This window comes from Limnohabitans sp., from assembly GCF_031539175.1.
GTDB lineage: Bacteria > Pseudomonadota > Gammaproteobacteria > Burkholderiales > Burkholderiaceae_C > Limnohabitans.
The window spans coordinates 1-56,236 of the sequence record NZ_JAVKLQ010000080.1; the positions used below are offsets into that span (position 1 = coordinate 1).

Sequence of the window (56,236 nt, forward strand, 5' to 3'; positions counted from 1 at the left end):
GATGGACATGCCGGCTTCAGCCTGTTTGAGGAAAGCGATGATTTGCTCATCGGTAAATCGTGTGGTCTTCATATCCGCAATTCTCCAGAATTTGCGGACTAACTGCCATTACCTTGGTACGGCTGGCAGGGGGCAGGTCACTTGCGCGTGCCGAGGGGATGGACAAGGTGCGTGTGCACAAGATCTTGAAACTGGCTCGGTTGTCGCCTGCCATTGCCGAACGTGTTGCCTGCGCCAAGGGGCCTGTAGGCCTCTCCTTTGAGTTCTTTATGCGAAAGCAACTGCCAGACAGCTGGGAAGAACAAGAGGCCCTAATCGAGGGTTTGGCAACGATGGGGCCGAAGTTCAAATCACCTGAGCCCACCACCTCTGTGCCCAAACACGATGCCCGAAAGGCCGCATAAACAGGGCATCTCAAAGGGGGACGACCAACGCAAAACAGAGAACAGAGACGAGAAAGGGCTGCGTGGCAGCCCTTTTTGCTTGGATGTGTGAGGGGTGTGAAAACACATCCCCTGCTCGAACCCCGCACACACTGGGGCTTCGCGCCAAAAGAAAAAGCCTCGAGGATATCGAGGCTTTTAAGGTGGTGCCGCTTGTCGGAATCGAACTGACGACCTACCGCTTACAAGGCGGGTGCTCTACCAACTGAGCTAAAGCGGCATGGACAATATTCTAACCGATTTCGAGTGCTTATTTCACACGAGTCAGTGTTGGACGCGTTGGATTTGTGGGCGGCGTTGGCGAGTCATCGGTGCTGTCTTGTGCATCACTCGTGCGTGAAGAATCGACAGAACTCAATGCAGGGCGAGGGGCAGCTGCTGGTGCTGTAGCCGTGACGTCAGAAGCACGGATATGCGACGTTGGAAACGCCATCCCTTGTCCGTTTTCTCTGGCGTAAATCGCTTGCACGCGGTGGATGGGCACCATGATTTCACGCGGCTTGCCTGCGAAACGTGCCTTGAATTCAATGAATTCATTGCCGAGCGTCATGCCGCTTGTGGCGTCATAACTCACGTTCAACACAATTTCACCGTTCTTCACATACTCCATCGGCACCTGAACGGTTTCATCGACCAACACAGTCACATAAGGTGTGTAGCCGTTGTCAGTGCACCACTCGTGCAGAGCACGTAAGAGGTACGGACGGGTCGATGTAGCGTCAGGAGCGTTCAACATATGAATTACTTGCGCATGACCTTTTCAGAGGGCGTCAATGCCTCAATGTAGGCGGGACGCGAAAAAATGCGTTCTGCGTACTTGAGCAAGGGTGCTGCGTTCTTCGACAAGTCAATGCCGTAGTGATCCAAGCGCCACAACAAAGGGGCAATGGCCACGTCAAGCATCGAAAAATTGTCACCCAACATGTACTTGTTTTTCAAGAACACGGGAGCCAACTGTGTCAAACGATCACGGATGTGAGCGCGTGCTTTTTCAAGCGCTTTGTCATTTGGCTTCGCACCGCGAGCTTCCAACAAGGTCACATTGGTGAACAATTCTTTTTCGAAGTTCAACAAGAACAAACGCACGCGCGCACGATCCACAGGATCGCCAGGCATGAGTTGTGGATGCGGGAAACGCTCATCGATGTATTCGTTGATGATGTTCGACTCATACAAGATCAAATCGCGCTCGACCAGGATTGGCACCTGACCGTAGGGATTCATCACATTGATGTCTTCGGGTTTGTTGTAGAGGTCGACGTCGCGAATCTCAAAGTCCATGCCTTTTTCAAACAGGACAAAACGGCAACGATGAGAATAGGGACACGTGGTTCCCGAATAAAGCACCATCATGATGGGCGACTCCTAAAAATCAAAAAGAGTGACAGGCTGACCTGTCACTCCGTGAGGTGACAGCAGGCGCGACGCACCCACTGTCGAATTGGCTTGAATTACTTGATGTCTTTCCAGAAGGAAGCATTCAAGCGCCACGCGATGAACGTGAAGCACAACAAGAACATCAACACCCACACACCAATGCGAACACGGGTGTTTTGAGCTGGCTCAGCCATCCATTGCAGATAGCCCACGAGATCGCCAATGGCTTGGTCGTACTGAAGGGGTGTCATCGTGCCTGGAGTTACTTGTTCCCAGCCTTTGAAGACATGCACTTCGTGACCATGCTCTTCCACGGTGTCGTAAATAGGACGACGCACGCCTTGCAATTCCCACAACACATGGGGCATGCCCACGTTCGGGAAGACCAAGTTGTTCCAACCGGTGGCTTTGGTTTCGTCACGGTAGAACGTGCGCATGTAGGTGTAGAGGTAATCCGCACCTGTGCCGCCGTGACCAGCGCGTGAGCGCGCAATCACGGTCAGGTCAGGTGGGTTAGCACCGAACCATTCTTTGGCTTGCTTGGGATCAATGTTGGCCTTCATGGTGTCACCGACTTTTTCAGTCGTGAACAACAAGTTGTCTTTGATCTGCTGCTCCGTCAAACCGATGTCTTTCAATCGGTTGTAACGCATGAACGCGGCCGAGTGGCAGTTCAAGCAATGGTTCACAAAGATCTTGGCACCGTTTTGCAAGGCGGCCAGGTCGTTGGTTTTGTTGGGTGCTTTGTCCCAAGCGATGGTGTCACCTGATGCGTGCGCACCCGACACCACACCGAGAACCAATGCCAAGCTGAGAATAATTTTTTTCATGGTTTATGTTCTCCGTGAATCTCAGTGAGCAGCAAATGTCACGCGGTCAGGCACGGGTTTGGTTTGACCCAAGCGGCTCCACCAAGGCATCAGCAAAAAGAAGCCAAAGTAGAACAAGGTACCCACTTGCGACACGCGCTCACCGATGGCTGATGGGGGTTGAACGCCCAAGTAAGCCAACACCACAAAGTTGATGACAAACACGCCGTACATGTACTTGTGCCAGTCAGGACGGTAGCGGATTGATTTGACCGCGCAGTTGTCCAACCAAGGCAAGAAGAACAAGATGACCACAGCGCCACCCATGACAACCACGCCCCAGAACTTCGCATCAATGGAGAGCATCATCAAAGTCACGGCCACAGCCGCACCGACGATGCCAGCCTTGAACACAGGCGCCAACTTGGCGCGTGTTGCGCCCAAGAATGCACCGCCCAAGACGCAAGCGATCAAGGCATACATCATCTCGCTGGTGATCGCACGCAACATCGAATAGAAGGGCGTGAAGTACCACACAGGTGCAATGTGCAACGGTGTCTTCAATGGATCGGCAGGGATGAAGTTGTTGTATTCGAGGAAGTAGCCACCGAATTCAGGCGCGAAGAAAATGATCGCGGTGAACACCAACAAGAAACCACTCACGCCCAAGATGTCGTGCACGGTGTAGTAGGGGTGGAAAGGAATGCCATCCAAAGGATGACCATTCGCATCTTTCGGTGCGTTAGGGCCTTTGATTTCCACGCCGTCAGGGTTGTTGGAACCCACTTCGTGCAACGCAATGATGTGCGCAACCACCAAGCCCAACAGGACCAATGGCACCGCAATCACGTGGAAGCTGAAGAAACGGTTCAAGGTAGCGTCGCCCACCACGTAGTCACCACGAATCAGCAAAGCCAAGTCGGGACCCACAAAAGGCACAGCAGCAAACAAGTTCACGATCACTTGAGCGCCCCAATAGGACATTTGGCCCCAAGGCAACAAGTAACCCATGAACGCTTCGGCCATCAAGCACAAGAAGATCGCGCAACCGAACACCCAAACCAATTCACGTGGCTTGCGGTATGAACCGTAAATCAAGCCGCGGTACATGTGCATGTAAACCACAATGAAAAACGCCGATGCGCCTGTGGAGTGCATGTAGCGAATCAGCCAACCCCATGGCACATCACGCATGATGTATTCCACAGAACCAAACGCCAAGGCAGCGTCAGGCTTGTAGTGCATGACCAAGAAGATACCGGTCACGATTTGGATCACGAGCACCAACAGCGCCAACGAGCCAAAAAAGTAAAAGAAGTTGAAGTTTTTAGGTGCGTAGTACTCAGACAAATGCTCTTTGTACAGCTTGGAAGCTGGAAAGCGGTTATCCACCCAATTGAGCAGTTTGGCGCCAGCGCTGGCGTCTGCAGAGATTTCTTTGAATTCAGCCATGGTTCGTCCTATCAGGCTTTCTTGTCTTCACCGATCAACAACTTTGTGTCGGAGAGGTACATGTGAGGCGGAATTTCGAGGTTGTCAGGTGCGGGCTTGTTCTTAAACACGCGACCGGCAATGTCGAAGGTAGAACCGTGGCAAGGGCACAAAAAGCCGCCATTCCAGTCATCTGGCAATGATGGCTGGGCACCGGTTTGGAACTTGTCGGAAGGCGAGCAACCCAAGTGCGTGCAAATACCCACAGCCACAAAGACTTCAGGTTTGATTGAACGGGCTTGATTACGTGCGTACACAGGCGTGAACTCATCTGGCTTGCGCTCCGACTTGGGATCAGCCAACTGAGATTCAGTTTTGCTCAACGATTCAAGCTGCTCAGGTGTGCGCTTGACCACCCAAACAGGCTTGCCGCGCCATTCAACAGTGATTTTTTCACCGGGCTTCATCGCTGAAATATCGACCTCTACAGCAGCGCCAGCCGCTTTGGCTCGCTCTGAGGGTTGAAACGTACTTACGAACGGGACAGCAACCGCTGCGCCGCCCATTGCACCCGCGCAAGTCGAGGCGATAAGCCACGTGCGTTTGCTGGTGTCTACTGGGGTGTCACTCATGGAATTCCTCAAGCAATTGTCACTGGTTGGGTTAGCCGCGCATTGTAGCTGACCGATTCTTGCCCAATGCTTTCAGTTTATTCGTTGCATCCCTCATCGATTTCTTGTTAAGATTTTAGATACTTTATATTTAACAAAAAGGAAAATGTATGTTGCGTGAATTCAAAGAGTTTGCCGTCAAAGGCAATGTGATGGACTTGGCAGTCGGCGTCATCATCGGCGCGGCTTTCGGAAAAATCGTCGAATCGGCGGTCAATGACCTGATCATGCCGCTGATCTCCGCCGTAATTGGCAAGATTGACTTCTCTAATTTCTTCATCGCCTTAGCGGCTGTCCCCGAGGGAACAGCCACAACACTGGACGCCATGAAAAAAGCTGGTGTGCCCGTCTTTGCCTATGGCAACTTCATCACCGTCGCAGTGAACTTTTTGATCTTGGCATTCATCATTTTCTTGATGATCAAGCAAATCAACCGCATCAAAGGTGAAGCAGAAGCGGCCTCTGCACCAGCGCCTGTGACAAGCGAAGAAGTTTTGTTACTGCGTGACATTCGCGACAGCCTCAAAAAGTAAACCTTATCCGGCCAGCTTCCGCGCAAGGGCCAGCGCGGCCAAGAAACTGGCGGGGCTGGCTTTGCCAGTGCCCGCCAAATCGAATGCAGTGCCATGGTCTGGGCTGGTTCGCACCAAGGGCAAGCCAAGGGTCACATTGACCCCCTCGTCCACGCCCAAATACTTCACGGGGATCAGGCCTTGATCGTGGTACATCGCAATCACCACGTCAAATTCACCCCGCTGGTCTGGCGTGCTTCGGGCCCGCATAAAGACCGTGTCAGGGGCAAAGGGGCCACTGACCCACATCCCCTCTGCGCGTGCTTGTTGCAGCGCAGGAATGATGATGTCGAGTTCTTCACGCCCGAGTAATCCACCCTCGCCCGCATGCGGGTTCAACCCGGCCACGCCCATGTGCGGCACTTGACCGGTCGCGCGCAATTGCGCTTGGTGGGTAATCCGCAGTGTCTGCAAAATATTCTCGACCGTCACAGCTTCAATGGCAGCTCGCAACGACACATGGATGCTCACCAACACGGTTCTCAATTCGTCATTGGCCAGCATCATGCGCACAGGCATGTCCGCAACCGCGACCCTTGCATGCATCGCTGCACAAGCTTGCAACAACTCGGTATGCCCAGGAAATGGCACACCCGCAGCCGACAAGGCTTCTTTGTGCAAAGGGGCCGTGACAATGGCTGACACATCGCCACGCAAAGCTGCATGAGCAGACCACGTCACCGCATCTGCGGCCCATTGACCTGCCACACCACTGACGCGCCCCCATGCGGGCAAAGCCGCCGCCGAACCGACTGGCGACACTTGCAAAACGGGCACCGTCAAAGCTGGAACCTCTCGCGGTAGATCTTGCAGTTGCGTCAAAGGCAACAAGGTCAGTTGTGGTTCGCTTGGATACGCATCATGCACAACCTGAATGGCGCGCTGCATGGCCAACACATTCCCCACGACCACACAACCGGCCGTTTGATCTGCGGCCTCAAGAAAAGATTTGGCAATGATTTCAGGACCAATGCCCGCCACGTCGCCCATGGTCAAGGCGATCGGTTTGAAAGCAGCAGACATGGTCACGCTGGGTTATCAATGTCGATGAACTGATGCGTCAGTCCAAGCTGCTCAGCCACTTGCGCAGCCACAGCCGGCGCACCATAACGCTCGGTCGCATGATGGCCACATGCCAAGAAAGCAACACCTGTCTCGCGGGCAATGTGTGCTTGTGGCTCTGAAATTTCACCCGTGATGAAGGCGTCCGCACCTGCGGCAATGGCCGCCTCAAAATAACCTTGCGCCCCGCCTGTGCACCAAGCGACATGCCGAATCGTACGCCCATCCCCTGCAAGCAACACGGGTGTGCGACCTAGGGCTTGGCCTACTTGATGCGCCAAAACCGCCGAGCTCTCAAAGGTTTGGCCCTGTGCACAGGTCGCCAACCATCCCAAATTTTGTTCGCCAAATAGGGGCGCACCCACCAGCCCCAAACGCATACCCAATTGCGCGTTGTTACCCAAAGTCGCATGGGCATCGAGCGGCAAATGGTAGGCCAGCACATTGATGTCATGTGCCAGCAACAACTTCAAACGCTGCTTCATCCAGCCTGTCACGCTGCCGTCTTGGCCGCGCCAAAACAAACCGTGATGCACCAAGATTGCATCCGCCTTCGCAGCGATCGCGGCTTCAATGAATGCCAAACTGGCCGTCACACCCGAGACGACATGCCGAACCTCTGCGCGTCCCTCCACCTGCAAGCCGTTGGGGCCGTAATCTTTGAAGCGTTCAGGTTGCAGCAGGGTATTACACGCGCTCAACAAGTTTTGGCGAGTGACGGAAGTGGTGCTCATGGGGCCGGTGGTTTTGTTTTAGGACGCTGCGACGGGGTGACATCCAAGATCAGCGATTGGTTGCGACGCATCACCGCCAACTTGACGGGCTCACCGGGCTTGAGTGCCGCAATCGCGGTCAACAACTCACCGACATTGCGCACGTCTTGGCCAGCCACGCTGAGCAGCACATCCCCAGGCTTCAAGCCCGCTTTGGCGGCGGGCGCGTTTTGCAACACCCCAATGATGATCACACCCTCGGTTTGCTTCAAACCGAAGGTCTCCGCCAATTCAGGCGTTAACTCAGCAGGCTCGACCCCCACCCAGCCGCGCGTGACCTGGCCATCGCGCACGATGCCTTCCAACACTTGCCGCGCCGTTGACACCGGGATGGCAAAGCCAATGCCCATATTGCCCCCAGATCGGGAGTAAATCGCGGTATTGATCCCCAACAAGCTGCCGTTGACATCCACCAACGCACCGCCGGAATTTCCGGGGTTGATGGCAGCATCGGTTTGGATGAAGTTTTCGAAGGTATTGATCCCCAACTGATTACGCCCCAACGCCGAAACGATGCCACTGGTCACCGTTTGCCCCACACCAAAGGGGTTGCCAATGGCCAGCACTTTGTCGCCCACCAGCAAGGTGTCTGAATTTCCCAAGGCAATCACCGGCAAGCGGTCCAAGGTAATGCGCAAAACAGCCAAATCAGTTTCGGGATCTGTGCCAATCACTTTGGCTGTCGCACGACGACTGTCGCTGAGCGTGACTTCAATTTCATCAGCGCCGTCCACCACATGGTTGTTGGTCAAGATATAGCCCTCGGGGCTCACAATCACGCCACTGCCCAAACCTTGCTGCGGGGTGTCATCTTCACGATCACCATAAAAATATCGAAACCAAGGGTCGTTGGACGGTGCATTGGCTGATTTAGCCTGCGTCGTGGCAATGCTGACCACCGCTGGCGATGCCCGCTTCGCAGCTGGGCTCAAACTGCCCGGCATCAAGACGCCGGGCGAACTGGGTGCCGCCTCTAAGAGCGTGACACCTGACACGCCCGCACGGCGGTTTAACCAGTCAGGCTTGAGCGTCGCCACCACAAACCAGATCGCCAGCAAGACGGTGACGACTTGCGAGAACAACAACCAGTGACGTTTCATTGGGTGTCCTCCGAGGGATTAAGACGCGCGAGAAGCGTCGTCAGCGTCAGGTGCTTGGGTGTGCTTGATGAACAGCTGGGCCGCCCAAATACCGACCTCATACAACACACACATGGGCAACGCCAGCGCAAGTTGCGACACCACATCAGGCGGCGTCACGATGGCCGCAATGATGAAAGCCAAGACGATGAAGTAAGAGCGAAAGTCTTTGAGCTTTTGAATCGATACCACATTCAAGCGTGCCAACACGATCACCACAATCGGCACTTCAAACGCCATGCCAAACGCAATGAACATGGTCAGCACAAAGCTCAGGTACGCCTCAATGTCAGGGGCCGCCGTGATGCTTTTGGGCGCAAAGCTCTGAATGAACTTGAACACTTGCCCAAACACAAAGGTGTAACAAAACGCCACGCCCATGAAAAACAACAACGTGCTGGACACCACCAAAGGCAGTACCAACTTTTTCTCGTGAGAATACAGCCCGGGTGCCACAAACGCCCACACCTGATACAACACCACCGGCAAGGCGAGCAAAAAGGCGGCCATCAGCAAGATCTTCAGCGGCACCAAGAATGGGGAAATCACAGAGGTCGCAATCAGCGTTGCACCTGCGGGCAGCTGCGCCACCAACGGCGCCGCCAACAAGTCGTACAACTCAGCGGGGCCAGGGTAAATCGCCAACGCAGCCGCAGCCACAGCCACACCGATGACCGCTTTGACCAAACGGTCACGCAACTCCATCAAATGCTGCACAAAAGGCTGCTCAGTGCCAGCCAGCTCGTCGTTAGAGGTATCAGACATCAACAAAACGCTTCACAACGGGACGAAAACGCGCCACACGCGCGGCGCTCGATTGCGCCTTGGTACGCACACCGTTTTGGGCCTTGTACCAATGCGGCGTTGAGCCACGCTTGAGGCGCCATTTCTTTTTGGGATGCTGGTATTGAGGCACCGTCGGCAAAAAAGCTGCTTGCGTGTACCCATCGCTGCTGATTCCGGCGGTAGTTTCAGCCCAGTCTTTTTCAAAGTCACTGCTGGCGGTATGGACCGAATGCTCCACATCGTGAGCCGCGCTTTCGACCGTGTCTTTCATTTTTTTGAGCTCATCGAGCTCCATCGAACGGTTGACCTCGGCCTTAACATCGGCCACATAGCGCTGTGCCTTGCCAATCAAGGTGCCAATGGTGCGCGCAACACCCGGCAGCTTCTCGGGCCCGATGACGATCAACGCCACAGCGCCGATCAGCGCAATTTTGGAAATACCAAGGTCAATCAAAGCAAGCGATCAAATGTGAATTAAGACTTCTGCTTGGCTTCGACGTCAATCGTCGTCTTGTCAGCAGACACAGCAGCGGGTGGCGTGGCTTTGTCGTCAGCAGCCGCACCACCATCCTTCATGCCATCCTTGAAACCCTTGACCGCACCGCCCAAATCTGAACCGATGTTTTTCAGCTTTTTTGTGCCGAACACCATGATGACGATCAACAAAACGATCAGCCAATGCCAAATTGAAAATGAACCCATGTCTAACTCCTAAATTACTGAACGAATTCTAATCAGCCGCGCAGCCAAGGACGCGGACCACCCATGACATGCCAGTGCATGTGATGGACTTCTTGGCCACCTTCGGCCCCAGTATTGGTCACGATGCGAAAGCCCCCCTCAGGGTAAGGTCTTGCACCCTCTTGCAAAGCCAACTTGGGCGCCAGCAACATCATGCGGCCCAGCAAGCCTTCGTGCTCCAGTGTGGCGTGCGCCATCGATGGGATATGCAGCTTCGGGATGATCAAAAAGTGCACGGGCGCCCAAGGATTGATGTCGTGAAACGCGAAAACCTCGTCATCTTCGTACACCTTGCGCGAGGGGATTTGGCCCGCAATGATTTTGCAAAAAATGCAATTTAAATCGGTCGTCATAGTGAGGTCATCAACAAATTAAGTATCCATCGGTGTTGCCCACATTGCACCTCATCGATGCGTCAGGCAACGCTGGCTTAGTCACCCGTCAATTCGCGGTGTTGCGCCTTGCGCAAAGCTTTTTCTTCCAATCCGCTCAGGCCTTCACGGCGTGCCAACTCGTCAATCACGTCAGCAGGCTTCAAGCCATAGTGGGCCAACGCAATCATGCTGTGAAACCACAGATCGGCCACTTCATAAACCAGCTTGGCAGGGTCACCGCCATGGTCCACATCTTTGGCGGCCATCACGGTCTCGGTGGCCTCTTCCCCGATTTTTTTCAAAAAGGCGTCGGGGCCTTTGTGCAGCAAACGCGAGACGTAACTCTTCTCGGGATCGCCACCATTGGCAGGTTTGCGGCTTTCAATCACGTCGGCCAGACGTTGCAGGGTGTCAATTGAGCTCATGTCAGTGGCTTGTCAAACGTCATTTGTAAATAGATTCAGGATCTTTGAGCACAGGCTCACAAGCCTGCCACTCAGCACCCTCTGCGCTTTGATTCAAGCGTTGATAAAAGCAACTGTGGCGCCCAGTATGGCAGGCAATGCCGGGCTCGTGCCCTTCTTGCGTCACTTTGAGCAACACCACGTCGTTGTCGCAGTCGATGCGCATGTCGTGCACCGTTTGTACATGACCCGACTCTTCGCCCTTGAACCACAGCTTGTTGCGTGAGCGGCTGAAATACACCGCACGCTTGAGCTCCGCCGTTTTTTGCAGCGCCTCGCGGTTCATCCACGCAAACATCAGCACGTCGCCGCTGTCTTTTTCTTGGGCGATCACGGGGACCAGCCCCTTGTCGTCCCATTTGATGGCGTCAAGCCAAGTTGAGGTCATGTCGGTTATTTTCAAGAAAAAAGAATCACAAACGCACGGGAATACCGCGCTCGCGCATGCGCTCTTTGGCCTGCTGCACGGTGTATTCGCCATAGTGAAAGATACTGGCAGCCAGCACGGCATCAGCACCGCCTTGTTGAACACCATCGGCCAAGTGGTCGAGGTTGCCCACACCGCCTGAGGCAATCACGGGCACGGGCACGATGTCGGACACGGCGCGGGTCAACGCCAAGTCAAAGCCACTCTTCGTGCCGTCGCGGTCCATGCTGGTGAGCAAGATTTCGCCAGCGCCGTATTCGGCCATTTGCTTGGCCCACGCCACGGCATCCAGGCCCACGTTTTTGCGACCACCGTGGCTGAACACATCCCAGCCAGGGCCGACGGGCAAGCCGTTGGCGCTCAGGCGTTGTTCGTCCTCTAGAGTGCGGCGTTTGGCGTCGATGGCCACCACGATGCACTGCGCACCGTATTTGGCCGAGGCGTCGCGAATGACCTGTGGGTTGGCAATGGCCGCTGAGTTGAAGCTCACTTTGTCAGCGCCTGCGTTGAGCATGCGGCGCACATCGTCCACCACGCGAACGCCACCGCCCACGGTGAGGGGGATGAACACTTGGCTGGCCACGGCTTCGATGATGTGCAAAATCACATCGCGCGCGTCGCTGGTGGCTGTGATGTCTAAGAAGGTGAGCTCGTCAGCGCCTTGGTCGTTGTAGCGTGCGGCGATTTCAACAGGGTCGCCCGCATCACGCAGCTCGACAAAATTGACGCCTTTGACCACGCGACCACCGGTCACATCGAGGCAAGGGATGATGCGCTTAGCAAGCATAGAGATCCAAACAGTGTTTCCTAAGAAACGGTCAAACGCTGCCAGCCAACCCATTGGCCACCAGCAGGGATAGAGATAGGTTCAAACACCTGCGCAGCTTCCACGCACAACATGCGCGCAAAACCTTGGGCGGGCATGTCGACCAGTGAAGCACATTTGCTCTCGCCAGGGTTCCACACGACGGACTCACGCCACGAAGAACTTTGTTCGATTTGCAAGGTCGCCGTGCCATCTTGCAGGTACAACGGCGGTGCCGATGCATTTTCACCACGCGAATACACGCGGTCGAACTCGCCATCAAAGTAAAGCACCTCGTCGGCCACGCCATGCACATCCAACACGGCATCCCATTCGGGGTGAGCACCCAAGCCACGCAGCTCGGTCAAGTCAATGTCATCCACCGCGAAGTACGTGTGTAGCGCACCTGTGAATTGCAAATCGTTTTGCACCTCGGTGTTGTTCACACTGAGCGTGATGGTCAGCTGACCCGGCACAAGGGCCACGCGCAGCTGTGCCACAAAGGACTGAGACCAGAGCGCCAAGGTCTCGGGGTTAGCACGCAAGGTGAAACTCATGTGCGCGCCGTCATCGCTGGCCACAGCTGCGCCATTTTGCGCAGCCTCGTCGAGTTGCCACACCATGTTGCGGGCAAAGCCATGTTTAGGCAAGGTGCCGCGTTGGTTGAACTGAGGGAAGCACACCGGCACACCGCCACGGATGGCAGACTTGCCATCCCACAGGTTGTCAGGGCTCAAAAACAAACGCTCGCGGCCTTGGCTCACCCACGACAACACATGCGCGCCTTGCAAGGCCACCAACACGGTATCGCCACAAGGCAGGGTCAAGCGCTGGCAGGCCAAACCCTGGAAAACTTCGGAAGTAAACATAGACATGGCGGGGTATTTAGGCGCAGGCCGCGCTACCCGCAGCCATGAATTTAGCCATTGAGTTCGTCGGCGCGAGCTTGTGCTTTTTCAAAGTCCAAATCACCGCTGTAAATGGCGCGACCACAGATCACACCTTCCACGCCCTCGCCTTCCACGGCACACAACTGTTCGATGTCAGCCATGTTGGACAAACCACCCGACGCGATGATGGGGATGGTCACAGCTTGTGCGAGTTTGACGGTGGCATCAATGTTGATGCCGCTGAGCATGCCATCGCGACCGATGTCGGTGTAGATGATGGATTCCACGCCGTAGTCTTCAAACTTCTTACCCAAGTCAGCCACTTCGTGGCCGGTCAGTTTGCTCCAACCGTCGGTGGCGACTTTGCCATCTTTGGCATCGAGGCCCACGATGATGTGGCCACCAAAAGCTGCGCACGCATCTTTCAGGAACCCTGGGTTTTTGACCGCTGCCGTGCCAATGATGACGTAGCGCAAACCTGCATCGATGTATTTTTCAATCGTGTCGAGGTCGCGAATGCCGCCGCCCAACTGCACAGGAATGTCGTGTCCTACGGCTTTCAAAATGGCTTTGATCGCGGCATTGTTTTGCGGCTTGCCCGCAAAGGCGCCGTTCAAATCCACCAAGTGCAAACGGCGTGCGCCTTTGGCCACCCAGTTGAGCGCCATTTGCGCGGGATCTTCACCAAATGTGGTGGATTGGTCCATGTCGCCTTGTTTGAGGCGCACGCAATGGCCGTCTTTGAGGTCAATCGCAGGAATTAAATACATGATGACAAGTTAAGTTCAAGGGTTCCAATGCAGAAAGTTACGGTACAGGGCCAAGCCATGCGCCGCGCTTTTTTCTGGGTGAAATTGTGTCGCAAAAATGTTGTCACGCGCCACAGCGCATGTAAATAGACCACCGTAATCGGTTTGGGCAGCGCTGTGTGCCACATTTTGAGGTCGTGCGTAAAAACTGTGCACGAAGTAGAAGTAGCTGGCGTCAGGCACCCCCTCCCACATGGCGTGAGGACGGGTTTGCAGCACTTGGTTCCAGCCCATTTGAGGCACTTTGAAACGACTACCGTCGGCTTGCAGGCGACCTGTCAAATCAAACTTCACCACATCGCCAGGAATCAACCCTAGGCCAGGCGTATCGCCTTCGGCACTGTGGTCCAGCATCATTTGCATGCCGACGCAGACGCCGAACAACGGTTTTTTCTCGGCCGCATCCAGCACGGCGTCTAGCAATCCCGATTCGCGCAATTCGCGCATGCAATCAGGCATGGCACCTTGGCCGGGCAACACCACACGGTGTGCGTCACGCACCACTTGCGGGTCAGAGGTGACCACCACTTCGGCATGGTCAACCACAGAGGCAGCGTGCATAACAGCCTGCGCCACGGAACGCAAGTTGCCCATGCCGTAATCAACGACGGCGACTTTGTTGTTCAAAGCGAGCCCTTTGTGGATGGGATCATGCCGGCAGAACGGGGGTCCAATTCCAGCGCCGAACGCAAAGCACGGGCAAACGCTTTGAACACCGTCTCGGCTTGGTGATGCGCGTTTTCGCCACGCAAGTTGTCGATGTGCAAGGTCACAAACGCGTGGTTCACAAAACCTTGGAAAAACTCAAATGCCAACTGACTGTCGAACTCGCCAATCATGCCGCTCTTGAAGGGCACATGCATGACGAGGCCTGGGCGACCCGAGAAATCAACCACCACGCGGCTGAGCGCTTCGTCGAGCGGCACATAGGCATGGCCATAACGGCGAATGCCCTTTTTGTCGCCCACGGCTTTGGCAAAGGCTTGACCCAAGGTGATGCCCACGTCTTCCACGGTGTGGTGACCGTCGATGTGCAAGTCGCCGACCGCATGAATGTCCAAGTCGATCAAGCCATGACGTGCGATTTGATCCAGCATGTGGTCAAAAAAACCAATGCCGGTCGACAGTTTGGATTGACCTGTGCCGTCTAAATTAATTTTGACGGTGATTTGGGTCTCATTGGTGTTACGAATAACTTCTGCTTGTCGCATAAAACGCGTCTTAACCGTGTGGTGAAAAAAGGCTTACATGATACCATCGCCCCTCCGCAACCCGCATGAATTGGGGCTTGCACGTTTTTTATCACGCGAGACCTTATGAGCCAATACTGGAGCGCTACCGTCCACAGCTTGACCCCCTATGTCCCAGGCGAACAGCCCAAAATGGACAACTTAGTCAAACTCAACACCAACGAGCATCCTTTTGGCCCATCACCACGCGTGCTTGAAGCCATCCAAAGTGCAACCACCGACAGTTTGCGTCTGTACCCAGATCCCAATGCGGATGCGCTCAAAGCAGCGTTGGCGGCACACCACAAGGTCACCGCTGAACAAATCTTTGTCGGCAACGGCTCGGATGAAGTTTTAGCCCACGCATTCATGGCGCTGCTCAAGCATTCGGGTGACCTGTTATTTCCCGACATCACCTACAGTTTCTACCCCGTGTATTGCGGCCTGTACGACATCCACTACCGCACCGTGCCTTTGGCCGAGGACTTCAGCATTTGTGCCGATGACTACTTGCCTAAGAACGGACAAGCGGCGGGCGCCATCATTTTCCCGAACCCCAACGCCCCCACGGGCTGCCCCATGTCACTCAGCGATGTCGAGCGCATCGTGGCAGGTAACCCGCAAGCGGTGGTGGTGATCGATGAAGCCTATGTCGACTTTGGCGCTCAAAGTGCCGTGGGCTTGGTTGATCGTTACCCGAACCTGCTGGTTTGCCACACGTTCTCAAAGAGTCGCTCACTGGCGGGCCTGCGCGTGGGATATGCCGTGGGTTCGGCCGCTTTAATCGAAGGTTTGGAGCGTGTGAAAAACAGTTTCAACTCTTACCCACTCGATCGCTTGGCGTTGGCTGGTGCCGTTGCGTCGGTGGAAGACGACGCGTATTTCCGCGACAGCTGCGCCCAAGTCATTGCCACACGAGAGACCTTGGTCACAGACCTGCAAGCGCTGGGCTTTGAAGTGCTGCCGTCTGCCGCCAACTTTATTTTTGCGCGTCACCCAGCACACGACGGCGCAGCGCTGGCCAAAGGTTTGCGCGAACGGGCCATCATCGTTCGACACTTCAAGCTGCCACGCATTGATGCGTTTTTGCGCATCACCGTGGGCACCCCTGAACAATGCGGGGTGTTGGTGCAAGCGCTCAAAGCCTTGGTGCAAGGCTAAACCGCTAAACCGGACTGCCGAGAGCGAGCCCACACAGCACAAGGCCCCTGACGGGGCCTTGTTTGTTTTTGCTTGGATTTACTTCTGACGCAAACGGAACTCTGCCGCCATGGCGTGGGCTTGCAAGCCTTCGCCATAGGCCAACACCGCGGCAATCTTGCCCAGCGTTTGTGCGCCCTGCTCGCTCACCTCGATCAAGCTGCTGCGCTTTTGAAAGTCGTACACGCCCAAAGGCGAGCTGAAACGCGCCGTGCCGCTGGTGGGCAACACGTGGTTGGGGCCCGCGCAGTAGTCGCCCAAGCTTTCGCTGGTGAATGCGCCCAAGAAGATCGCGCCCGCGTGCTTGAGCAGTGGCTCCCACTTGTGGGGCTCGTTGCTCGACACCTCTAAGTGTTCGGGCGCAATGCGGTTGCTGATGGCGCAGGCCTCTTCCATGCTGCGGGTGTGGATAAGCACACCACGGCCATTGAGCGATTTTTCGATGATGTCTTTGCGCGGCATTTGTGGCAGCAAGCGCTCGATCTCGGCTTGCACGCGGTCGATGTACGCAGCGTCGGGGCAGAGCAACACGCTTTGCGCCAACTCGTCGTGCTCGGCTTGGCTGAACAAATCCATCGCCACCCAATCGGCGGGCGTGGAGCCATCGGCTAACACCAAAATTTCGCTAGGGCCTGCAATCATGTCAATGCCGACCGTGCCAAACACGCGGCGCTTGGCAGCGGCTACATAGGCGTTGCCGGGGCCGGTGATTTTGTCGACCGCTGGCACAGTGGCTGTGCCGTAGGCCAAAGCAGCCACAGCCTGTGCGCCACCGATGGTGAAAGCGCGGCTCACGCCAGCCACATAGGCAGCGGCCAACACGAGCGGGTTCTTTTCGCCTTTAGGCGTTGGCACGACCATGATGATTTCCTCCACGCCTGCAACGTGCGCAGGAATGGCGTTCATCAATACGCTGGAGGGATACGCAGCTTTGCCACCGGGCACATAGATGCCCACACGGTCGAGCGGCGTGACCTTCTGGCCGAGCAACGTGCCATCGGCATCGCGGTAAGTCCAGCTTTCGCCGCTGGCTTTCTTTTGCGCCTCGTGATAGCTGCGCACGCGTGCGGCAGCAGCTTGCAAGGCGTCGCGTTGCTCGACAGGCAAGCCATCAAAGGCGGCTTTGAGTTCTTTTTGCGTCAACTCCAACGCTGCCATGCTGTCGACCTTCAGGCCGTCAAAGCGCTCGGTGTACTCAAGCACGGCTGCATCGCCACGCTTTTGCACATCAGCCAAGATGTCGGCCACGCGTTGCTCGATGGCTGCGTCGGTGTCGGCAGACCAATGCAGACGCGCTTTGAAATCGGCTTCAAAGGTGGGGCTGGTGGTCGAGAGACGAAGCGGTTTGGCCATCTTGTGTACGTGTGTGGTGAAAGGTTTATTTGGCAAGCGCGGCAGAAAACGCATCGATGATGCGGCGAATGTCGGCCTGCTTCATCTTGAGCGCAGCTTGGTTGACCACCAAGCGCGAGCTAATGTCCATGATGCGTTCGACTTCTACCAAGTGGTTGGCTTTGAGCGTGTTGCCGGTCGACACTAGGTCCACGATGGCATCGGCCAAACCAGTAAGCGGAGCCAATTCCATGGAGCCATAGAGCTTGACCAAATCCACGTGCACGCCTTTGGTGGCGAAGAAGTCACGTGCGATGGTGGTGTACTTGGTGGCCACTTTCAAGCGCGCGCCTTGCTTGACCATCGCTGCGTAGTCGAAGTCAGACCGCACGGCCACGCTCATGCGACATTTGGCGATTTGCAAATCGAGCGGCTGGTACAAACCTGTGGTGGCCACGCCACCTGCCACGCCACCACCATGCTCGATCAACGTGTCGAGACCCGTCACGCCCAAATCAGCGCCGCCGTATTGCACATACGTGGGCACATCAGACGCACGCACCAGCACCACGCGCACATTGGCGTGGTTAGTGGGCAAGATGAGCTTGCGAGATTTTTCGGGATCTTCGAGCACCTCAATGCCTGCGGCTTTGAGCAGCGGCATGGTTTCGTCAAAGATGCGGCCCTTCGAGAGCGCCAAGGTCAGCATGGTATTTTTTTCGTTACCGTTCATTTGACTCTTTCAATATCTGCGCCAATGGCGCGCAGCTTGGCTTCCATCTTGTCGTAGCCACGGTCCAAGTGGTAGATGCGATCCACCAAGGTTTCGCCGTCGGCCACCAAGCCTGCAATCACGAGCGAGGCAGAGGCGCGCAAGTCGGTGGCCATCACGGTGGCACCCGAGAGCTTTTGCACACCTTCAAGCACCGCCACTTTGCCGTCGATCTGGATGTGTGCGCCCAAGCGCACCAACTCGTTGACGTGCATGAAGCGGTTTTCAAAAATCGTTTCCGTCACCTTGGAAGCGCCCTTGGCAATCGCGTTCAACACCATGAACTGCGCTTGCATGTCGGTGGGGAAGCCTGGGTATTCAGTGGTGCGGAAGTTTTGCGCTTTGAGGTGTTCATACGCAGGCGCTGTGCCTTGAATGCGAATGCCGTCTTCGTTGGCGGTGACCACAGCACCTGCATCGCGCAGCTTGTCGATGACCGCATCCAAATGGTCGGCACGGGCGTGGCGTAAAAACACATCGCCACCCGTGGCAGCCACTGCGCACAAAAATGTACCGGCCTCAATGCGGTCGGCCACCACTTTGTGGGTGCAACCATGCAAACGCTCCACACCTTGGATGTGGATGCGGCTTGTGCCGTGGCCTTCAATCTTCGCGCCCATGGCAATGAGCATTTCGGCCAAGTCTGGAATCTCTGGCTCTTGCGCAGCGTTTTCCAACACGGTTTCGCCGTCGGCCAAAGCCGCAGCCATGAGGAAGTTTTCTGTGCCAGTGACCGTCACCATGTCGGTGGCGATGCGTGCGCCTTTGAGACGTGTGCGACCACCGCCCAACTTGGCAACCATGTAGCCGTGCTCCACCGCAATTTCAGCACCCATGGCTTGCAAGCCTTTCAAGTGCTGATCCACAGGGCGAGAGCCAATGGCGCAACCGCCAGGCAACGACACCTTGGCGTGACCAAAGCGAGCCAACAAAGGGCCGAGCGCCAGCACCGAAGCGCGCATGGTTTTCACCAGCTCATACGGGGCTTCGGGGTTGTTCAAACCACCGGCGTCCAAGCTGACCGTGCCGTCATCGGCACGCTCAGCCGTCACACCCATGTTGCGAATCAGCTTGAGCATGGTGGACACATCTTGCAACTGCGGCACGTTGTGCAGCGTCACGGGCTGGTCGGTCAACAGGGCGGCGCACAGCTCTGGTAAGGCCGCATTTTTGGCACCAGAAATCAGCACTTCGCCGTTCAAAGAACGACCGCCACGAATTAAAAGTTTGTCCATAAATTAATTTTCAAGCGCAGGCCACACAGGGGGCTCAGTGCGCGGAGTCAGAAGCTTGGCTGCCCAAAGCCAGCCATTCGGCAGGCGAGTAAGTTTTCATCGACAAAGCATGCACTTCGTCAGTTTTGATTTTTTCACCCAAAGTCGCGTACACGCGTTGGTGACGTTGAATGAGTCGCTTGCCCTCAAACTCAGGCGACACCAAGGTGGCGTACCAATGGCGGCCATCGCCCTCCACCTGAAGGTGCTCGCAAGGCAGACCTGCGGCAATCAAAGCTTGTAATTCTTGTGCTGTCATGAGGACTCTCTTTATCCGCGAATTTTGTAACCCGTGCGCAGCAAATGCAGCGCCACCACGGACACAACGCACAGGCACACACCCACCACACCGAGGCTCAGCCAAGGTGACACATCGCTCTGCCCAAAGAAGCCATAACGAAAACCGTCAATCATGTAGAAAAACGGGTTGAGGTGACTCACGCTTTGCCAAAAGCTCGGCAGTGAATGGATGGAGTAAAACACGCCACTCAAAAACGTCATCGGCATGATGATGAAGTTTTGAAAAGCAGCCATCTGGTCGAATTTATCGGCCCACAGTCCGGCAATCAAGCCGAGGGTGCCCAACATGAACGCCCCCAACACCGCGAACACCAACACCCACACAGGTTGCGCAGGCCACAACGAAAAGTTCAACACCGACGACTGCCACACAAACAGCACACCCGCGAGCAAGACGCCCAAACCAACCACCAAGCCGCGCACCATGGCCGACAAAGCGTAGGCAAAAAACCAATTCCAATGCGACAAAGGGGTGAGCAGCAAAAACACCAAGTTGCCCATGATCTTGCTTTGCACCATGGACGACGAGCTGTTGGCAAACGCGTTTTGCAACACGCTCATCATCACAAGGCCTGGTATCAAAAAGGCGGTGTAGCTGACGCCCTCGTACACCTGCACATGCGACTCCAGCACGTGGCCAAAAATCATCAAATACATGACAGCCGTGAGCACAGGCGCCGCCACGGTTTGGAAACTGACTTTCCAAAAACGCAACACCTCTTTGTAAAAAAGAGCAGTCCAACCAGTCATCATGCGCGTGCCTCTTCGTGTTGATGCATCACGTCGAGGAACACATCTTCCAAGTCGGCTTTGCGAATTTCGACATCTTCGGCCGTCAAGCCGGCTTGGCGCACAGCGGCCAAATAACGCTCAATCTCTGCGGCGTCATTGGCAGGAAACTGCACGATGCGGCCCGTCACCCGCGCTTGCGCTGCCAACTCGGGCGGCAACTCCGCATCCAATTTGAAGCGCAGCACGTTGCTCGATGCCGCTTTCAACAACTCGCTGGTGCTGTCCAAAGCCACCACCTTGCCGTTTTTGAGCATGGCGATGCGGTTACACAGCGCCTCGGCCTCTTCCAAATAGTGTGTTGTCAGCAGCACAGTGCTGCCTTCGCGATTGAGCTTGGCAATGAATTGCCACAAGGTTTGACGCAGCTCGACATCCACGCCCGCCGTGGGTTCGTCCAACACGATGACGGGTGGTTTGTGAACCAAGGCTTGCGCCACCAACATGCGGCGCTTCATGCCGCCTGAAAGTTGACGCATGTTGTGGTGCGCTTTGTCGGTCAAGCCAAGGCTGTGCAAGAGCTCGTCAATCCAAGCGTCGTTGTGTTTGACGCCAAAGTAGCCTGACTGAAATTTCAGGGCCTCGCGCACATTGAAAAAGGGATCAAACACCAACTCTTGCGGCACGACACCAAGCAAGCGCCGCGCTTGTGCCGATTGCTTGGCGACATCGACGCCATGCACCAAGATCGATCCAGACGTGGACTTGGCCAAACCGGCCAAGATACTGATCAACGTTGTCTTGCCTGCACCATTGGGGCCGAGCAGACCAAAGAACTCACCCGACTCGATGTCAAAGCGCACGCCATCCAAGGCCTGAAAAGGGCCTCGAGCCGTTTGGAACGTCTTGGAAACAGATTGAAAGGAAATAGCGGACATAAGTAGCCTTTGATTTTAAGGCCTCGCCAATGCCCACACTGGTTAGCGCCACGAATGACCGGAATGGCCGCCGAGACGGCTGCCCACCCCTTAGCCGAGTAACTCCGTGACGCCATAGACCTTGGCCAAAGCCTGCGCACGCGCTGGCAAGCCTGTCACATGAAACACACCGCCCAGCGCGAGCACCGCACGTCGACAGGCCAAGACCACCGCCAGTGCCGATGAGTCAAACTGCTGCAGCGCCGACGCATCCAACACGGCCTCACGGCCTTGGGTCACTTGCGCACACAAAGCAGCGACCAAGCCATCGGCCACCGATTGGGCTTGGTCTTGCATCACAAGTGCGGGTAAAGCGATAGACATGGTTTATTTCGACACCACGCGGGCGTTGGACTTGTTGCGCTCAGCCAAGCTGGTAATCAAGCCATCCACGCCTTTGGCATTGATTTCTTGGGCAAATTGGCTGCGGTAGTTTTCGACTAACCACACGCCCATCACGTTCAGGTTGTAAATGCGCCAACCCGAGGGGGCGTCGGCTGATTTTTCAACGCGGTAATCCAGTTGAATAGGCTCACCTTTGCCGCGCACTTCGGTGCGCACGATCACTTCTTTGTCATCGGGTGCTGCACGCAAGGGCTTGACCGCAATGGTTTGATCGTTGATTTGGCTCACCGCCCCCGCATAGGTGCGGACCAACAAAGTTTTGAATTCGTCTTGCAAGCGTTTTTGCTGCTCAGGTGTGGCCTGACGCCAGCCGGGGCCCACTGCCGAGGAGGTCATGCGCTGAAAATTGACGTGCGGCATGATGCGTTGGTCCACCAACAAACCAATTTTGGTCACGTCACCCGTTAAGTTGGTCTTGTCGGCTTTGACCGTCTCGAGCAACTCCGTGGTCAGTCGTTTGATGAAAACATCGGGTGACTCTGTGGCAGCCCAAGCAGCGCCAGCCGTCAAGCCACACGACACGACCAAGGCCAAAGAGGACAAAACGCCAACAAAAGAGCGGCGGGTATTCAAAGAGCGGTTCAAACGTTTCATAGCCATCAAATTCATAACTTCAACATACACCTAACGCGACACAGCCTCACTTGGCTGACGGGGCAGGTTCTTGACTCAAGTCGGGCGTGTCTTCATCGGGTGGATTGCCATCGTAAATTTGCGAACGGCGACGTTGCAAATAGGCATCACGCAAGAATGTGTATTTGTCCAAAGAGGCTTGGCCAAGCATATCGCCTGCGGCCAAAAATCCTGCACGCTTTTCGACAATGCGCAAGCCTTGGGCTTCGGCACGGATTTTGGAATTGTCCAAATTGCTGACGGGGTCTAAGGCGAAATCGACGGGCAGACCCGCGGTGTCACGCACGGTCGAAGGGCCCAACAGTGGCAGCACCACATAAGGACCACTGCCAACACCCCAATAACCCAAGGTCTGGCCAAAATCTTCGGGGTAACGCTCCAGCTTGATGGCTGTCGCAACGTCAAAGATGCCGTAGATGCCAAATGTCGTGTTCACCACCACACGCATGAAAGACGAGGCCGTCTCACGCCCTTTCAATTGCAAACCGTTGTTCACTGTCGACGAGATGTCTGACAAATTGTTGAACACGTTGCGCACACCCGTTTGAAATAAATCAGGCGTGTAATCGCGATAGCCTGTGGCGACCGGCTTCAAGACGTTGTCATCCACGGTGTCATTGAAACGCGAAATGCTGCGGTTCATGGGCTCCAAAGGATCTTTGGGGTTGGCATTGGGGCCTGTGGCACACGCTGTGACCAGCGCCGTCAAACTCACCACAAAGGCGATCTTCACAGCACGCACTGAGAAACGCGTGCTCATTTCGCACCTTCTTTCGGCGTGGGTTCGGCGGCTTTGCTGAACAAGAATTGGCTGATCAAGTTTTCCAACACCACGGCAGATTGCGTGGTTTCAATGCGGTCGCCATTGGCCAAATTTTCAGCCTCGGCACCAGCTTCAATACCGATGTATTGCTCGCCCAACAAGCCGCTGGTCAGAATCTTCAAATTGCTGTCTTTGGGAAACTTGTACTGCGTTTGCAGCGCCATGGTGACCGTGGCTTGGAAGGTTTTGTCATCAAACGTGACCGACTCCACACGGCCCACCACCACGCCTGCACTTTTGACAGCCGCTTGACGCTTCAAGCCACCAATGTTGTCAAAGCGAGCGCTGACGTTGTAGCTGGATTGAAAATTCAGGCTCAACAAATTGGCCGATTTCAAAGCCAAAAACAAAACCGCTGCGGCACCCAACAGCACAAACAAACCGACCCACACATCATTTTTGGAGCGTTGCATTGCGTTCCCTCTTTCTCAAATACTGAACATCAGGGCTGTGAGGACAAAGTCCAAACCCAACACGGCCAACGAGGCCACCACCACCGTACGGGTGGTGGCACGCGACACGCCTTCAGGCGTGGGCTGCGCTTCATACCCTTGCAGCAAAGCCACAAACGTGACCGTGATGCCAAACACCACAGTTTTAATCACCCCATTGCCCACGTCTTTCCAAACGTCAACACCGCCTTGCATCTGACTCCAAAACGAGCCCGCATCGACACCGATCATCAACACGCCCACCATCCAACCGCCCAAGATACCCACCGCACTGAACACAGCGGAAAGCAAGGGCAAAGCGATGATGCCGCCCCAAAAACGGGGGCCCAAAATACGTTGCACAGGGTCAACGGCCATCAAGTCCATGGCGCTGAGTTGTTCACCGGCTTTCATCAAACCGATTTCTGCCGTCAGCGACGTACCGGCACGCCCCGCAAACAACAAGGCACTCACCACAGGACCGAGTTCGCGCACCAAGCTCAAGGCCACCAACAGCCCCAAGGCTTCCGAGGAGCCATAACGCTGCAAGGTGTAGTAGCCCTGCAAGCTGAGCACAAAGCCCACAAACAAACCCGACACAGCAATGATGGCCAGCGAGTAGTTACCCAAAAAATGAACTTGATCGCGCACCAAACCGAAGCGGCGCATGTTGCTGCCAAACAGCGCCACCAAACGCATGAACAAGCGCGTGGCCTGCCCAATGCCAGCCAAGTAACTGCGGATCGCAAAGCCTAAGTCAGCGACGAATTTCATGCCTTGCCCTCCACGCCAAAGTCTTGCGCCACCGAAGGGCCAGGGTAGTGAAAGCGCACAGGACCGTCAGGCGCAGCGCTGACAAATTGACGCACCAACGGATCGGTGCTGTGGCGCACCTCATCGGGCGTGCCTTGTGCGGCGATCTTGCCGTTCGCCAACACGATCACTTGGTCAGCGATGTGGAAGGTTTCGTCCAAGTCGTGCGACACGATCACGCTGGTCAAACCCAAGGTGTCGTTGAGTTGTCGAATCAAGCGCGCAGCGGTCCCGAGCGAAATGGGGTCCAGTCCTGCAAAGGGCTCGTCATACATCACCAATTGCGGATCAAGGGCCATCGCACGCGCGAGGGCCACGCGACGGGCCATGCCGCCCGACACCTCGCTGGGCATCAAATCACGGGCGCCACGCAAACCCACAGCCTCTAGCTTCATCAACACGATGTCACGAATCATGGATTCGCTCAAGTCGGTGTGCTCGCGCAGCGGAAAAGCCACGTTGTCAAACACGCTCAAGTCGGTGAACAAAGCGCCAAACTGAAACAGCATGCCCATGCGTCGGCGCACCGCATACAAACCAGCTTGGTTGAGTGAAGCAATCTCTTGACCGTCAAATGTCAAACTGCCTGACTGGGCGCGGTATTGGCCACCAATCAAACGCAGCACCGTGGTCTTGCCGCCACCCGATGCGCCCATCAAGGCCGTGACTTTGCCACGCGGCACGGTCAGGGTGATGCCATCCAAGATGACGCGCTCGCCGTAGCCAAAGCGAATGTCGCGCAGCTCGACCAACGCATCAGGGTTTGTATTTAGCAAAGAAGTGGTATTCATAGAAACAAAAGCTGACCTGTTGATAAAACAGGCCAGCTTTTGCCATTTTAGAGCCAAGCCGTCACGGGCTTGTAAAGATGAGAAGTTAACGAGGCAAGTCGCTCGCACCCATCAAAAACTCATCCACCGAGCGCGCGGCTTGGCGGCCTTCACGGATGGCCCAAACGACCAACGATTGGCCACGACGGATGTCACCAGCGGCGAACACTTTGGGCACGTTGGTGGCATAGCCGCCTGTGAACTCGGTGGTTGCTTTGGCGTTGCCGCGTGCGTCTTTCTCAACGCCGAAGCCTTCCAAAATGGTGGCCACGGGGTTGACGAAGCCCATCGCCAACAACACGAGGTCGGCTTTGATGATTTCTTCGGTGCCCGCCACTTCCACCATCTTGCCGTCTTTCCATTCGACGCGAACGGTTTTGACGCCGGTGACTTTGCCGTTTTCACCAACAAACTCTTTGGTCGAAATAGCGAATTCACGCTTGAGCAAACCTTTTTCGGCGCTCTCGTCGTGGCTTGAGCTGGTGCGCAGCTTCAGTGGCCAGTAAGGCCACACCAAAGGCTTGTTCTCGTGCTCGGGTGGCATAGGCATCACCTCGAACTGAACCACACCGGCAGCGCCGTGGCGTGTGCTGGTGCCCACGCAGTCAGAGCCGGTGTCGCCACCGCCAATGACCACCACATGCTTGCCGTCAGCGCGCAACTGGTCTTTGACCTTGTCGCCACCGTTGACCTTGTTTTGTTGGGGCAAGAACTCCATCGCGAAGTGAATGCCAGCCAAGTCGCGGCCGGGTGCTGGCAAGTCGCGTGACTGCTCTGAACCACCGGTCAACAACACAGCGTCAAAGTCTTTCTTGAGCTGCTCGGGGCTAATGGTTTCTTTGGCCCAGTTGGTGACCTTAGAACCCTTGGGCAACTCGCCCACCATCACGTTGGTGCGGATGGTCACGCCTTCGGCTTCGAGCTGCTTGGCGCGACGGTCGATGTGCGACTTTTCCATCTTGAAGTCAGGAATGCCGTAACGCAGCAAACCACCAATGCGGTCGTTCTTTTCGAACAAGGTCACGTCGTGACCGACGCGCGCCAACTGCTGTGCAGCGGCCATACCGGCAGGGCCTGAACCCACAACAGCGACCTTCTTGCCTGTCTTGTGCTTGGCGGGCTTAGCCACCACCCAGCCTTCGGACCACGCTTTGTCAATGATGGCGTGCTCGATGGACTTGATGCCCACCGCGTCGCCATTGACGTTCACCACGCAAGCCGCTTCGCAAGGCGCGGGGCAGATGCGGCCCGTGAACTCAGGAAAGTTGTTGGTGCTGTGCAGCACGTCAATCGCGTTCTTCCAATCGCCTTGGTACACCAAGTCGTTGAAGTCCGGAATGATGTTGTTGACGGGGCAGCCGTTGTTACAAAACGGTGTACCGCAGTCCATACAACGGGCCGCTTGTTGTTTGGCTTGACCATCGTCCAAGCCAATCACGAACTCGTTGTAGTTTTTCAGGCGTTCTTTGACGGGCTTGTAGCCCTCTTCAAGACGCTCAATTTCCATAAAGCCAGTGACTTTTCCCATGATTTCAAATCCTTTTGCTTGGGCGTTGGGTTAGGCGGCAACGGGCTTTTTAGCCTTGGCTGCTGTGTCGGCTTTTTTGCCGTTGATTTCGCCTAATGCGCGCTTGTATTCGTTGGGGAACACTTTGACGAACTTGGCACGCGAGGTCTCCCAGTTGTCCAACAAGTCGCGGGCACGCTTGGAGCCCGTCCAACGGTGGTGATCCTCGAGCAACTTCTTGAGTTGCGCTTCGTCGGTTTGGTCACGGTGCCAAATGGCGCGTGGCAACGAAGCCTCTTGTTCAGCAGCGGTCAACACTTTTTCCATGGAGACCATGGCGGTGTTGCACTTCTTGTCGAACTGGCCGTCTTCGTCGTACACGTACGCCACACCGCCACTCATACCCGCTGCAAAGTTGCGGCCGGTTTTACCCAACACCGCGACTGTGCCGCCGGTCATGTATTCGCAACCGTGGTCGCCTGTGCCTTCGACCACAGCGGTCGCGCCAGACAAACGCACCGCAAAACGCTCACCCGCCACGCCAGAGAAGAACGCTTCACCGCGTGTCGCACCAATCATCACGGTGTTGCCCACGATGATGTTGTTCACTGCGTCGCCACGGAAGTCGAGGCTAGGTCGCACCACCACACGGCCGCCTGAGAGGCCTTTGCCGGTGTAGTCGTTGGCGTCACCAATGAGGTACAGCGTGATGCCGTTGCACAAGAACGCGCCGAACGATTGACCGCCCGTGCCTTCGAGTTGGATACGGATGCTGTCATCGGGCAAACCTTCTGGATGCACCTTGGTCACAGCGCCCGACAACATCGCACCGACCGAGCGGTTGACGTTGCGCGCCACTTCCATGAACTGCACCTTCTCGCCGCGCTCGATGGCGGGCTTGGATTTCTCGATGAGCTTTTGGTCCAGCGCCTTGTCCAAGCCGTGGTCTTGATGGGCCACATGGAATTTGGGCACGTCATTGCCCACTTGAGGCACGGCCAACAAACGACCGAAGTCGAGGCCAGACGCTTTCCAATGCTCAATGCCTTGACGCATGTCGAGCAAATCAGCGCGACCGATCAGGTCATCAAATTTACGGATGCCCAACTGCGCCATGATTTGACGCACTTCTTCAGCGATGAAGAAGAAGTAATTCACGACATGCTCAGGCTTGCCGGTGAACTTCTTGCGCAATTCAGGATCTTGCGTGGCCACGCCCACGGGGCAGGTGTTCAAGTGGCACTTGCGCATCATGATGCAACCCTCGACCACCAGCGGTGCGGTGGCGAAGCCAAACTCGTCAGCACCCAACAGAGCGCCCACGGCCACGTCGCGCCCGGTCTTCATTTGGCCGTCGGCCTGCACGCGGATACGACCGCGCAAGCCGTTCAGCACCAAGGTCTGTTGCGTTTCGGCCAAACCGATTTCCCAAGGCGAACCGCAATGCTTGATGGACGACCAAGGCGAAGCGCCTGTACCGCCGTCATGGCCCGCGATCACCACGTGATCGGCCTTGCACTTGGCCACGCCCGCGGCAATCGTGCCCACGCCAATTTCAGACACCAACTTCACGCTGATGTCAGCGTGTGGGGCGACGTTCTTCAAGTCGTGGATCAACTGAGCCAAGTCTTCGATCGAGTAAATGTCGTGGTGAGGCGGAGGCGAAATCAAGCCCACGCCTGGCACGCTGTAACGCAGCTTGCCGATGTACTCAGACACTTTAGAACCGGGCAACTGACCGCCTTCGCCAGGCTTGGCACCTTGGGCCATCTTGATCTGAATTTGATCCGACGATGACAAGTACTCCGCCGTCACACCGAAGCGGCCCGAAGCCACTTGCTTGATGCGTGAACGCAGGCTGTCACCCGCTTCCAAAGGCATGTCCACCTCAACCACATCGGCACCGATGATGGACTTCAGGCTGTCGCCCTTTTTGATCGGGATGCCTTTGAGTTCATTGCGGTAACGCGCAGGATCTTCACCGCCTTCGCCCGTGTTGGACTTGCCGCCAATGCGGTTCATCGCCACGGCCAAAGTCGCGTGTGCTTCCGTGCTGATAGAGCCCAACGACATCGCGCCTGTGGCGAAACGTTTGACAATTTCAGTGGCGGGTTCGACCTCGTCTACCGAGATGGCTTTGGCAGGATCAATCTTGAACTCGAACAAACCGCGCAGAGTCAGGTGACGCTTGTTTTGGTCATTGACGATCTGTGCGTATTCTTTGTACGTGTTGAAGTTGTTGGAGCGTGTGCTGTGCTGCAACTTGGCAATCGCATCAGGCGTCCACATGTGCTCTTCGCCACGGGCGCGCCAAGCGTATTCGCCACCTGCATCGAGCATGTTGGAGAGCACAGGGTCTTCGCCAAAGGCGGCCTTGTGCATGCGAATGCCTTCTTCGGCCATTTCAAAAATGCCGATGCCTTCCACGCGGCTCGGTGTACCAGTGAAGTACTTTTGCACGGTCTCGCTGCTGACGCCAATGGCTTCAAACAACTGGGCGCCGCAGTAAGACATGTAAGTCGACACGCCCATCTTGGACATGATCTTCGACAGGCCTTTGCCGATGGCTTTGATGTAGTTGTAGATCGCTTTGTCGGTCGACAAATCAGCGGGCAACTCTTTGTGCAAGTTGGCCAAGGTTTCGAGCGCGAGGTAGGGGTGCACGGCTTCTGCGCCGTAGCCTGCCAGCACCGCAAAGTGGTGCACTTCACGGGCGCTGCCTGTTTCCACCACCAAACCAGCCGTGGTGCGCAAGCCTTCGCGCACCAAGTGCTGGTGAATCGCAGACAAAGCCAACACCGCAGGAATCGCCACTTGCGTGGGGCCCACTGCGCGGTCGCTAATGATCAGGATGTTGTGGCCGCCTTTGATGGCGTCCACAGCTTCGGCACACAGCGAGGCCAACTTGGCTTCCACGCCGTCATGACCCCAAGCCAAGGGGTAAGTCATGTCGAGCGTGGCGCTCTTGAACTTGCCGTGTGTGTACTGTTCGATGTCACGCAACTTGGCCATGTCGGCGAAGTCCAGCACAGGCTGGCTGACTTCCAAACGCATGGGTGGGTTGACTTGGTTGATGTCGAGCAAGTTGGGCTTAGGGCCCACGAACGACACCAAGGACATCACGATGGCTTCACGGATCGGGTCGATCGGTGGGTTGGTCACTTGCGCAAACAACTGCTTGAAGTAGTTGTACAGCGGCTTGTTCTTGCCAGACAACACAGCCAAGGGGCTGTCGTTACCCATCGAGCCAATGCCCTCTTCACCATTGATGGCCATAGGCGCCATCAAAAACTTGATGTCTTCTTGGCTGTAGCCAAACGCTTGCTGACGGTCAAGCAAAGACACGTCGCTGGCTTGCGCGGTTTCACCTTGGTGCGCTTTGACATCGTCGAGCTTGACGCGGACGTTTTCAATCCACTGTTTGTAAGGCTTGGTGTTGGTCAGACCTGCTTTGAGTTCGTCGTCATCGATCATGCGACCTTGCTCGAGGTCGATCAAGAACATCTTGCCGGGCTGCAGACGCCACTTGCGCACGATCTTGCTCTCAGGCACTGGCAACACGCCCGACTCTGAGCCCATGATGACCATGTCGTCGTCGGTGATGCAGTAGCGTGAAGGACGCAAGCCGTTGCGGTCCAGCGTGGCGCCGATTTGGCGGCCGTCCGTGAACACGATCGACGCGGGGCCATCCCATGGCTCCAACATCGCAGCGTGGTATTCGTAGAAAGCCTTGCGGCGTTCGTCCATGGTGTTGTGGTTTTCCCAGGGCTCGGGAATCATCATCATCACGGCTTGGCTGATGGGGTAACCCGCCATCGTCATCAATTCCAAGCAGTTGTCGAACGTGGCCGTGTCAGATTGGTCTGGGAAGCTGATCGGGTACAGCTTCTTCAGGTCGTCGCCCAACACGGGGGAAGACATCACGCCTTCGCGGGCCTTCATCCAGTTGTAGTTGCCTTTGACCGTGTTGATCTCGCCGTTGTGCGCCACATAGCGGTAAGGGTGAGCCAAGGGCCACTCGGGGAAGGTGTTGGTCGAGAAGCGCTGGTGCACCAAACCGAGGGCCGACACGCAGCGCTCGTCGGTCAAATCGGTGAAGTAGGTGCCCACTTGGTCCGCCAACAGCAAACCTTTGTAGATGACCGTGCGGCTGGACATGCTGGGCACGTAATACTCTTTGCCGTGCTTCAAATTCAGGTGCTGAATCGCGGCGCTGGCCGTTTTACGGATGACGTACAGCTTGCGCTCTAGCGCGTCTTGCACGATCACGTCATTGCCGCGACCAATGAAAATTTGGCGCATGACAGGCTCTTTGGCGCGCACAGTGGGCGACATCGGCATGTCGAGGTTGACCGGCACATCGCGCCAGCCCAACAAGACTTGACCTTCGGCCAACACCGCACGGTTGAGCTCTTGCTCGCAAGCCAAACGCGAGGCGTGTTCTTTCGGCAAGAACACCATGCCCACGCCATACTCACCCATGGGGGGCAAGGTCACGCCTTGCTTGGCCATCTCTTCGCGGTACAGCGCATCGGGCAGCTGAATCAAGATACCAGCGCCGTCGCCCATGAGTGCATCGGCACCCACAGCACCCCGGTGGTCGAGGTTTTCGAGAATCTTGAGCGCCTGACCCACGATGGCGTGGCTCTTTTGGCCCTTGATGTGAGCCACAAAGCCCACGCCACAGGCGTCGTGTTCGTTAGATGGGTCGTACAAACCCTGGAGTTGCATGTGTGCTTTATCGGCAGCCGTGGTCATGGCGCATTCCTCAAAAATTCAGCGGGACTGGAAGCATACTGCACTGCAGCATCTGTGCCAAGAAAATTAATTGGGGTCAGATCCCAATTAATCACATCAAAATTATTCGATCAAATTAATTGGGGACATATTAAAACATCCCGCATCAATGCATCGTTTTGCACCAGCTGCCCTCTAAACAAAGGCTCACGCCAGCGAATCAGGCGCATCTGGACGCGCTGCAAAGGGTCGGCCCGCTTTGCTCTTGCTCAAGCGCCGTTGTGTCTGCGCCTGCAAACCTGCAACAAATGACGCGTCACCCAATGCCCAACCGCTGAGCGTGGCGTCGGTCAATGCACCTTGCTGGTCCGCACTGATGCCCGCTTGCACCAATTCGGCGTATGCCGCCTCACGCGCAAACGGGGTGTTGCCCAGCCCCCAATACAAAGCGTGCGGCGTGATCAATCGGTCGGTTCGCCGCCCCGTGTAATGCGCATAGCTCGACCAGGGGTAATCTTCGGGCTGCGCCACCATGTGCGCACGCACGGGGTTGAGGTCCATGTAGGCCATGCACGCCAGCAAATAACGGTCTGACTGAATGAGCGTGGAGCGGTAGCGCCCCTCCCACAAGGTACCTGTGCGACCGTGCACTTTGTTGAACACCTGCACGTAACTGCGCCCCACCGCCTGCATCATCTTGGGCAAGGCTTGGTCTTTTTGCGGGGTCAGTAGCAGATGCAAGTGGTTGCTCATCAGCACATACGCATGCACCTCCACGCCTTGCGCACGCGCGTGCTCGAACAGCAAATCCAGCATCCGTTGGAAATCGACGCTCGTGCGGAAAATGTCTTGCCGGTTGTTGCCGCGCAAGATGACATGGTGCGGATAGCCGGTGACGGTGAGACGGGGTTGGCGAGCCATGCCTTGCACCTCTTGAATGATTGAATGCCTATGACAGGAGTCAGTTTAATTGGGATCTGACCCCAATTAACGAAACAAGCTCACAAGAGACATCCGCAAGCGGTGGGCCTCACGTAAGCTCAGCCTATGGACCACACAACACTTCGCATCGGCGCAGGGGCCGGTTACTCGGGTGACCGCATACCGCCCGCCATCGAACTGGCAGACAAAGGCCAGCTCGACTACTTGGTATTTGAGTGCTTGGCCGAGCGAACGATCGCCTTGGCGCAACTCGAGCGCAGCCATCGCCCCGACGCGGGTTTTGATGCTTTGCTCACCGCACGCATGCGAGCGGTACTGCCGGCCTGCATCCGCCACGGCACCCGCATCCTCAGCAACATGGGCGCAGCCAATCCACTGCAAGCGGGCTACGCGGTGCTGGCCGTGGCCGAAGAACTGGGGCTGCCGCACGTCAAAGTGGCGGTGGTGTTGGGCGACGATGTGCTGACCACCCTCTGTGCGGATGGTTTGTCGCTGCCGGTGCTCGAGTCCCGTCAAACACTGGCCGACCTGCAACCCCAACTGATTTCCGCCAACGCCTATTTGGGCGCCGAGGCGCTGCTGCCTGCCTTGCAAACCGACGCCCACGTCATCATCACCGGCCGAGTGGCCGACCCAGCGCTGTTTTTGGCGCCCTTGATGCACCACTTCGGCTGGGCGGCTGACGACTGGACACGTTTGGGCAAGGGCGTGCTGGTGGGACATTTGCTCGAATGTGCGGCACAAATCACCGGTGGCTACTTTGCGGACCCAGGTTACAAAGATGTGCCCGACATGGCTAGTCTGGGCTTTCCGCTGGCCGAGGTCAGCGCTTCGGGCGATGCGGTCATCACCAAAGTAGCGGGCTCGGGCGGCTGCGTCACTGTGGCCACCTGCACCGAGCAACTGCTGTACGAAATCGAAAACCCCGCACGCTATCTGCAACCCGATGTGGTGGCTGATTTTTCACAAGTTCAGCTCAGCCAAGCGGGCCCTGACCGCGTGCAAATCACCGGCGGCAACGGCCACCCGCGCACCGACACCCTCAAAGTCACACTGGGTTACCGCGACGGTTTCATCGGCGAAGGCCAAATCAGTTACGCCGGAGTGGGCGCACAAGCGCGTGGCCAACTGGCGCTGGACTTGGTGCGTGAGCGGTTGGCGCAATCGGGTTACGCCGAATTTGAAAGCCGCTACGACCTGATCGGCGTGAACGCCATCCTCGGGCCCGATGCACCTGATGCCCAAGCGGCCGAACAAGAACCCGCCGAAGTCCGCGCCCGCGTGACCCTGCGCGTGCCCACTTTGCAGCTCGCCCAACATGTGGCCCACGAAGTCGAAGCGCTTTACCTCAATGGCCCCGCGGGGGGCGGTGGCGCCACACGCTCGGTACGCGAAGTCATCGCGGCAGCCGCGGTACTCATGCCGCGCAGCGCCATCCGCACATCCACCGTCTTGCTCAACGCAGAAGGACACTGACATGCTGCTGCGCGACATCGCCCACACCCGCACGGGTGACAAAGGCAACCGGTCCACCTTGTCGGTCATCGCCTACGACAAAAAAGACTTTGCTCGGCTCGAACAACACCTCACGCCAGAGCGCGTGCAAGCGCACTACGCAGGCATCGTGCACGGCCCCGTCGAGCGCTATGCTCTGCCGCAATTGGGGGCACTGAACTTTGTCATGCACAACGCCTTGGGCGGCGGCGTGACCCGCTCTTTGGCGCTCGACGCCCACGGGAAATGCCTGAGTGCCCACTTGCTTAGCCTTGTGATTGAATAGCCCCACTTTTTGGAGACACCATGACAAACATCCGCGTCGTCGGCCTGCTGGCCGCCTTGCTTGGCTTAGGCCTCATCACCGCGCCAGCCCAAGCACAGAGCTACCCGAGCAAGCCCATCAAAGCCATCGTGCCCTTTGCCGCAGGCAGCGCGACCGACCAAATTGGCCGCGCCTTTGCGCAAAAGATGTCCGAAATCCTCGGCCAACCCATCGTGGTCGACAACAAAGCAGGCGTGAACGGCATGCTCGGCGCGGATGCCGTCGCCAAATCAGCCCCCGACGGCTACAACCTCCTCATTGGCACCAACAGCACCAACGCGGCGCTCAAAAGCCTGATGAAAAAACTGCCCTACGACCAAGACACTGCCTTTGCGCCCGTGGGCTACTTAGGCTCCGTGCCCTTGATCGTGGCCGTCAACAACGACGTGCCCGCGAAAAACCTGAAAGAGTTGGTGGAATTGGCCAAAGCCAAACCCACCCACGTCACCTTTGCCAGCGCCAGCACCTCGCAATTGGTGTCCACCGAAGTGTTGGCCAACATGGCCGGCATTCAAATGACGCATGTGCCCTACAAAAGCGGCCCCGCTGCCATGACCGATTTGATGGGCGGCCAAGTCAACCTGTTCACCGCCGACTTTGCCGTCACCTTGCCGCAGGTCAAAGCGGGCAAGATTCGCGGCTTGGCTGTCACATCTACCCAACGCTCCAAAGCCATCCCCGAGTTGCCCACCGTCAACGAGGCGCTGGGCCTGAAAGACTATGAGCTGATTGCCTACTTCGCCATCTTTGCGCCCGCAGGCACGCCGCACGACATCATTCAAAAACTCAACGCGGCCATCAACACGGCAGCCGCCGATAAGGGCATTCTGGAACGCTTCGCGGCACTGGGGTTTGAGACCGCGCCCGCCTCGCCCGAAGCCTTGGCGCAGCGCTCGAAAGCTGAAACGGCCAAATGGGCGAAAGCTATTCGGGACGCGAAGATTGAGGCGCAGTGAGTCCCACCAACGGATAGCGCTCACCCATCAGTTGAGCCACGCCGAACTCAGTCAGCAAAGCTTGCAGTCGCTCGCCCGCTGCGCGCTTTTTCTGGCCGGTGTATTTGGCCAAAATCAACTCGTTTTTCATGCTGTGCTCCCAACCCACCAGCTCGGTCACGGTCACGGCATAGCCTTGTGATTCGAGGTACAAGCAGCGCAGCACGTTGGTCAACTGGCTGCCCACTTCGCGGGTGTGCAGCGGGTGGCGCCACAACTCGGCCAGTGGCGTGCGCTGCAAGTTGATGGCTTTGTTTTGGTTCAGCGCGCGCGCCAGCTCGGCTTGGCAGCAAGGCACCAGCACCATGTATTTGGCTTTCTTTTGCAGACCAAAAGCGATGGCGTCATCGGTGGCGGTGTCGCAGGCGTGCAGCGCGGTGACGACATCTATTTGCTCAGGCAGCGCAGCGCTGTGCGCCGACTCGGCCACGCTCAAATTGAGGAAGTGCATGCGCTCAAACCCCAAGCGAGCGGCCAGCGCTTTGGATGAATCCACCAATTCGCTGCGCGTCTCGATGCCGTAAATCGCGCCTTGACCCAAGGCCTTGAAAAACAGGTCGTAAATGATGAAACCCAAATACGACTTGCCTGCCCCATGGTCAGCCAAGGTGGGGCCCTTGTCGCTCGCGGGCAGTTCTTTCAACAACTTTTCGATGAACTGAAACAGGTGGTACACCTGCTTCAACTTGCGGCGCGAATCTTGGTTCAACTTGCCGTCGCGGGTGAGGATGTGCAGCGCTTTGAGCAGCTCGATGGACTGGCCAGGGCGCAGGTCCAGTTGAGAACTTGGGTCTTGAGGCTGCGCCGCGGTGGCTTGGTTGTGTTTGGACATGGGCCAATTGTGCCGCGCGTCAGTCACAAATTCGATGCACACGGCAGCGTCTTGCACAGACCGAAGTTAAAAACTTACGCGATGACTCGGGCCTGAATCCCCAGCTTGGCCCAGCCCGCATGCCCCAAGGTGTTCAACACCTCGATGTTGCGTTCAAAAATCAGCGAAGCATCGGGGTAAGCCTGCACCGCTTTGTCGATGCTGGCCTCGCGCAGCAAGTGCAGCGTGGGGTACGGCGTGCGGTTGGTGAAGTTGTCGATGTCGTCCTCAGACGTGCCGCCAAATTGGTAACGCGGATGAAAGTCGGCAACTTGCAAAACGCCATCGAGTTCAAGGTCCACCAACACCTCGTCGCAAGCCGCGAGAAAGTCGTTGAAATCTAAAAAATCAGGCAACGCGTGGGGCGCAATGAGCAGCGTGGTGTCGAGCACCTGCGGATCGGCTTCGGACAAGTGCTGCAACTCGTCGCGCAGCAGCACCAGCCAATCGGCTGGGTCGGTCGACAGGCACACGCGGTAGCGCACCATGTCTTTCACCACCACGGCTTTGGCGAAGGGACACAGGTTCAAACCCACCACGGCTTGCAGCAGCCAGGTTTGGGTGTCTTCAATGGCGATGCGGGTCGCCTCGGTCGCGTCGTGATCAACCATGTGGTGCCTCGTTGCGTTGAACCAAAGCGCGGCCAATGCACTGCGACAACACCACGCCCAACAACGACAGCGTCACGGTGACCGTCCACGTCCACTGCCAGCCACCGACTGCGGCAGCAACCCACGCCACCAAAGGCGGGCCCGCAAACTGGCCAAAGGCCGACCATTGCTGCATGTAGCCCACGGTGGTCGACACCGTGCCTTCGCTGGGCGCTAAGCGCACCGCCATCGAAAACAAGGTGCCGGGAATCAAACCACCCACCGCCGAGAACATCACCACACTGAAAAACCGCAAAGGCATGGGCAGACCCACACCTTGCCATTGCGCATAGGCCCCCATCGCGCCGAGGGCCATGCAGCCAAATCCGATTTGCAGCAAACGCTGCGGACGCCAGCCGCGTTGCAGCAAGCGCCCTGACATGACGTTGCCGCTCACATTGGCCAACGCCACGCAGGCGGTCAACACCCCCGTCAAACGGGCAGTCAAACCCATCTCGGCATAGACCGTGGGCAAAAAGCCAATCACCGCCATCCATTGCGAGGCGTAGACCGCGAAGCTCAACGACACCCACCACGGCCCAGCGCTGCGCAAGGTCAGCGCCAAGCGCTTGGGCCATGCGTTGTTCACGCTGGCGGCTTGTTGCGAGGTTGGTGCGGGCGGCGCCACATCGGGCACGCACCACCAGACCGCGAGCCAAGCCAACATCGACACCGCACTCAAGCCCCACCACCACACAGACCAGCTCAGCACGGCCATGACCAAGGGGCCGATCAGCAAGGCCAGCGCATTGCCAATCGGCATGTACGTGCCCCACCAGCCCATGCGGCCGCTGAGTTGATCGACCGTGACGGTACGGCGAATCAATGCAGGTGCGGGCATCACCACCAACAAAAAGCCCAAGCCCTCCAAGGCCCGCAGCGCGAGCAAACGGGTGGGCTCAGTCGCAAAGCCGCCCGCCAAACTGGCGCACGAGAGCAAAAACAAACCCGTCAACATGCTGCGACGCAGGCCCAAACTGTCCGCACTCAAACCCACGGCCAAGCCAAGGGTCATGCTGGCAATTTGCACGGCGGAGAGCAAGAAGCCGGCTTGCACCAAGGTGATGTTCAACGCCGTTTGCAGCACTGGCAACGCAGGCGGCAACTTGCCGATGTGCAGCGCGGCACACACGCCAGCCAAGACGATGACCCAAGAGGGGTGAATGCCAAAGCGGGGATGGGTCATGGCAGCTTTCAAGCCGTGAGGCGTGCGTGTTCGCGGGTGGCAAAACGGTCCGTCATGCCCGACAAATAATCGGCCACGGCACGCGGCAAGTCGCTGCGGTGGGCGTAAGCCGGCGGCATTTCTTGGGGTTTGGCGAGGTAAGCCGCAAACAACTCGCGCACCACCTCGCGCGCCCAATCGGTGGTTTGCATCACTTGCGGATGGCGGTACAAATTGCGAAACAAAAACGACTTGAGGGCACGCGACTCGTCAAACATGGCCGCACTGAACTGCACCAGCGGCGGGCACTGACGCACGTCATCCACGCTTGCAGGCGCGTGCTGCACCAAAGCGTCGCGGGTGGTGTTGATCACGTCGTAGACCTGATCGCTCAACATGCGGCGAATGGTCTCAAACAACACGCGACGCCCTTGCAACTGCGGGTGCTCGCTCAGCGTTTGCGCGTGGTAGCGGGCAAACAGCGACACGTCTTGCAGCTGCGCGAGGGTCAGCAACCCCGAGCGCACGCCGTCGTCGATGTCGTGTGCGTTGTAAGCGATGGCGTCGGCCAAGTTGCACAGCTGCGCCTCTAAGCTGGGCTGTGTGTCGTTCAAAAAACGGGCGGCAATGCCGTTGGGCTCGTGCGCCTCAATGGCTTGGGCGTTGCGGCGGGCGCAGTGCTTCAAGATGCCTTCGCGGGTTTCAAAACTCAGGTTCAAACCGTTGAAAGTCGGGTAGCGCTCTTCCAACTCGTCGACCACGCGCAGGCTTTGCAGGTTGTGCTCAAAGCCGCCGTAGGGCGCCATGCATTCGTTCAAGGCGTCTTGGCCTGCATGGCCGAACGGGGTGTGACCGAGGTCATGGGCCAAAGCAACGGCCTCCACCAAGTCTTCGTTCAAGCCGAGCGCACGGGCAATGGAACGACCCAGTTGCGCCACCTCCAAGGAGTGGGTCATGCGTGTGCGAAACAAATCACCTTCGTGGTTCAAAAACACCTGGGTTTTGTAGACCAACCGGCGAAACGCGGTGGAGTGCACGATGCGGTCGCGGTCACGCTGATGCGGGTTGCGAAAACTCGGCGCGTGCGCAGGCGCCTCGGGTTCGGCATGACGACGCCCACGCGAGCGCTCAGGCTGGCAGGCGTAGGCCGCTAACTCAGTCACACCGCACAGCAATCGTCGATCACCTGCGACACCAACGCATCGGGCGCGCCACGCACGATGGCATTGCCGGGCTGGTCGATCAGCACAAAACGGATATCGCCCGCCTCTGCTTTTTTGTCCACGCGCATGTGGTGCAAGTACACCTCGGCACCCAGTTTCGGGCCCACGGTGGGCAGTCCCGCCCGAGCAATCAGCCCTGTGAAGCGCGACACAAAAGCCTCGTCCACCAGCCCCAAGCGTTGTGACAGGTGCGAGGCCATCACCATGCCGCAGCCCACAGCTTCGCCGTGCAACCATTCGCCAAAACCGAGGCCCGCTTCGATGGCGTGACCAAAGGTGTGACCGAAATTCAAAATGGCGCGAATGCCGCCTTCGCGCTCGTCTTGGCTCACCACCCACGCTTTGATTTCGCAGCTGCGCTTGACGGCGTGCGCCAACGCTTGGGGGTCACGCGCCATCAGCGCGTCCAAATGGTCATCGATCCAATCGAGGAATGCCATGTCGGCAATCGGGCCGTATTTGATGACTTCCGCCAAGCCTGCGCTCATCTCACGTTGGGGCAAGGTTTGCAAAGTATCGAGGTCACACACCACGCGATGCGGTTGGTAGAACGCGCCAATCATGTTCTTGCCAATGGGGTGGTTGATGGCGGTTTTCCCCCCCACCGAGGAGTCCACCTGCGACAGCAAGGTCGTGGGCACCTGCACAAACGGCACGCCACGCATGTAACACGCAGCAGCAAACCCGGTCATATCGCCCACCACGCCGCCGCCCAAAGCGAACAGCACAGTTTTACGGTCGGCACCTTGGCCCAGCAAGGCGTCAAAAATGAGGTTGAGGGTTTGCCAATCTTTGTGGCTTTCGCCGTCGGGCAACACCACAGTTTGAATATGTGAATAGTGCCCCGCCAACGCGTTGGCCAAACGCTGCGCATAAAGCGGGCCGACGGTGTCGTTGGTGACGATGAAGGCGGCGCTCGCCTTGGGCAAATCGGCCCAAGTGCTGGGCGCGTCCAACAGCTGACCGCCAATCAAGATGGGGTAACTGCGATCCCCCAAGTCAATGGCAACGCGTTCGAGGTGGGAGGTGTCTGACATCGGTAAAAAGCCTTAGAGAAAAGTTCAGGACGCCGAGGGCTGCATAGGCAAATGGCCCGCCAGCTCCAACTGCGACACGATCATGTTGACCAACGCCGACACGCTGGGTCGACCGGTCTCAATCACGTAATGGGCGCAATCACGGTACAGCGGATCACGCTTTTCAAACAATTCGCGCAAACGCGCTTGCGGGTCAGCCACTTGCAGCAGCGGACGATTCTGGTCATTGCGCAAACGGCGGTACACCTCTTCGGGGCTGGAGCGCAAATAAAACACATGGCCGCGCTCGCGCAAACGCTCACGGTTGATGGGACGCAGCACCGAGCCGCCGCCGGTGGACAACACGCCCGTGTGGTGCAGACTCAAATCGTCGAGCACCTCGGATTCAAGGTCACGAAAGCGCTCTTCGCCTTCGCGCTCGAAATACTCACGCACCGAGCAGCCAAGGCGGTGCTCAATCGCGTGATCGGAATCCACGAACGGGAGGTGAAGACGTCTGGCCAGCTGACGCCCCACGGTTGTTTTGCCGGAACCCGGCAGACCCACCAAAACCAACAAAATTTGCTTTCTTAACGTGCAAGTGCACTTTGGACCAGCATTTTAGGGGTTATGAACACCAGCAACTCTTGCTTGGCCGTGGCGCGTCGGCGGTTTTTGAACAAGTAGCCCAAAACCGGCAAATCACCCAAGAACGGCACTTTGTACTCGTCGTCTTGCTCGCTGGTTTCGTAAATGCCGCCAATCATGACGGTGCCACCGTTGTCGACCAACACCTGTGTTTTGACGTGCTTGGTGTCGATGGCAAAACCCGCAGGGGTGATTTGACCCACGTTGTCTTTTGAAATGTCCAAGTCCAACACGATGCCACCCTCGGGTGTGATTTGCGGCGTGACCTCCAACTTGAGGTTGGCTTTGCGAAAGGCCAAGGTGGTCGCGCCGCTGGCGGAGGCGACTTGGTAAGGCAACTCGGTGCCTTGCTCGATCACGGCTTTGGCTTGGTCGGCCGTGACCACACGCGGGCTAGACACCACCTTGCCTTTGCCATCGGCTTCCAAAGCCGAGAGTTCTAAATTGAGAAATCGGTTTTTGGCGGAATTGAAGATCGACACAGCAAAACTTCCGGCGGCAAAGCCATTCAAGCTCGCCGCTGGTAAATTGACGAACTGGCCGGTGGTGTCCAAGGCTTTGTCGGCGATGTTGAAGCTGTTGGCTTGCTGCGCCATGGGGTTGGCATTGGCCATCACGTTCGCGTTGGTCGGACCCCACACCGCCTGCGGGCCCACTTGGCCCAAGCCGCCCAAACGTACACCGAGGGTTTGGCCAAAGGTGTCGCTGGCTTGCACGATGCGCGCTTCGATCATCACTTGGCGCAAGGGCACGTCGATCTTGGCCAGCATCTCGGCGACTTGAGCCAACCGCGATGGCACGTCGGTGACGAACAATTGGTTGGTGCGCGGCTCGGCCATCACCCCGCCACGCACGCTCAGCATGCGTGGGCCACTGGGCGCCAACGACAGACCGCCCGCTAGGTTATTGCTCGCTGCGCTACCCCAAACCGCAGGACCGCCCAAACCGCCAGCGCCTAAGTTGCCGTAAGCACTGGCGGGGCTAAAACTGTTGCCCCACGTCGCGCTGGGCATGGCACCAACAGAGGCGTTGTTGCCTTGAATTTGCGCCATCACATCGATCGCCTTGGCGTAATTCAACACAAAACTGCGCGTTTGCACGGGCTCCAAGTTTTGTAACGCGGCTTGGGTTTCAAACGCCAACTTGTCGCGGGCAGCCACCTCGGCGCGCGGCGCCACCCAGATGACGTTGCCTTGTCGGCGCTGACTCAAGCCCTTGGCTTGCACCATGATGTCAAGCACCTGATCCCATGGCACTTGGTGCAGGCGCAGCGTGAGGGCGCCGGTCACGCTGTCGGAGGTGACGATGTTGAGTCCTGTGAAATCAGCCACGATTTGCAAGGCCGTTCGCACCTCGATGTTTTGAAAGTTCAACGACATGGGCTTGCCCGTGAAACCCTGCGCGTCGGCACTCGGGCTGTTGGCGTCACGTTGCGCATCATTTTTTGGGCCGCTACTTTGGGCGGTGCTTTGCGCCGTTGCATCGGTCATCTCACACACCATCACGATGCCCAGCACACGGGCCCAAGCACGCCAGGCGCACGCCCAGTGCGATCTGTCTCGCTGACCGCCATTGATTGGACTGTGTGTCATTTCGTTCCCTCTTCCAAAGGTAAGGTCACATCGCGAGGTTGCCAAACGCCGTGCGCGTCGCGCACCAACTCACGCAGAGTCAACTGATCGGGCGCGATGGTTTGCACGCGGCCAAAGTCTTGGCCCACGTAATCGCCCACAGAAACCCGATAAATCGGGGCATGCGCCGCCACGCCGCTCCCCTCAGACGATCGCAACAACGCCTGCTGAACACCCGCTTGCGAGATCTGCCCCACGTAGCGCAGACGCTCACGCGGCAGCGCCTCCAAAGGGGTGCGGATGCGTTGAAGTTCTGGCGCAATCCAGCGCGCATAACTGGGGTGCTGCTGGGCATGTTGGCTTTGGGTGTGCTGCCAAACACGGGCATCCATCGGGTCGAAAGGGGCCACATCGCTCGAAGCGAGCGATGGCGCGCCCGCCAATTGCCAATCGCGCGACCCTTGCAACAGAGGCGGTGTCAGGCGCTGAGGCATGTGCAACACCACGTGGGCTCGCCAGCCGCCCTGAGGGTGCGCATGCAAATCTAAGCGAAACACGGTGGCCAGCGGCGCAACCTTGGACAACTGCGACCACCAACGTATCCATGCGGGCCATGCGCCACGCAGTTGCATCTGCACCGGCACCTGTTGCACGGCGCTTGTTTTCAGCGACGACACGGGCACAGCCACATCCCAATCCACCAAAGACAAGGCCAACTTTTCACGCTCAGCCAAGTGGGCCAATGCTTGGGTGACCGTTGGCAATTCAACCGCCACAGTTTGTACAACCACCGAGCTGTCGACCAAACGTTGCGCCAAATCTTGGTCCAATTGCGCGCGACGCTGCTGCGCGCTGCGAGTGTCGGCTTGCACGCGCACCAAGGTTTGGGCAGATTGCTGGGCATCCGTCCACACGTCCCAAGCACTCAACCACCATGGTGCGATCAGCAGCGCACCGCCCACAAGGGCCAAAGTCACACTCAGCCATTGCCATAAATCAGGCCACAGCCAAGGTCGACGCACATCCAATGAGCCCCATGCCGGGCGGCGCATCAGGCGCCCACCTTCAAATCAGCCTCAATGCGAAAGTGCCACACCGACATGCCAGTGGGCGAGGCAGGTGCGGTCAATTCCAAGTGGCGCAGCTCGGGGGCTTGGGACCAAATGTCCAAGCCCTTGAGTTGCTGCGCCAAGTGCTGCGCTTGTGCCGCCGACAAGGCCTCCCCTGTCACCCGCCAATGCGCCTGTTGCTGCTTGATCTCAGAAATCCACAGTCCCTGGCTGTGCGTCGCCAACACGCGACTCCATTGGAGCGTGTGCTGCTGCACCCAAGCTTGATCACGCAGCCATTGCCCCAACGCTTGGGCATCGGTCAGCGCGACCTGTGCTTCTTGGTGTGCGCTGCGCAGTTGCCTCAAAACCTGCTCGGCGGCGGCGATGTCGCCGGTCTCGTCGCGCAGGCTGGTGGCCATGTGAGACATCCAAACGGCAGCGCTTACCGCAAAAAGGGCCCCAGCAAACGCACCCATCGCCACGCGCAGCCCCCAGCGCCGACGCAGGGCCTGCAACTTCATGGCCCGATGGGGCAGAAAATTAAAACGCACCGATTGCCAAGCGCCCAAGGCCAACCCCAAGGCCACGTCGTATTGCAGCGCAAGACCCGCGTTGGCCGCAGACAACTGGGCGATCAGCGCGCTTTGTTGCGTGAGCGCTAAGGCCTCTTCACGAGGCGTCACCACCGACATGCGCAAGCCCGCTGCCAAAGCAAACTGCGCCCAAGCATCCACACGCGCCTGCGGGGTTGTGACCCATCCATACACCCGCTGCTGAGCGGGCTGCTGGGTGTCAGCGGGTACTTCAGCGAAGGTGTCGTCTTCGCAGTAATCCCAACACACCGCTGGGGTGTCTGGCGGGGATTGCAGCTCTGCGGCCATTTGAAACGCCACGTCATCGGGCTGCAAATCAAGCGGCAAACGTAAAGTGCCTCGCATCACCTCGGCGTCGGAAACGGCCACGTACAAAGCATCGATGTGCAGGTCTCGTGCATTTAACCAATCTTTGAACCACCGCCCCAAAATTTGCGGCTGCACCAACTGGTGTTGCACCACACAGCCCTCTGGGAAGGTCAAAATTTCGGCACAACACACGCTGTCAGCAGCCAGCGCTGAACCCGCCAACGTCACCCAATGCGCCCCATCGCCCTGCAAATCGAGGCCTCCCACACAAAGGCGGGCGGGCCGGCGACGCGGCCAAATCGCTCGTGTCATCGCATGTCTCCTGTTTTTATGGGTTCAGTTTTAGTGCCTGACCCAGAGGCCGCGTGCTCGCTTGACTCGGCTTATTTGTAATTTCGGCAGACTGCATGCCACCTTTTTATAATCACTCTTACTTATGGCGACCACTCCTACCCCCGAACGTTCGAACGAACAAGCCGCTGCGCCTGCAGCTCCGCGATCCTTGGTGCGCCAATTGCTGCTCTGGGGTGTGGGTCTTGCCACCGCCGGCTTGGTGGCGTTGGCTCTGCTCGTGGGGGTGGCCTTGGCCATGGCCTATCCACAGTTGCCCGATATTTCAGACTTGGCGGACTACCGCCCCAAACAGTCGATGCGGGTGTATTCGGTGGAAGGCACGCAAATCGGCGAGTTCGGCGAAGAGCGCCGAAACCTCACGCCGTTCAAAGACATTCCCAAAGTGATGAAAGACGCGGTGCTGGCCATCGAAGACGCGCGCTTCTACCAACACGGTGGCGTGGACTACATCGGTTTGCTGCGTGCCAGCTTGGCCAACTTGGGCCGCGCCAAAAGCCAAGGCGCATCGACCATCACCATGCAGGTGGCACGCAATGTGTACTTGTCGTCCGAAAAAACGTTCACCCGCAAGATTTACGAAATCTTGCTGACCAGCAAGCTCGAGCACATGCTCAGCAAAGACCAGATTTTTGAGATCTACCTGAACCAGATTTACTTGGGCAACCGCGCTTACGGCTTTGCGGCCGCGTCAGAAGCCTATTTCGGCAAGCCCCTGAAAAACATCAGCATCGCCGAAGCCGCCATGCTGGCTGGCCTGCCCAAAGCGCCGTCGGCCTACAACCCCATCGTCAACCCCAAGCGCGCGCGCTCACGCCAGCTCTACATCATTGAGCGCATGGAAGAAAACGGCTTCATCACCAAAGAACAAGCCGCAGCCGCCAAGCAAGAAGAACTCAAAATCCGCACAGCGGCCAGCAATCTCAACACACATGCCGATTACGTGTCAGAAATGGCGCGCCAATTGATGTTTGCGCAATACGGCAACGACATCTACACCCGCGGCCTCAACGTCTACACGACCATCCGCGCCAGCGACCAGCAAGCGGCTTACTTCGCCCTGCGTCGCGGCATCATGGATTACGAGCGACGCCAGCACTACCGTGGCCCTGAAAAATTCATCACCTTACCCACCAACCCCGCCGAACAAGAGGACGTCATCGACGATGCCTTGATTGACCAAGGCGACAAAGGCGATTTGCTCGCCGCCGTGGTGCTGGAAGCCACGCCTAAAAAAGTGCGTGCCGTGCGCCGCAACAGCGAAGTGATTGAAGTGACGGGCGAAGGCTTGCAACCCGTGCAATCGGGTTTGTCAGACAAAGCGCCACCCAACATCAAACTGCGCCCAGGGGCATTGATTCGCGTGACCAAAACCGTGAAAAACACGTGGGAAATCACCCAACTGCCTGAAGTGGAAGGCGCGTTTGTGTCGGTCGACCCGCGTGATGGCGCGATCCACGCCTTGGTCGGCGGCTTTGACTTTGACAAAAACAAGTTCAACCACGTCACCCAAGCTTGGCGCCAGCCCGGCTCCAGCTTCAAGCCGTTCATCTATTCGGCAGCCTTGGAAAAAGGCTTCACGCCCGCCACGGTGGTGAACGATGCACCGCTGTTTTTTGACGCCAGCGTGACGGGCGGCCAACCGTGGGAGCCCAAAAACTACGATGGCACCTTTGACGGCCCCATGACTTTGCGCCGCGGTTTGGCCAAATCCAAGAACATGATTTCCATCCGCGTGCTGCAAGCGGTGGGTGCACAAAATGCGCAAAACTGGATCGCGAATTTTGGCTTTGACCCCGAAAAACACCCGCCTTATTTGACGATGGCGCTGGGCGCTGGCTCGGTCACGCCCATGCAAATGGCCACAGGCTATTCGGTGTTTGCCAACGGGGGCTACCGTGTCAACCCTTTCTTGATCACCAAGGTCACCGACCAAACAGGCAAAGTGTTGTCCGAGTTCACCCCCCCGCCCTTGGACGAATCGGTGCGCGGCATTGATGCCCGCAACGCCTTTGTCATGACCAGCTTGCTGCAAGAAGTCGCGCGCACTGGCACCGCGGCACGCGCGCAAGCCACGCTCAAACGCCCCGATATTTATGGCAAAACGGGTACCACCAACGACGCCATGGACGCGTGGTTTGCCGGCTTCCAGCCCACACTCACCGCCGTGACGTGGATTGGCTACGACACCCCACGCAAGCTGGGCGACCGCGAGACGGGGGGGGGCTTGAGCCTGCCGGTGTGGATCAGTTACATGCAACACGCCTTGCAAGGCGTGCCCGTGATGGAGCCCACCGCCCCTGAAGGCGTGACGCACGACAGCGGCGACTGGGCCTACACCGAGTTCAGCCGTGGCGCTGGGGTGATCAGCTTGGGCACAGCAGACAGCAAGCCCACCAGCGAGTTACCCGCGAACGACGAGAAGAAACGAATTCTCGATTTGTTCAAGAACTAAAAAAGGAGGCCTAGGCCTCCTTTTTTCATGCCCCGAATGTTGGGGGCTCAACAAACCAAGGTCACGCAGAGAAACGCAAAGTCTGCGACGTTTGCGCGCTGGCATCGTCACTCAATCGCTGGAAAAACTCGCCTTGGCCTTTGGTGTCTGCCCACTGCGAGCCGTCAAAGCGGAAGTGATAGCCCCCTGAGCGCGCAGCCAGCCACACCTCATGCAACGGTTTTTGCAAGTTGATGATGATCTGGCTCTTATTTTCAAACGTGAGCGTGATCATGCCGCCCACGCGCTGGTTGTCGATGTCGGCCACGCCATCGTCGTTGATGCGGTCGCACGCCAATTCCACCGCTTTGAGCAGAAGTTCGGCATGGTCTAAGAATTCGAGATCGGTCATTACAATTTGCGCCATGGGTATTGAGAAAAACATTCTAGTCAGGGCCAGCGCCCTTTGCGCGAACATGGCCTCTGTGGCCATCGCCGTCGCCTTGTTGGGTGGCTGCGGCCAAAAAGGACCGTTGACCTTGCCCACCGATCCCGAGTTCAAACAACGCGCCACGTTGCCCGACATCGTGCGTCGTCAATTGCCAGGCACCTCGACGACCACGCCAGCACCCAGCGCCACATCGCCAGCCCCTGCAGCATCTTCGCCTGCAAGTCGCTGACCTTCTTCACGTTTTTTTTCAAGAGCCGTCTGATGACCCACGCCACGCTTGCCGGTGCCCCTTTTGTCGCCCACCAAAACAACGACCTGTACTTGGAAGGCGTGAAGCTCGCCGACCTCGCACGCACACACGGCACGCCCTTGTTTGTGTACTCCAAGGCCGCCATGCTGAGCGCGCTTGCGGCTTACCAACGCGGCTTTGCCGGTCGCAACGCCCGCATTTGCTACGCCATGAAAGCCAACTCATCGCTGGCCGTGCTGCAAGTGTTTGCACAAGCAGGGTGCGGCTTTGACATCGTGTCAGGCGGCGAACTGGATCGCGTGGTGGCCGCCGGCGGTGATGTGTCCAAAGTGATCTTTTCTGGCGTGGGCAAAACCCGCGCCGAAATGCGCCAAGCGTTAGAAGCGGGCATTGCCTGCTTCAACGTAGAAAGTGAAGCCGAGTTGGACGTGTTGAGCGACGTGGCGCTGAGCTTGGGCAAACGCGCCCCCGTGAGCATTCGCGTCAACCCCAACGTGGACGCCAAAACCCACCCTTACATTTCCACCGGACTCAAAGGCAATAAATTTGGCGTGGCCCACGAACGTGCGCTGCAAACCTACCAACGCGCCGCCAGCCTGCCCGGCTTGCAAGTGACAGGGATTGACTGCCACATTGGCTCACAAATCACCGAAACCACGCCCTACCTTGACGCGATGGACCGCGTGCTCGACTTGGTGCAAGCCATTGAAGCGGCGGGCATTCCGATTCACCACATCGACTTTGGCGGCGGCCTCGGCATCAACTACAACGGCGACACCCCACCCGAAGCGGATGCGCTGTGGGCCCAACTGCTGACCAAGCTCGACGCACGCGGCTACGGCCAACGCCAGTTGATGATCGAGCCAGGCCGCTCGCTGGTGGGCAACGCAGGCGTGTGTTTGACCGAGGTGCTCTACCTCAAGCCTGGTGAGCAAAAGAACTTCTGCATCGTCGACGCAGCCATGAACGACTTGCCCCGCCCCGCGATGTACGAGGCGTTTCACCAAATCGTGCCCTTGGCGCCACGCAGTGGCGATGCCGTGGTGTACGACGTGGTGGGCCCCATTTGCGAGAGTGGCGACTGGTTGGGCCGCGACCGATCATTGACGGTGCAAACAGGCGACACCTTGGCGGTGCTCTCCACCGGCGCCTATTGCATGGCCATGGCCAGCAACTACAACACGCGTGGCCGCGCGGCCGAGATTTTGGTGGACGGCGACAAAGCGCACGTCATTCGCCGTCGCGAGACCTCAGCAGACCAAATGGCGATGGAGTCGCTGGTTCGCTAAGGCACGCAGCCAACCGCTTGGGCATCTCAAGGTCTGCCTATCGCGCGCCGCATGCGCCAACCCAGCAACAGCGCCAAGACGCCCGCATACACCGCCACTTCGGCGAAGTTGTTCTTGCCCGCACGCATCCAAAAGAAATGCAGCACCGCCAATGCTGCCACGCCATAAACCGCTTTGTGCAAATGCTGCCAACGCTTGGCGCCCAGCCAACGGATGGCCGCATTGAATGAGGTAGCAGCAAGCGGTGTGAGCAAGACAAAGGCGCTGAACCCCACCCAAATGAACGGGCGTTTGGCAATGTCATGCGCGATGTCCTCCAGCTCAAACCCCATGTCTAACCAGCTGTAACACAGCAAATGCAGCACGACGTAAAAGTAGGTGAACAAGCCGAACAGGCGTCTGAATTTGGCAAATTCGGGCAGCCCCAAACTCACACGCAGGGGCGTGATGGCCAAGGTGAGGCACAACAGGCGCAAGGTCCAGTCGCCCGTGGCGCGGATCACGTACTCCGCGGGATTGGCGCCCAAAGCATCGTACGCAGCCCCCCAAACCAGCCACACCAAAGGCAACAAGCCCACCAGCCATGCGATGGGCTTGGCGCTGCGATGCCTCAAGGCACTGCGCACAAACAAGTTCACCTCAGAAAAACTTCTTCAAATCCATGCCCGCATACAGCTGACCCACTTGTGCCTCGTAGCCATTGAGCATGAGCGTTTTGCGCTTCTTGGCAAACAAGCCGTCTTCGCCAATGCGACGCTCGGCGGCTTGGCTCCAACGTGGGTGATCGACCAACGGGTTGACGTTGGAATAGAACCCATACTCCTGCGGCGCTGAGCGGCCCCACGAGTTCACAGGCTGCTTGTCAACGAATCGAATCTTCACCAAGCTCTTGGCACTTTTGAAACCGTACTTCCAAGGCACCACCAACCGCACGGGTGCGCCGTTTTGATTCGGCAGCACTTCCTCATACATGCCAAACGACAGCAGCGTGAGCGGGTGCATCGCCTCGTCCAATCGCAAGCCCTCCACATACGGCCAATCGAGCACACGCGAACGCACACCGAGCATGGTTTTGGGATCGGCCAAGGTGTGAAATTCAATGTACTTCGCGCTCCCCAAAGGCTCCACACGTTTGATGAGCTCCGCCAATGAATAACCCACCCAGGGGATCACCATCGACCAACCTTCCACGCAACGCAAGCGGTAAATGCGTTCTTCCATGGGGCTGAGTTTGAGCAAATCATCCAGATCAAAACGGGTGGGCTTTTTCACCAAGCCCTCCACCTCCACCGTCCACGGTTTGGTCTGCAAGGTGTGCGCGTATTGGGCGGGATCGGCTTTGTCAGTGCCAAATTCGTAATAGTTGTTGTACGTGCTGGCGTCGGTGTAAGACGTGATTTTTTCCATCACACTGCCGCCGCTGATGCGGCTTGGTGCGCCCGCCAAAGGCGCCAGCTTGCCAGGGCGTGCACCGGCAGGCGCCGCGCCTTGCGCCATCGCTTCTCGTCCTGCCCATGCCGCCATCGACACGCCAGCAGCCCCTGCTGCAAGTTGCTTGAGCCAATCACGTCGTTGCAGGTACACCGATTGCGGCGTGATCTCGCTGCTGACAGGATGCGTAAAACCTGAATCACTGAAAGGGGTGTAGGCATTGGATCGCATGGGGTGTTGCTTTCTTAAAACGTTGCGAGGCATTGTGCGGGAGATGAGGTACGCATGCTTGGTCGTGCAAAAAAGGCATTCCTGACAAATGGGCTTGGGGCGAAAGCGGACTGCAGACGACCACTGACCATGAACAGGCGAAAAAAAAGCTGGCGTCAAGCCAGCTTTTTTGGGGAGTTACAAAACTCGGATCAACGCAGACCCGCGATGTAGTCGGCCACGGCTTTGATTTCGCGGTCATTCATCTTGGCAGCAACTTGTGTCATTTGCAGGCTGTTTTTGCGGCCACCGTCGCGGAAGCTGGTCAATTGCGCAACAGCGTATTCGGCGTGTTGGCCAGACAAGCGTGGGTACTGCGAAGGAATACCTGCGCCGTTGGGTGCGTGGCAGCCAGCGCACGCTGGGATTTGACGGTCGGCAATGCCACCGCGGTAAATGCGCTCACCCAAGGTGACCAATTCTTTGTCTTTGGCGAAGCCTGTTTTGGCCGTCTTAGAACCCACCCAAGCAGCGATGTTCTTCATGTCGTCGTCCGACAAGGCCGCAACCATGCCACTCATGATGGCGTTGGCACGCTTGCCAGACTTGAATTCTTGGAGTTGCTTGACGATGTAGTCAGGGTGCTGCTGAGCCAACTTGGGGTTGGCAGGCGTTCCTGAGTTGCCATCGGCGCCGTGACAGGCCGCGCAAACCGCTGTGAAGCTGGCTTCGCCTTTGACCAAGTCAGGCTTGGCGGCTTTAGCGGCTGGCTCATTGGCGTGAGCAGAGAAAACGGGGGCTACCAAAGCGGCAGCGATCAGCAAAGAGGCAAACAGTTTCATAAGTATTCTTTGGTAAATTGCGCGCAAAAACGTCGAAAAACTCGGCAGATTCTACAATGCCGTATGAACCTGCCAGACCCACACGACACCCAAGCCCCGATTGACCTGCCCGAGGTGCCCGATACAACGGTCTTGGACGCCGAAAAAGAGGCTGAAAAAGCCGCCGCTAAAGCAGCGTACGCCCTGCTCAGCCCCGCAGACCAAGCGAAGTTTGCCATGGGATGGCTGCACACGGCACGTTTTTTAACCACCGCCGCCCAGCTGCACCATTTGCCCGCCTACGACTTGCCCGAAATCGCCTTTGTGGGGCGCTCCAACGCAGGCAAATCCACCTGCATCAACGTGTTGACCCAGCAAAAACGCTTGGCCTACGCCTCCAAAACCCCCGGCCGGACCCAGCACATCAACTTGTTCGCCATGGGCCGCAAAGGACAAACCGACGCCGTGCTGGCCGATTTGCCCGGCTACGGCTATGCCGCCGTGCCCAAACAAGACAAAATCCGCTGGCAACAGGTGATGGCCAACTATTTGCTCACCCGCGACAACTTGCGCGCCGTGGTGCTGATGTGTGACCCCCGCCACGGCTTGACGGATTTGGACGACATCTTGCTTGACGTCATTCGCCCGCGCGTCGAAGAGGGACTGAAATTCATGGTGCTCTTGACCAAGTCAGACAAGCTCAACCGCTCAGAAGGCGCCAAAGCCTTGTCGATTGCCAAACTGCAGGCCGGTGGTGGCGAAGTTCGCCTCTTCTCGGCCCTCAAGAAACAAGGCGTAGACGAAGTCGCCGCCACCCTCTACGACTGGATGCATCCTTGATTCAACATCTCACACACGCCCTGCCACACGGCATCTCTTTGAGTTGCCGTGCCAGCGGCGAAGTGGGCCGCCCCGTGTTGCTCTTTTTGCACGGATTTCCCGAGGCGGCCTTTGTGTGGGATGAATTGCTGACGTTTTTTGCACAACCCGAGCACGGCGGCTACCGATGCGTCGCGCCCAACCTGCGTGGCTACGAACATTCCAGCGCCCCCACCGATGTGGCCGCCTACCGCACGAAACACTTGGTGCAAGACATCGTGGCATTGGCAGCGATCGAAAGCCCGCACGCCCCCTTGGCGGGCCTGATCGCGCACGACTGGGGAGGCGCCGTGGCGTGGAATACCGCCAACCAACACCCCCACCTGATGCGCCGCTTGGCCATCATCAATTCGCCACATCCGGGCACGTTTTTGCGCGAGCTGCAAAACAGCCCCGAACAACAGGCGGCCAGCGCCTACATGAACTTTTTGATCCGTCCGGATGCCGAAGACTTGCTGGCCGAAGACGACTACCGCCGTCTGTGGGAGTTTTTCACGCACATGGGCGCCGCCGATGGCCCCCATGCGTGGTTGACCGATGACATCAAAGCCCACTACCGCGCCGTGTGGCAGCAAGGTCTGACCGGCCCCCTCAACTATTACCGCGCATCCCCCATGCGCCCCGCACGCCCAGGGGACCCCGCGGCGGCCGCACTGCACCTGCCACACAGCATGTTGACCGTCAACGTGCCTACGTGCGTGATTTGGGCCATGCAAGACATCGCTTTACCGGCGGGCCTGATTGAGGGACTGGGCGCCTATGTGCCCAAGCTCACGCTGCACAAAGTGGCCGATGGCACGCATTGGCTGGTGCATGAACAACCGGCCTTGGTGGCGAGTTTGCTAGGAGACTTTTTGCACGAAGACAAGTCAGGCCGCGCAGCCCAAGAGCGCACCGTGACCATCAGCGCGCGCACCCATGACCGCAACAGCACAAACCGCCCAACGGGTGGTCGCAAATATTGAATCAGTAAATGTCAGGCGCGCCTGCGGGCCTTGTTTTGAAGCGCTTGTGCACCCAAAAATACTGCGCGGGCATGGTGTTGATGAAACCCTCTAAACGCTGGTTCATCAAGGCGGTGTCGGCCTCGGCATCGTCGGTGGGGAAATAGGTCCAAGCAGGATGGACCACCACCTCGTAACCCGCCTTTGTCATGCGGGTGATCACAGGCACCACGCGCGCACGCCCCAGTTTGGCAAAGCGAGACAGCGAGGGCACCGTGGCGGCCAACTCGCCATAAAACGGCACAAAAATCGACTCACTGGGCCCAAAGTTCATGTCGGGCAACAAATACAGCAACTCGTTTTGACGCAAGGCGCTGACGATGGGTTTCACACCATCCTCACGACTGAACAAACGCACCTTGCCAAAACGCTGCCGACCTTGCGCCACCCAAGCGTCCACCGCGGCATTGGACTGCGGAGTAAAGATGGTGGTGAAGTGCAGCGACAAGCGCAAGGTGAGCAGGGTCCAGCCCACATCCAAGCCCACAAAATGGGGGGCAAACAACACCGTCGGCACGTTTTCGGACAAGGCCTGCACCTCCCCCGTCAATTGCACCCGCGACTCAATACATGCCGCGCTGCGGTGCCACAGCCAACTGCGGTCCAACCAAGCTTGCGCGAAATGCACAAAGGTCTGACGGGCCAAGGCCTCGCGTTCTGCGTCATTCAAATGCGGGAAGCACACCCGCAAATTGGTCAACACCACATGGCGACGGGAGCGCACCACGCGGTAGAGCACACCGCCCAAACCCGCGCCGAGTGCGCGCAACCAAGGCAGGGGCAAATAACCCAGCCCACGCAGCAACCACAGCCCTAAGACACTGAACATCGCTCAGGCTTCCGAACGGGGTTGTTTGTCGCGGGGGTAGCCCCACAAATACTGGCCAGGCGCGTGCCGCACCATCGCCTCGACGCCCCGATTCACGGCGGCGGCTGCCAGCTCGGGCGACACCGAGGCATCGCGCAGTTCCGGCGCATCGAACGGACGCATGTGCATGCAAAAACCTTGGCCAGGGGCCAATCGCTCACACCACGTCAAGATCACTTGCGCACCGGTTTGTTGGGCCAGCTTGCCCAGCAGCGTCATGGTGTACACCTCGCGCCCAAAGAAAGGGGCCCACACGCCCTGGCCCAGCGGCGGCACTTGGTCCGGCAAGATGGCGGTGTAACCGCCTTTGCGCAGCGTGCGAATCAGGGTGCGCACACCCGCAAGCGACGTGGGGGCGGAATCTAGATAAGGGCGGGTGCGGGCATTCGCCACCAAAGGCTCCAACCACGCCTTACGCGCAGGCCGAAACAAGGCCACCATGGGGCCAAAGCGAGGACCAAACTTTTCGGCAATCGCTTGGGCCCCGATTTCCCAGCTGCCCAAATGCGGCGACAAAATAATGACGCCTTGACCCGCGAGCATCGCGGCTTCAAAGTGCTCCGCGCCATCCCATTGCATGACGTCGTTCAAGGTAGCGCTGTGCGGGCGCATCCAGACCCAAGGCAACTCAGCCACCATCATGCCAATCGCCGACACCGCCGGACGCGCGTCACGCCATGCCATGCCCGCGGCCTGCACGTTGGCCTTGAAATGGCGACGGTAACTGGGCGACAACCACCAGACGACCCAACCCAAACCCGCACCCAAGCGCTGCATCAACGGCAAGGGCAGGCGGGCAAGCCAATGGAAAAGTCGTGTCACGGGGGCCATAGGGTTATTTTTGGCGGGGGTGGAAGTTCAAATAGAATACAGATTGTCGCTGAGTTAAAGAACTACTTGCAGGGCGACACCACACCGAGGTGTGAAGGTTGGGCCAAAGCCTCACCCACTGCTAAAGCGTTCGCCGGGCTCCCCTCAGAGTTGGCAACGCCAACATCAACTGATTGGAGCTTTTTTCATGTCTCACGACTATCTCTTCACCTCTGAGTCCGTCTCGGAAGGCCATCCCGACAAAGTCGCGGACCAAATCTCAGACGCCATCCTCGACGCCATCTTCGAGCAAGACCCCCTCTCACGCGTGGCCGCAGAAACGCTGACCAACACCGGTTTGGTCGTCTTGGCCGGCGAAATCACCACGCAAGCCAACGTGGACTACATCCAAGTGGCGCGCGACACCATCAAACGCATCGGCTATGACAACACCGATTACGGCATCGATCACAAAGGTTGTGCGGTTTTGGTGGCCTACGACAAGCAGTCCAACGACATCGCCCAAGGCGTGGACCGCGCCTCTGACGACTATCTCAACATCGGCGCGGGCGACCAAGGCCTGATGTTTGGCTACGCTTGCAGCGAAACGCCCGAGCTGATGCCCGCCCCCATTTACTACGCCCACCGTTTGGTCGAGCGCCAAGCTCAGCTGCGCAAAGACGGTCGCTTGCCATTTTTGCGCCCCGATGCCAAGAGCCAAGTGACCATGCGCTATGTGGACGGCAAGCCTCACAGCATCGACACCGTGGTGTTGTCGACCCAGCACAGCCCTGACCAATCGCAATCAGCGACTCAGATGAAGGACAGCTTCATCGAAGCCGTGATTGAAGAAATCATCAAGCCCGTGTTGCCCAAAGAGTGGTTGCAAGACACCAAGTATTTGATCAACCCCACAGGCCGATTCGTCATCGGCGGCCCACAAGGCGACTGCGGCTTGACCGGTCGCAAGATCATTGTGGACACCTACGGCGGCGCATGCCCCCACGGTGGCGGTGCGT

Annotated in this window: 60 protein-coding genes and 1 tRNA gene (1 of these 61 cut by a window edge); 11 read left to right on the plus strand and 50 right to left on the minus strand. The window is 57.7% G+C overall.

Annotated features, from left to right (window positions below):
- Positions 1-587 precede the first annotated feature (587 nt).
- The 6 genes from RMS95_RS14545 to petA all read right to left on the minus strand — a co-directional run bounded on the left by RMS95_RS14545 (position 588) and on the right by petA (position 4,692).
- Positions 588-663 (minus strand) — tRNA-Thr (locus tag RMS95_RS14545).
- Positions 664-693: 30 nt separating this feature from the next.
- Positions 694-1,179 (minus strand): ClpXP protease specificity-enhancing factor, encoded by a 486-nt coding sequence (locus RMS95_RS14550; protein WP_310646912.1) that lies wholly within the window; start codon positions 1,177-1,179, stop codon positions 694-696.
- Between the two features lie 5 nt (positions 1,180-1,184).
- Complete coding sequence (locus tag RMS95_RS14555) at positions 1,185-1,796, minus strand: glutathione S-transferase N-terminal domain-containing protein (protein WP_310646913.1); 612 nt, start codon at positions 1,794-1,796, stop codon at positions 1,185-1,187.
- Positions 1,797-1,894: 98 nt separating this feature from the next.
- On the minus strand, positions 1,895-2,650 hold the full coding sequence (locus tag RMS95_RS14560) for a cytochrome c1 (RefSeq protein ID WP_310646914.1): 756 nt from the start codon (positions 2,648-2,650) through the stop codon (positions 1,895-1,897).
- A gap of 21 nt (positions 2,651-2,671) precedes the next feature.
- Positions 2,672-4,081 (minus strand): cytochrome bc complex cytochrome b subunit, encoded by a 1,410-nt coding sequence (locus tag RMS95_RS14565; RefSeq protein ID WP_310646915.1) that lies wholly within the window; start codon positions 4,079-4,081, stop codon positions 2,672-2,674.
- A gap of 11 nt (positions 4,082-4,092) precedes the next feature.
- A complete protein-coding gene (petA, locus tag RMS95_RS14570) occupies positions 4,093-4,692 on the minus strand; it encodes a ubiquinol-cytochrome c reductase iron-sulfur subunit (protein WP_310646916.1) in 600 nt (199 codons plus the stop codon).
- A gap of 149 nt (positions 4,693-4,841) precedes the next feature.
- Here petA and mscL point away from each other — a divergent pair, with 149 nt between their 5' ends.
- Positions 4,842-5,264, plus strand: a complete 423-nt coding sequence (gene mscL / locus RMS95_RS14575) for a large conductance mechanosensitive channel protein MscL (protein WP_310646917.1) — start codon at positions 4,842-4,844, stop codon at positions 5,262-5,264.
- A gap of 3 nt (positions 5,265-5,267) precedes the next feature.
- On the opposite strand, the gene pdxA is transcribed toward mscL, so the two are convergent.
- From pdxA to hisB, 14 genes are all read right to left on the minus strand, one after another.
- On the minus strand, positions 5,268-6,326 hold the full coding sequence (gene pdxA / locus RMS95_RS14580) for a 4-hydroxythreonine-4-phosphate dehydrogenase PdxA (RefSeq protein WP_310646918.1): 1,059 nt from the start codon (positions 6,324-6,326) through the stop codon (positions 5,268-5,270).
- A 2-nt stretch (positions 6,327-6,328) separates the two neighbouring features.
- Positions 6,329-7,099: a Nif3-like dinuclear metal center hexameric protein gene (locus tag RMS95_RS14585; RefSeq protein WP_310646919.1), complete on the minus strand. Its 771-nt coding sequence runs from the start codon at positions 7,097-7,099 to the stop codon at positions 6,329-6,331.
- The gene (locus RMS95_RS14590) at positions 7,096-8,238 is read right to left on the minus strand and encodes a Do family serine endopeptidase (protein WP_310646920.1); all 1,143 of its coding nucleotides are present in this window, start codon (positions 8,236-8,238) and stop codon (positions 7,096-7,098) included. Before RMS95_RS14590 ends, RMS95_RS14585 begins: the two co-directional genes overlap by 4 nt.
- Positions 8,239-8,256: 18 nt before the next feature.
- Positions 8,257-9,042, minus strand: coding sequence for a twin-arginine translocase subunit TatC (gene tatC / locus RMS95_RS14595; RefSeq protein ID WP_310646921.1), 786 nt, complete (start codon positions 9,040-9,042; stop codon positions 8,257-8,259).
- A complete protein-coding gene (gene tatB, locus RMS95_RS14600) occupies positions 9,035-9,517 on the minus strand; it encodes a Sec-independent protein translocase protein TatB (RefSeq protein ID WP_310646922.1) in 483 nt (160 codons plus the stop codon). The genes tatC and tatB overlap by 8 nt, the downstream gene beginning before the upstream one ends.
- A 20-nt stretch (positions 9,518-9,537) precedes the next feature.
- Positions 9,538-9,765, minus strand: coding sequence for a Sec-independent protein translocase subunit TatA (gene tatA, locus RMS95_RS14605; protein ID WP_310646923.1), 228 nt, complete (start codon positions 9,763-9,765; stop codon positions 9,538-9,540).
- A gap of 32 nt (positions 9,766-9,797) precedes the next feature.
- Positions 9,798-10,157 (minus strand): histidine triad nucleotide-binding protein, encoded by a 360-nt coding sequence (locus RMS95_RS14610; RefSeq protein WP_310646924.1) that lies wholly within the window; start codon positions 10,155-10,157, stop codon positions 9,798-9,800.
- Positions 10,158-10,234: 77 nt separating this feature from the next.
- Positions 10,235-10,603, minus strand: coding sequence for a phosphoribosyl-ATP diphosphatase (locus RMS95_RS14615; RefSeq protein WP_310646925.1), 369 nt, complete (start codon positions 10,601-10,603; stop codon positions 10,235-10,237).
- Positions 10,604-10,622: 19 nt separating this feature from the next.
- The gene (hisI, locus tag RMS95_RS14620; RefSeq protein ID WP_310646926.1) at positions 10,623-11,030 is read right to left on the minus strand and encodes a phosphoribosyl-AMP cyclohydrolase; all 408 of its coding nucleotides are present in this window, start codon (positions 11,028-11,030) and stop codon (positions 10,623-10,625) included.
- A gap of 25 nt (positions 11,031-11,055) precedes the next feature.
- Positions 11,056-11,856 (minus strand): imidazole glycerol phosphate synthase subunit HisF, encoded by an 801-nt coding sequence (hisF, locus tag RMS95_RS14625; RefSeq protein ID WP_310646927.1) that lies wholly within the window; start codon positions 11,854-11,856, stop codon positions 11,056-11,058.
- A gap of 20 nt (positions 11,857-11,876) precedes the next feature.
- Positions 11,877-12,749 (minus strand): D-hexose-6-phosphate mutarotase, encoded by an 873-nt coding sequence (locus RMS95_RS14630; RefSeq protein WP_310646928.1) that lies wholly within the window; start codon positions 12,747-12,749, stop codon positions 11,877-11,879.
- Between the two features lie 44 nt (positions 12,750-12,793).
- Complete coding sequence (hisA, locus tag RMS95_RS14635; RefSeq protein ID WP_310646929.1) at positions 12,794-13,534, minus strand: 1-(5-phosphoribosyl)-5-[(5-phosphoribosylamino)methylideneamino]imidazole-4-carboxamide isomerase; 741 nt, start codon at positions 13,532-13,534, stop codon at positions 12,794-12,796.
- A 15-nt stretch (positions 13,535-13,549) separates the two neighbouring features.
- Positions 13,550-14,200, minus strand: a complete 651-nt coding sequence (gene hisH, locus RMS95_RS14640) for an imidazole glycerol phosphate synthase subunit HisH (protein ID WP_310646930.1) — start codon at positions 14,198-14,200, stop codon at positions 13,550-13,552.
- Positions 14,197-14,784 (minus strand): imidazoleglycerol-phosphate dehydratase HisB, encoded by a 588-nt coding sequence (gene hisB / locus RMS95_RS14645; RefSeq protein ID WP_310646931.1) that lies wholly within the window; start codon positions 14,782-14,784, stop codon positions 14,197-14,199. Before hisB ends, hisH begins: the two co-directional genes overlap by 4 nt.
- 105 nt (positions 14,785-14,889) lie before the next feature.
- Between hisB and hisC the strand changes: the two genes are divergently transcribed.
- Complete coding sequence (gene hisC, locus RMS95_RS14650; RefSeq protein WP_310646932.1) at positions 14,890-15,963, plus strand: histidinol-phosphate transaminase; 1,074 nt, start codon at positions 14,890-14,892, stop codon at positions 15,961-15,963.
- Positions 15,964-16,041: 78 nt separating this feature from the next.
- Here hisC and hisD read toward each other — a convergent pair whose 3' ends face one another.
- The 15 genes from hisD to RMS95_RS14725 all read right to left on the minus strand — a co-directional run bounded on the left by hisD (position 16,042) and on the right by RMS95_RS14725 (position 32,486).
- Complete coding sequence (gene hisD / locus RMS95_RS14655; RefSeq protein WP_310646933.1) at positions 16,042-17,355, minus strand: histidinol dehydrogenase; 1,314 nt, start codon at positions 17,353-17,355, stop codon at positions 16,042-16,044.
- Positions 17,356-17,380: 25 nt separating this feature from the next.
- On the minus strand, positions 17,381-18,043 hold the full coding sequence (hisG, locus tag RMS95_RS14660) for an ATP phosphoribosyltransferase (RefSeq protein WP_310646987.1): 663 nt from the start codon (positions 18,041-18,043) through the stop codon (positions 17,381-17,383).
- Positions 18,044-18,063: 20 nt separating this feature from the next.
- The gene (murA, locus tag RMS95_RS14665) at positions 18,064-19,341 is read right to left on the minus strand and encodes a UDP-N-acetylglucosamine 1-carboxyvinyltransferase (protein ID WP_310646934.1); all 1,278 of its coding nucleotides are present in this window, start codon (positions 19,339-19,341) and stop codon (positions 18,064-18,066) included.
- 34 nt (positions 19,342-19,375) lie between these two features.
- Positions 19,376-19,639 carry a BolA family protein gene (locus RMS95_RS14670; protein WP_310646935.1) on the minus strand — a complete coding sequence of 88 codons (264 nt, stop codon included), beginning with the start codon at positions 19,637-19,639 and terminating at the stop codon, positions 19,376-19,378.
- Positions 19,640-19,650: 11 nt separating this feature from the next.
- A complete protein-coding gene (locus RMS95_RS14675) occupies positions 19,651-20,430 on the minus strand; it encodes an ABC transporter permease (protein WP_310646988.1) in 780 nt (259 codons plus the stop codon).
- A complete protein-coding gene (locus RMS95_RS14680; RefSeq protein ID WP_310646936.1) occupies positions 20,430-21,347 on the minus strand; it encodes an ABC transporter ATP-binding protein in 918 nt (305 codons plus the stop codon). Before RMS95_RS14680 ends, RMS95_RS14675 begins: the two co-directional genes overlap by 1 nt.
- Positions 21,348-21,437: 90 nt before the next feature.
- Complete coding sequence (locus RMS95_RS14685) at positions 21,438-21,710, minus strand: STAS domain-containing protein (protein WP_310646937.1); 273 nt, start codon at positions 21,708-21,710, stop codon at positions 21,438-21,440.
- A gap of 3 nt (positions 21,711-21,713) precedes the next feature.
- Entirely contained in the window at positions 21,714-22,385 is a 672-nt protein-coding gene (locus RMS95_RS14690; RefSeq protein ID WP_310646938.1) for an ABC transporter substrate-binding protein, read from the minus strand.
- Between the two features lie 46 nt (positions 22,386-22,431).
- The gene (locus RMS95_RS14695) at positions 22,432-23,184 is read right to left on the minus strand and encodes a VacJ family lipoprotein (protein WP_310646939.1); all 753 of its coding nucleotides are present in this window, start codon (positions 23,182-23,184) and stop codon (positions 22,432-22,434) included.
- On the minus strand, positions 23,181-23,660 hold the full coding sequence (gene mlaD, locus RMS95_RS14700; RefSeq protein WP_310646940.1) for an outer membrane lipid asymmetry maintenance protein MlaD: 480 nt from the start codon (positions 23,658-23,660) through the stop codon (positions 23,181-23,183). Before mlaD ends, RMS95_RS14695 begins: the two co-directional genes overlap by 4 nt.
- A gap of 15 nt (positions 23,661-23,675) precedes the next feature.
- Entirely contained in the window at positions 23,676-24,452 is a 777-nt protein-coding gene (mlaE, locus tag RMS95_RS14705; RefSeq protein WP_310646941.1) for a lipid asymmetry maintenance ABC transporter permease subunit MlaE, read from the minus strand.
- Complete coding sequence (locus RMS95_RS14710) at positions 24,449-25,282, minus strand: ABC transporter ATP-binding protein (RefSeq protein WP_310646942.1); 834 nt, start codon at positions 25,280-25,282, stop codon at positions 24,449-24,451. Before RMS95_RS14710 ends, mlaE begins: the two co-directional genes overlap by 4 nt.
- 85 nt (positions 25,283-25,367) lie before the next feature.
- Positions 25,368-26,849 carry a glutamate synthase subunit beta gene (locus RMS95_RS14715; RefSeq protein ID WP_310646943.1) on the minus strand — a complete coding sequence of 494 codons (1,482 nt, stop codon included), beginning with the start codon at positions 26,847-26,849 and terminating at the stop codon, positions 25,368-25,370.
- Positions 26,850-26,879: 30 nt separating this feature from the next.
- Positions 26,880-31,586, minus strand: coding sequence for a glutamate synthase-related protein (locus tag RMS95_RS14720; protein ID WP_310646944.1), 4,707 nt, complete (start codon positions 31,584-31,586; stop codon positions 26,880-26,882).
- 186 nt (positions 31,587-31,772) lie between these two features.
- Positions 31,773-32,486: a transposase gene (locus RMS95_RS14725; RefSeq protein WP_310646945.1), complete on the minus strand. Its 714-nt coding sequence runs from the start codon at positions 32,484-32,486 to the stop codon at positions 31,773-31,775.
- A 126-nt stretch (positions 32,487-32,612) separates the two neighbouring features.
- On the opposite strand from RMS95_RS14725, the gene RMS95_RS14730 reads away from it, so the two are divergent.
- From RMS95_RS14730 to RMS95_RS14740, 3 genes are read left to right on the plus strand one after another with little or no spacing between them, the layout of a single operon-like run.
- Positions 32,613-33,983 (plus strand): acyclic terpene utilization AtuA family protein, encoded by a 1,371-nt coding sequence (locus RMS95_RS14730; RefSeq protein WP_310646946.1) that lies wholly within the window; start codon positions 32,613-32,615, stop codon positions 33,981-33,983.
- A gap of 1 nt (position 33,984) precedes the next feature.
- Complete coding sequence (locus tag RMS95_RS14735) at positions 33,985-34,287, plus strand: hypothetical protein (RefSeq protein ID WP_310646947.1); 303 nt, start codon at positions 33,985-33,987, stop codon at positions 34,285-34,287.
- 20 nt (positions 34,288-34,307) lie between these two features.
- Positions 34,308-35,282: a tripartite tricarboxylate transporter substrate binding protein gene (locus tag RMS95_RS14740; RefSeq protein WP_310646948.1), complete on the plus strand. Its 975-nt coding sequence runs from the start codon at positions 34,308-34,310 to the stop codon at positions 35,280-35,282.
- Here RMS95_RS14740 and RMS95_RS14745 read toward each other — a convergent pair.
- From RMS95_RS14745 to RMS95_RS14785, 9 genes are all read right to left on the minus strand, one after another.
- Positions 35,251-36,153 carry an SAM-dependent methyltransferase gene (locus RMS95_RS14745; RefSeq protein ID WP_310646949.1) on the minus strand — a complete coding sequence of 301 codons (903 nt, stop codon included), beginning with the start codon at positions 36,151-36,153 and terminating at the stop codon, positions 35,251-35,253. The genes RMS95_RS14740 and RMS95_RS14745 overlap by 32 nt on opposite strands.
- A 74-nt stretch (positions 36,154-36,227) precedes the next feature.
- The gene (locus RMS95_RS14750) at positions 36,228-36,803 is read right to left on the minus strand and encodes a DUF1415 domain-containing protein (protein ID WP_310646950.1); all 576 of its coding nucleotides are present in this window, start codon (positions 36,801-36,803) and stop codon (positions 36,228-36,230) included.
- Positions 36,796-38,028 carry an MFS transporter gene (locus RMS95_RS14755; protein ID WP_310646951.1) on the minus strand — a complete coding sequence of 411 codons (1,233 nt, stop codon included), beginning with the start codon at positions 38,026-38,028 and terminating at the stop codon, positions 36,796-36,798. The genes RMS95_RS14750 and RMS95_RS14755 overlap by 8 nt, the downstream gene beginning before the upstream one ends.
- An 8-nt stretch (positions 38,029-38,036) precedes the next feature.
- Complete coding sequence (locus tag RMS95_RS14760) at positions 38,037-39,170, minus strand: deoxyguanosinetriphosphate triphosphohydrolase (RefSeq protein ID WP_405023399.1); 1,134 nt, start codon at positions 39,168-39,170, stop codon at positions 38,037-38,039.
- Positions 39,167-40,267, minus strand: a complete 1,101-nt coding sequence (gene aroB, locus RMS95_RS14765) for a 3-dehydroquinate synthase (protein ID WP_310646952.1) — start codon at positions 40,265-40,267, stop codon at positions 39,167-39,169. The genes RMS95_RS14760 and aroB overlap by 4 nt, the downstream gene beginning before the upstream one ends.
- A 24-nt stretch (positions 40,268-40,291) precedes the next feature.
- Positions 40,292-40,828: a shikimate kinase gene (locus tag RMS95_RS14770; protein ID WP_310646990.1), complete on the minus strand. Its 537-nt coding sequence runs from the start codon at positions 40,826-40,828 to the stop codon at positions 40,292-40,294.
- An 8-nt stretch (positions 40,829-40,836) separates the two neighbouring features.
- Positions 40,837-42,486 carry a type IV pilus secretin PilQ gene (locus RMS95_RS14775; protein ID WP_310646953.1) on the minus strand — a complete coding sequence of 550 codons (1,650 nt, stop codon included), beginning with the start codon at positions 42,484-42,486 and terminating at the stop codon, positions 40,837-40,839.
- Positions 42,483-43,517, minus strand: a complete 1,035-nt coding sequence (locus tag RMS95_RS14780) for a pilus assembly protein PilP (RefSeq protein WP_310646954.1) — start codon at positions 43,515-43,517, stop codon at positions 42,483-42,485. The genes RMS95_RS14775 and RMS95_RS14780 overlap by 4 nt, the downstream gene beginning before the upstream one ends.
- On the minus strand, positions 43,517-44,731 hold the full coding sequence (locus tag RMS95_RS14785) for a hypothetical protein (RefSeq protein WP_310646955.1): 1,215 nt from the start codon (positions 44,729-44,731) through the stop codon (positions 43,517-43,519). Before RMS95_RS14785 ends, RMS95_RS14780 begins: the two co-directional genes overlap by 1 nt.
- Before the next feature lie 124 nt (positions 44,732-44,855).
- On the opposite strand from RMS95_RS14785, the gene RMS95_RS14790 reads away from it, so the two are divergent.
- On the plus strand, positions 44,856-47,225 hold the full coding sequence (locus RMS95_RS14790; protein WP_310646956.1) for a penicillin-binding protein 1A: 2,370 nt from the start codon (positions 44,856-44,858) through the stop codon (positions 47,223-47,225).
- Positions 47,226-47,286: 61 nt separating this feature from the next.
- Here the strand turns inward: RMS95_RS14790 and cyaY are convergent, their stop codons facing one another.
- Complete coding sequence (gene cyaY / locus RMS95_RS14795) at positions 47,287-47,616, minus strand: iron donor protein CyaY (protein ID WP_310646957.1); 330 nt, start codon at positions 47,614-47,616, stop codon at positions 47,287-47,289.
- A 64-nt stretch (positions 47,617-47,680) separates the two neighbouring features.
- On the opposite strand from cyaY, the gene RMS95_RS14800 reads away from it, so the two are divergent.
- Entirely contained in the window at positions 47,681-47,884 is a 204-nt protein-coding gene (locus RMS95_RS14800; protein WP_310646958.1) for an LPS translocon maturation chaperone LptM, read from the plus strand.
- Positions 47,885-47,916: 32 nt separating this feature from the next.
- Entirely contained in the window at positions 47,917-49,194 is a 1,278-nt protein-coding gene (lysA, locus tag RMS95_RS14805; RefSeq protein ID WP_310646959.1) for a diaminopimelate decarboxylase, read from the plus strand.
- A 26-nt stretch (positions 49,195-49,220) separates the two neighbouring features.
- Here the strand turns inward: lysA and RMS95_RS14810 are convergent, their stop codons facing one another.
- The 3 genes from RMS95_RS14810 to RMS95_RS14820 form a co-directional block, all read right to left on the minus strand.
- Positions 49,221-49,832: a protein-methionine-sulfoxide reductase heme-binding subunit MsrQ gene (locus RMS95_RS14810; protein ID WP_310646960.1), complete on the minus strand. Its 612-nt coding sequence runs from the start codon at positions 49,830-49,832 to the stop codon at positions 49,221-49,223.
- 1 nt (position 49,833) lies between these two features.
- On the minus strand, positions 49,834-50,856 hold the full coding sequence (gene msrP, locus RMS95_RS14815) for a protein-methionine-sulfoxide reductase catalytic subunit MsrP (protein WP_310646961.1): 1,023 nt from the start codon (positions 50,854-50,856) through the stop codon (positions 49,834-49,836).
- A gap of 191 nt (positions 50,857-51,047) precedes the next feature.
- Positions 51,048-51,677 (minus strand): c-type cytochrome, encoded by a 630-nt coding sequence (locus RMS95_RS14820; protein ID WP_310646962.1) that lies wholly within the window; start codon positions 51,675-51,677, stop codon positions 51,048-51,050.
- A gap of 216 nt (positions 51,678-51,893) precedes the next feature.
- Between RMS95_RS14820 and yihA the strand changes: the two genes are divergently transcribed.
- Positions 51,894-52,496, plus strand: coding sequence for a ribosome biogenesis GTP-binding protein YihA/YsxC (gene yihA, locus RMS95_RS14825; protein WP_310646991.1), 603 nt, complete (start codon positions 51,894-51,896; stop codon positions 52,494-52,496).
- The gene (locus tag RMS95_RS14830) at positions 52,493-53,500 is read left to right on the plus strand and encodes an alpha/beta fold hydrolase (RefSeq protein ID WP_310646963.1); all 1,008 of its coding nucleotides are present in this window, start codon (positions 52,493-52,495) and stop codon (positions 53,498-53,500) included. Before yihA ends, RMS95_RS14830 begins: the two co-directional genes overlap by 4 nt.
- 1 nt (position 53,501) lies before the next feature.
- Here the strand turns inward: RMS95_RS14830 and RMS95_RS14835 are convergent, their stop codons facing one another.
- Together RMS95_RS14835 and RMS95_RS14840 are read right to left on the minus strand one after the other, a co-directional pair.
- Positions 53,502-54,368, minus strand: a complete 867-nt coding sequence (locus RMS95_RS14835; RefSeq protein WP_310646964.1) for a lysophospholipid acyltransferase family protein — start codon at positions 54,366-54,368, stop codon at positions 53,502-53,504.
- A 3-nt stretch (positions 54,369-54,371) separates the two neighbouring features.
- A complete protein-coding gene (locus tag RMS95_RS14840; RefSeq protein WP_405023400.1) occupies positions 54,372-55,229 on the minus strand; it encodes a lysophospholipid acyltransferase family protein in 858 nt (285 codons plus the stop codon).
- 196 nt (positions 55,230-55,425) lie between these two features.
- Here RMS95_RS14840 and metK point away from each other — a divergent pair, with 196 nt between their 5' ends.
- A protein-coding gene (metK, locus tag RMS95_RS14845; RefSeq protein WP_310646966.1) for a methionine adenosyltransferase crosses the window boundary here: on the plus strand, positions 55,426-56,236 show its 5' portion. The gene runs 374 nt beyond the window's last position; 811 of the gene's 1,185 nt are visible here — the first part of the coding sequence; the start codon lies at positions 55,426-55,428; its stop codon lies beyond the right edge, outside the window.

Bases quoted from the DNA above. Each gene is read 5' to 3' on its own strand.
- RMS95_RS14550 (WP_310646912.1), bottom strand. From the start codon at position 1,179: ATGTTGAACGCTCCTGACGCTACATCGACCCGTCCGTACCTCTTACGT.
- RMS95_RS14555 (WP_310646913.1), bottom strand. From the start codon at position 1,796: ATGATGGTGCTTTATTCGGGAACCACGTGTCCCTATTCTCATCGTTGC.
- RMS95_RS14560 (WP_310646914.1), bottom strand. From the start codon at position 2,650: ATGAAAAAAATTATTCTCAGCTTGGCATTGGTTCTCGGTGTGGTGTCG.
- RMS95_RS14565 (WP_310646915.1), bottom strand. From the start codon at position 4,081: ATGGCTGAATTCAAAGAAATCTCTGCAGACGCCAGCGCTGGCGCCAAA.
- petA (WP_310646916.1), bottom strand. From the start codon at position 4,692: ATGAGTGACACCCCAGTAGACACCAGCAAACGCACGTGGCTTATCGCC.
- mscL (WP_310646917.1), top strand. From the start codon at position 4,842: ATGTTGCGTGAATTCAAAGAGTTTGCCGTCAAAGGCAATGTGATGGAC.
- pdxA (WP_310646918.1), bottom strand. From the start codon at position 6,326: ATGTCTGCTGCTTTCAAACCGATCGCCTTGACCATGGGCGACGTGGCG.
- RMS95_RS14585 (WP_310646919.1), bottom strand. From the start codon at position 7,099: ATGAGCACCACTTCCGTCACTCGCCAAAACTTGTTGAGCGCGTGTAAT.
- RMS95_RS14590 (WP_310646920.1), bottom strand. From the start codon at position 8,238: ATGAAACGTCACTGGTTGTTGTTCTCGCAAGTCGTCACCGTCTTGCTG.
- tatC (WP_310646921.1), bottom strand. From the start codon at position 9,042: ATGTCTGATACCTCTAACGACGAGCTGGCTGGCACTGAGCAGCCTTTT.
- tatA (WP_310646923.1), bottom strand. From the start codon at position 9,765: ATGGGTTCATTTTCAATTTGGCATTGGCTGATCGTTTTGTTGATCGTC.
- RMS95_RS14610 (WP_310646924.1), bottom strand. From the start codon at position 10,157: ATGACGACCGATTTAAATTGCATTTTTTGCAAAATCATTGCGGGCCAA.
- RMS95_RS14615 (WP_310646925.1), bottom strand. From the start codon at position 10,603: ATGAGCTCAATTGACACCCTGCAACGTCTGGCCGACGTGATTGAAAGC.
- hisI (WP_310646926.1), bottom strand. From the start codon at position 11,030: ATGACCTCAACTTGGCTTGACGCCATCAAATGGGACGACAAGGGGCTG.
- hisF (WP_310646927.1), bottom strand. From the start codon at position 11,856: ATGCTTGCTAAGCGCATCATCCCTTGCCTCGATGTGACCGGTGGTCGC.
- RMS95_RS14630 (WP_310646928.1), bottom strand. From the start codon at position 12,749: ATGTCTATGTTTACTTCCGAAGTTTTCCAGGGTTTGGCCTGCCAGCGC.
- hisA (WP_310646929.1), bottom strand. From the start codon at position 13,534: ATGTATTTAATTCCTGCGATTGACCTCAAAGACGGCCATTGCGTGCGC.
- hisB (WP_310646931.1), bottom strand. From the start codon at position 14,784: ATGCGACAAGCAGAAGTTATTCGTAACACCAATGAGACCCAAATCACC.
- hisC (WP_310646932.1), top strand. From the start codon at position 14,890: ATGAGCCAATACTGGAGCGCTACCGTCCACAGCTTGACCCCCTATGTC.
- hisD (WP_310646933.1), bottom strand. From the start codon at position 17,355: ATGGCCAAACCGCTTCGTCTCTCGACCACCAGCCCCACCTTTGAAGCC.
- hisG (WP_310646987.1), bottom strand. From the start codon at position 18,043: ATGCTGACCTTGGCGCTCTCGAAGGGCCGCATCTTTGACGAAACCATG.
- murA (WP_310646934.1), bottom strand. From the start codon at position 19,341: ATGGACAAACTTTTAATTCGTGGCGGTCGTTCTTTGAACGGCGAAGTG.
- RMS95_RS14670 (WP_310646935.1), bottom strand. From the start codon at position 19,639: ATGACAGCACAAGAATTACAAGCTTTGATTGCCGCAGGTCTGCCTTGC.
- RMS95_RS14675 (WP_310646988.1), bottom strand. From the start codon at position 20,430: ATGACTGGTTGGACTGCTCTTTTTTACAAAGAGGTGTTGCGTTTTTGG.
- RMS95_RS14680 (WP_310646936.1), bottom strand. From the start codon at position 21,347: ATGTCCGCTATTTCCTTTCAATCTGTTTCCAAGACGTTCCAAACGGCT.
- RMS95_RS14685 (WP_310646937.1), bottom strand. From the start codon at position 21,710: ATGTCTATCGCTTTACCCGCACTTGTGATGCAAGACCAAGCCCAATCG.
- RMS95_RS14690 (WP_310646938.1), bottom strand. From the start codon at position 22,385: ATGAAACGTTTGAACCGCTCTTTGAATACCCGCCGCTCTTTTGTTGGC.
- RMS95_RS14695 (WP_310646939.1), bottom strand. From the start codon at position 23,184: ATGAGCACGCGTTTCTCAGTGCGTGCTGTGAAGATCGCCTTTGTGGTG.
- mlaD (WP_310646940.1), bottom strand. From the start codon at position 23,660: ATGCAACGCTCCAAAAATGATGTGTGGGTCGGTTTGTTTGTGCTGTTG.
- mlaE (WP_310646941.1), bottom strand. From the start codon at position 24,452: ATGAAATTCGTCGCTGACTTAGGCTTTGCGATCCGCAGTTACTTGGCT.
- RMS95_RS14710 (WP_310646942.1), bottom strand. From the start codon at position 25,282: ATGAATACCACTTCTTTGCTAAATACAAACCCTGATGCGTTGGTCGAG.
- RMS95_RS14715 (WP_310646943.1), bottom strand. From the start codon at position 26,849: ATGGGAAAAGTCACTGGCTTTATGGAAATTGAGCGTCTTGAAGAGGGC.
- RMS95_RS14720 (WP_310646944.1), bottom strand. From the start codon at position 31,586: ATGACCACGGCTGCCGATAAAGCACACATGCAACTCCAGGGTTTGTAC.
- RMS95_RS14725 (WP_310646945.1), bottom strand. From the start codon at position 32,486: ATGGCTCGCCAACCCCGTCTCACCGTCACCGGCTATCCGCACCATGTC.
- RMS95_RS14730 (WP_310646946.1), top strand. From the start codon at position 32,613: ATGGACCACACAACACTTCGCATCGGCGCAGGGGCCGGTTACTCGGGT.
- RMS95_RS14735 (WP_310646947.1), top strand. From the start codon at position 33,985: ATGCTGCTGCGCGACATCGCCCACACCCGCACGGGTGACAAAGGCAAC.
- RMS95_RS14740 (WP_310646948.1), top strand. From the start codon at position 34,308: ATGACAAACATCCGCGTCGTCGGCCTGCTGGCCGCCTTGCTTGGCTTA.
- RMS95_RS14745 (WP_310646949.1), bottom strand. From the start codon at position 36,153: ATGTCCAAACACAACCAAGCCACCGCGGCGCAGCCTCAAGACCCAAGT.
- RMS95_RS14750 (WP_310646950.1), bottom strand. From the start codon at position 36,803: ATGGTTGATCACGACGCGACCGAGGCGACCCGCATCGCCATTGAAGAC.
- RMS95_RS14755 (WP_310646951.1), bottom strand. From the start codon at position 38,028: ATGACCCATCCCCGCTTTGGCATTCACCCCTCTTGGGTCATCGTCTTG.
- aroB (WP_310646952.1), bottom strand. From the start codon at position 40,267: ATGTCAGACACCTCCCACCTCGAACGCGTTGCCATTGACTTGGGGGAT.
- RMS95_RS14775 (WP_310646953.1), bottom strand. From the start codon at position 42,486: ATGACACACAGTCCAATCAATGGCGGTCAGCGAGACAGATCGCACTGG.
- RMS95_RS14780 (WP_310646954.1), bottom strand. From the start codon at position 43,517: ATGCGCCGCCCGGCATGGGGCTCATTGGATGTGCGTCGACCTTGGCTG.
- RMS95_RS14785 (WP_310646955.1), bottom strand. From the start codon at position 44,731: ATGACACGAGCGATTTGGCCGCGTCGCCGGCCCGCCCGCCTTTGTGTG.
- RMS95_RS14790 (WP_310646956.1), top strand. From the start codon at position 44,856: ATGGCGACCACTCCTACCCCCGAACGTTCGAACGAACAAGCCGCTGCG.
- cyaY (WP_310646957.1), bottom strand. From the start codon at position 47,616: ATGACCGATCTCGAATTCTTAGACCATGCCGAACTTCTGCTCAAAGCG.
- RMS95_RS14800 (WP_310646958.1), top strand. From the start codon at position 47,681: ATGGCCTCTGTGGCCATCGCCGTCGCCTTGTTGGGTGGCTGCGGCCAA.
- lysA (WP_310646959.1), top strand. From the start codon at position 47,917: ATGACCCACGCCACGCTTGCCGGTGCCCCTTTTGTCGCCCACCAAAAC.
- msrP (WP_310646961.1), bottom strand. From the start codon at position 50,856: ATGCGATCCAATGCCTACACCCCTTTCAGTGATTCAGGTTTTACGCAT.
- RMS95_RS14820 (WP_310646962.1), bottom strand. From the start codon at position 51,677: ATGAAACTGTTTGCCTCTTTGCTGATCGCTGCCGCTTTGGTAGCCCCC.
- yihA (WP_310646991.1), top strand. From the start codon at position 51,894: ATGGGATGGCTGCACACGGCACGTTTTTTAACCACCGCCGCCCAGCTG.
- RMS95_RS14835 (WP_310646964.1), bottom strand. From the start codon at position 54,368: ATGTTCAGTGTCTTAGGGCTGTGGTTGCTGCGTGGGCTGGGTTATTTG.